General features: G+C 44.7%; 41 protein-coding genes and 1 pseudogene (1 of these 42 running past the window's edge). 24 read left to right on the top strand and 18 right to left on the bottom strand.

The window, feature by feature from the left end; genetic code table 11:
- Positions 1 to 171: 171 nt before the first annotated feature.
- From BQ7997_RS02745 to BQ7997_RS02735, 3 genes are read right to left on the bottom strand one after another with little or no spacing between them, the layout of a single operon-like run.
- Positions 172 to 1,506 carry a RagB/SusD family nutrient uptake outer membrane protein gene (locus tag BQ7997_RS02745; RefSeq protein ID WP_022137238.1) on the bottom strand — a complete coding sequence of 445 codons (1,335 nt, stop codon included), beginning with the start codon at positions 1,504 to 1,506 and terminating at the stop codon, positions 172 to 174.
- A 16-nt stretch (positions 1,507 to 1,522) separates the two neighbouring features.
- Complete coding sequence (locus BQ7997_RS02740) at positions 1,523 to 4,858, bottom strand: SusC/RagA family TonB-linked outer membrane protein (protein ID WP_073343298.1); 3,336 nt, start codon at positions 4,856 to 4,858, stop codon at positions 1,523 to 1,525.
- Between the two features lie 33 nt (positions 4,859 to 4,891).
- Positions 4,892 to 7,525: a zinc-dependent metalloprotease gene (locus BQ7997_RS02735; protein ID WP_083589150.1), complete on the bottom strand. Its 2,634-nt coding sequence runs from the start codon at positions 7,523 to 7,525 to the stop codon at positions 4,892 to 4,894.
- Positions 7,526 to 7,720: 195 nt separating this feature from the next.
- On the opposite strand from BQ7997_RS02735, the gene BQ7997_RS02730 reads away from it, so the two are divergent.
- From BQ7997_RS02730 to BQ7997_RS02720, 3 genes are all read left to right on the top strand, one after another.
- Positions 7,721 to 9,376, top strand: coding sequence for a M23 family metallopeptidase (locus tag BQ7997_RS02730; protein ID WP_083589149.1), 1,656 nt, complete (start codon positions 7,721 to 7,723; stop codon positions 9,374 to 9,376).
- Positions 9,377 to 9,400: 24 nt separating this feature from the next.
- The gene (locus BQ7997_RS02725; RefSeq protein WP_073343294.1) at positions 9,401 to 11,044 is read left to right on the top strand and encodes a C69 family dipeptidase; all 1,644 of its coding nucleotides are present in this window, start codon (positions 9,401 to 9,403) and stop codon (positions 11,042 to 11,044) included.
- 160 nt (positions 11,045 to 11,204) lie between these two features.
- On the top strand, positions 11,205 to 12,950 hold the full coding sequence (locus BQ7997_RS02720; protein ID WP_073343291.1) for a phospho-sugar mutase: 1,746 nt from the start codon (positions 11,205 to 11,207) through the stop codon (positions 12,948 to 12,950).
- Between the two features lie 364 nt (positions 12,951 to 13,314).
- On the opposite strand, the gene BQ7997_RS02715 is transcribed toward BQ7997_RS02720, so the two are convergent.
- The 9 genes and pseudogenes from BQ7997_RS02715 to BQ7997_RS02675 all read right to left on the bottom strand — a co-directional run bounded on the left by BQ7997_RS02715 (position 13,315) and on the right by BQ7997_RS02675 (position 22,272).
- Positions 13,315 to 14,490: a DUF418 domain-containing protein gene (locus tag BQ7997_RS02715; protein WP_073343288.1), complete on the bottom strand. Its 1,176-nt coding sequence runs from the start codon at positions 14,488 to 14,490 to the stop codon at positions 13,315 to 13,317.
- A gap of 9 nt (positions 14,491 to 14,499) precedes the next feature.
- Entirely contained in the window at positions 14,500 to 15,549 is a 1,050-nt protein-coding gene (locus BQ7997_RS02710; protein WP_073343578.1) for an acyltransferase family protein, read from the bottom strand.
- Positions 15,550 to 15,631: 82 nt separating this feature from the next.
- Positions 15,632 to 15,913 (bottom strand): annotated as a pseudogene (locus tag BQ7997_RS02705) (Crp/Fnr family transcriptional regulator); the annotation flags it as partial.
- Positions 15,914 to 15,920: 7 nt separating this feature from the next.
- A complete protein-coding gene (gene nudC, locus BQ7997_RS02700; protein ID WP_073343285.1) occupies positions 15,921 to 16,709 on the bottom strand; it encodes an NAD(+) diphosphatase in 789 nt (262 codons plus the stop codon).
- An 86-nt stretch (positions 16,710 to 16,795) separates the two neighbouring features.
- Positions 16,796 to 18,406, bottom strand: coding sequence for an ABC-F family ATP-binding cassette domain-containing protein (locus BQ7997_RS02695; protein WP_073343282.1), 1,611 nt, complete (start codon positions 18,404 to 18,406; stop codon positions 16,796 to 16,798).
- 397 nt (positions 18,407 to 18,803) lie between these two features.
- Positions 18,804 to 20,177: an FAD-dependent oxidoreductase gene (locus BQ7997_RS02690; RefSeq protein WP_073343279.1), complete on the bottom strand. Its 1,374-nt coding sequence runs from the start codon at positions 20,175 to 20,177 to the stop codon at positions 18,804 to 18,806.
- Positions 20,178 to 20,276: 99 nt separating this feature from the next.
- Positions 20,277 to 20,858, bottom strand: coding sequence for a DUF417 family protein (locus BQ7997_RS02685; RefSeq protein WP_044653234.1), 582 nt, complete (start codon positions 20,856 to 20,858; stop codon positions 20,277 to 20,279).
- An 88-nt stretch (positions 20,859 to 20,946) separates the two neighbouring features.
- Positions 20,947 to 21,786 carry an AraC family transcriptional regulator gene (locus tag BQ7997_RS02680; protein ID WP_073343275.1) on the bottom strand — a complete coding sequence of 280 codons (840 nt, stop codon included), beginning with the start codon at positions 21,784 to 21,786 and terminating at the stop codon, positions 20,947 to 20,949.
- Between the two features lie 3 nt (positions 21,787 to 21,789).
- Positions 21,790 to 22,272 carry a cytidine deaminase gene (locus BQ7997_RS02675; RefSeq protein WP_022137863.1) on the bottom strand — a complete coding sequence of 161 codons (483 nt, stop codon included), beginning with the start codon at positions 22,270 to 22,272 and terminating at the stop codon, positions 21,790 to 21,792.
- 110 nt (positions 22,273 to 22,382) lie between these two features.
- Between BQ7997_RS02675 and BQ7997_RS02670 the strand changes: the two genes are divergently transcribed.
- The 19 genes from BQ7997_RS02670 (at position 22,383) to BQ7997_RS02580 (ending at position 48,907) form a co-directional block, all read left to right on the top strand.
- Positions 22,383 to 23,288, top strand: a complete 906-nt coding sequence (locus tag BQ7997_RS02670) for a glucosaminidase domain-containing protein (RefSeq protein ID WP_073343272.1) — start codon at positions 22,383 to 22,385, stop codon at positions 23,286 to 23,288.
- Positions 23,289 to 23,420: 132 nt separating this feature from the next.
- Positions 23,421 to 24,791 (top strand): NAD(P)/FAD-dependent oxidoreductase, encoded by a 1,371-nt coding sequence (locus BQ7997_RS02665; RefSeq protein WP_073343269.1) that lies wholly within the window; start codon positions 23,421 to 23,423, stop codon positions 24,789 to 24,791.
- A 167-nt stretch (positions 24,792 to 24,958) separates the two neighbouring features.
- Positions 24,959 to 26,206, top strand: coding sequence for an efflux RND transporter periplasmic adaptor subunit (locus tag BQ7997_RS02660; protein ID WP_022137866.1), 1,248 nt, complete (start codon positions 24,959 to 24,961; stop codon positions 26,204 to 26,206).
- Positions 26,207 to 26,223: 17 nt separating this feature from the next.
- Positions 26,224 to 26,889: an ABC transporter ATP-binding protein gene (locus tag BQ7997_RS02655; protein WP_073343266.1), complete on the top strand. Its 666-nt coding sequence runs from the start codon at positions 26,224 to 26,226 to the stop codon at positions 26,887 to 26,889.
- 52 nt (positions 26,890 to 26,941) lie between these two features.
- Positions 26,942 to 28,231, top strand: coding sequence for an ABC transporter permease (locus BQ7997_RS02650; protein WP_073343263.1), 1,290 nt, complete (start codon positions 26,942 to 26,944; stop codon positions 28,229 to 28,231).
- A gap of 33 nt (positions 28,232 to 28,264) precedes the next feature.
- On the top strand, positions 28,265 to 29,518 hold the full coding sequence (locus BQ7997_RS02645; protein ID WP_073343259.1) for an ABC transporter permease: 1,254 nt from the start codon (positions 28,265 to 28,267) through the stop codon (positions 29,516 to 29,518).
- An 84-nt stretch (positions 29,519 to 29,602) separates the two neighbouring features.
- A complete protein-coding gene (locus BQ7997_RS02640; protein WP_073343256.1) occupies positions 29,603 to 32,215 on the top strand; it encodes a sensor histidine kinase in 2,613 nt (870 codons plus the stop codon).
- Positions 32,216 to 32,346: 131 nt separating this feature from the next.
- Positions 32,347 to 33,825: a TolC family protein gene (locus BQ7997_RS02635; protein ID WP_044653225.1), complete on the top strand. Its 1,479-nt coding sequence runs from the start codon at positions 32,347 to 32,349 to the stop codon at positions 33,823 to 33,825.
- Positions 33,826 to 33,920: 95 nt separating this feature from the next.
- The gene (locus BQ7997_RS02630; protein ID WP_073343253.1) at positions 33,921 to 35,270 is read left to right on the top strand and encodes a sigma-54-dependent transcriptional regulator; all 1,350 of its coding nucleotides are present in this window, start codon (positions 33,921 to 33,923) and stop codon (positions 35,268 to 35,270) included.
- 44 nt (positions 35,271 to 35,314) lie between these two features.
- On the top strand, positions 35,315 to 36,607 hold the full coding sequence (locus BQ7997_RS02625; RefSeq protein WP_073343248.1) for a sensor histidine kinase: 1,293 nt from the start codon (positions 35,315 to 35,317) through the stop codon (positions 36,605 to 36,607).
- A gap of 97 nt (positions 36,608 to 36,704) precedes the next feature.
- Positions 36,705 to 39,263 carry a DUF5686 and carboxypeptidase-like regulatory domain-containing protein gene (locus tag BQ7997_RS02620; protein WP_073343245.1) on the top strand — a complete coding sequence of 853 codons (2,559 nt, stop codon included), beginning with the start codon at positions 36,705 to 36,707 and terminating at the stop codon, positions 39,261 to 39,263.
- A gap of 108 nt (positions 39,264 to 39,371) precedes the next feature.
- A complete protein-coding gene (locus tag BQ7997_RS02615; RefSeq protein WP_022139069.1) occupies positions 39,372 to 40,661 on the top strand; it encodes an inositol-3-phosphate synthase in 1,290 nt (429 codons plus the stop codon).
- A 90-nt stretch (positions 40,662 to 40,751) separates the two neighbouring features.
- The gene (locus tag BQ7997_RS02610; protein WP_073343242.1) at positions 40,752 to 41,231 is read left to right on the top strand and encodes a phosphatidylglycerophosphatase A family protein; all 480 of its coding nucleotides are present in this window, start codon (positions 40,752 to 40,754) and stop codon (positions 41,229 to 41,231) included.
- A 14-nt stretch (positions 41,232 to 41,245) separates the two neighbouring features.
- A complete protein-coding gene (locus BQ7997_RS02605; RefSeq protein ID WP_083589148.1) occupies positions 41,246 to 41,713 on the top strand; it encodes a GtrA family protein in 468 nt (155 codons plus the stop codon).
- A 66-nt stretch (positions 41,714 to 41,779) separates the two neighbouring features.
- Positions 41,780 to 42,430 carry a CDP-alcohol phosphatidyltransferase family protein gene (locus BQ7997_RS02600; RefSeq protein WP_073343236.1) on the top strand — a complete coding sequence of 217 codons (651 nt, stop codon included), beginning with the start codon at positions 41,780 to 41,782 and terminating at the stop codon, positions 42,428 to 42,430.
- An 83-nt stretch (positions 42,431 to 42,513) separates the two neighbouring features.
- Complete coding sequence (locus BQ7997_RS02595) at positions 42,514 to 43,449, top strand: phosphoinositol dihydroceramide synthase (protein ID WP_022139065.1); 936 nt, start codon at positions 42,514 to 42,516, stop codon at positions 43,447 to 43,449.
- A gap of 19 nt (positions 43,450 to 43,468) precedes the next feature.
- The gene (locus BQ7997_RS02590; protein ID WP_073343233.1) at positions 43,469 to 44,461 is read left to right on the top strand and encodes a lysylphosphatidylglycerol synthase transmembrane domain-containing protein; all 993 of its coding nucleotides are present in this window, start codon (positions 43,469 to 43,471) and stop codon (positions 44,459 to 44,461) included.
- A gap of 131 nt (positions 44,462 to 44,592) precedes the next feature.
- A complete protein-coding gene (locus BQ7997_RS02585) occupies positions 44,593 to 47,133 on the top strand; it encodes a zinc-dependent metalloprotease (RefSeq protein WP_073343230.1) in 2,541 nt (846 codons plus the stop codon).
- Between the two features lie 136 nt (positions 47,134 to 47,269).
- The gene (locus tag BQ7997_RS02580) at positions 47,270 to 48,907 is read left to right on the top strand and encodes an IS1182-like element ISBf3 family transposase (protein ID WP_073343227.1); all 1,638 of its coding nucleotides are present in this window, start codon (positions 47,270 to 47,272) and stop codon (positions 48,905 to 48,907) included.
- Between the two features lie 108 nt (positions 48,908 to 49,015).
- Here the strand turns inward: BQ7997_RS02580 and BQ7997_RS02575 are convergent, their stop codons facing one another.
- The 6 genes from BQ7997_RS02575 to BQ7997_RS02550 form a co-directional block, all read right to left on the bottom strand.
- Positions 49,016 to 49,465, bottom strand: a complete 450-nt coding sequence (locus tag BQ7997_RS02575; protein WP_073343575.1) for an N-acetylmuramoyl-L-alanine amidase — start codon at positions 49,463 to 49,465, stop codon at positions 49,016 to 49,018.
- Positions 49,466 to 49,476: 11 nt separating this feature from the next.
- Positions 49,477 to 49,794, bottom strand: a complete 318-nt coding sequence (locus BQ7997_RS02570; protein ID WP_044655434.1) for a hypothetical protein — start codon at positions 49,792 to 49,794, stop codon at positions 49,477 to 49,479.
- A gap of 142 nt (positions 49,795 to 49,936) precedes the next feature.
- Complete coding sequence (locus tag BQ7997_RS02565; RefSeq protein WP_073343225.1) at positions 49,937 to 50,443, bottom strand: HU family DNA-binding protein; 507 nt, start codon at positions 50,441 to 50,443, stop codon at positions 49,937 to 49,939.
- Positions 50,444 to 50,632: 189 nt separating this feature from the next.
- Positions 50,633 to 52,012: a replicative DNA helicase gene (gene dnaB / locus BQ7997_RS02560; protein ID WP_073343222.1), complete on the bottom strand. Its 1,380-nt coding sequence runs from the start codon at positions 52,010 to 52,012 to the stop codon at positions 50,633 to 50,635.
- Complete coding sequence (locus BQ7997_RS02555; RefSeq protein ID WP_073343219.1) at positions 52,002 to 52,619, bottom strand: hypothetical protein; 618 nt, start codon at positions 52,617 to 52,619, stop codon at positions 52,002 to 52,004. Before BQ7997_RS02555 ends, dnaB begins: the two co-directional genes overlap by 11 nt.
- Positions 52,620 to 53,040: 421 nt before the next feature.
- Positions 53,041 to 53,346, bottom strand: a complete 306-nt coding sequence (locus BQ7997_RS02550; RefSeq protein ID WP_073343217.1) for a DUF4248 domain-containing protein — start codon at positions 53,344 to 53,346, stop codon at positions 53,041 to 53,043.
- Between the two features lie 206 nt (positions 53,347 to 53,552).
- Here BQ7997_RS02550 and BQ7997_RS02545 point away from each other — a divergent pair, with 206 nt between their 5' ends.
- Both BQ7997_RS02545 and BQ7997_RS02540 read left to right on the top strand, forming a co-directional pair.
- The gene (locus BQ7997_RS02545; protein ID WP_073343572.1) at positions 53,553 to 54,500 is read left to right on the top strand and encodes a tyrosine-type recombinase/integrase; all 948 of its coding nucleotides are present in this window, start codon (positions 53,553 to 53,555) and stop codon (positions 54,498 to 54,500) included.
- 367 nt (positions 54,501 to 54,867) lie between these two features.
- Positions 54,868 to 57,671, top strand: partial view of a hypothetical protein gene (locus BQ7997_RS02540; RefSeq protein ID WP_139260878.1) — the 5' portion only. It continues 448 nt past the right edge of the window; only the first 2,804 of its 3,252 coding nucleotides appear in the window; its start codon is at positions 54,868 to 54,870; its stop codon lies off the right edge, out of view.

The following is a 57,671-nucleotide window of genomic DNA, read 5'->3' as shown; positions in this document are numbered from 1 at the left end:
TATTATTTTCCCGGTAAATAACAATGCGTTTGGGGGATAAAGATTTTAAGAGTGGATGGGAAGTACGTAGAAAAATGCAGACTGATTGGTGGAGAGGATATAAAAACCCCCCTTGCAAATGAGGATGCAAGGGGAGTTTTATCAGATTATAATTGAAAAGGATGAGAATTTTTAGTTTAATAATCCAGGATTCGCATCAATTGCCGCCTGTGGAATCCGTAATGTGTAGCGTGAGTCATTTTCTTCTAATACATAGTTTTGACCATCTATGACTTTTTGGATGCTAGGGCGAGTTGTGCGACGTAAGTCAAACCAACGGTGTCCTTCAAAAGCTAGTTCGCGCGCCCGTTCTTCCAAAATCTCTGTGATTAGCGCATCTTTTTCCATCTTATTCACCGCATTTGCTTTTTCTTCATAGCCTTCGGGGGTATAACGGTTCTTCATAAGTTGTAGTAGGCGGGTACGAGCTTCTTTTATCTTATTCAGGTGAGCGGCTGCTTCTGCTGCATTAAGATACAGTTCTGCTGTACGGAAGGTGCAGTTTTTTTTGCTTTTTAAAGAAGGATAATTTCCATCTGCATTTGCTGTGCTATAATATTTGGCTGGACGTAGATCATGATTTGCTGCATATTTTTGCATGAATGAGGCGGACAGTAGAGCTTGGTCAGCAAAAACACTGTAGTATATAACTTCGTATGCTGTAATTGTTTCTACCGATTCATAGTTATTAGGAAGTTTGGAGTCTACGTTATTAAAATCTTCCAAATCCGATTTTTTTGCTAATGCCAGTTCCGCGGCTTCATAGGCTTTTTCCCATTCTCCCATATATAGTCTGACACGGGATTCCATAGCATCTACAGATAATGAGGAGAAACGGTATGAATACTTCTCTTTCCATGATTCTTGATTGATAAGTTTACGGGCTGACTCGATATCTGCCAGGATTGCCGTATAGATTTCTTTGACGGTATTACGTGATGGGGTTCCTTCCAGATCAAGATCCCATTTTAATGGAATAGATTTAGACTCAGGGCCTCCCTCTTTGGTATAGGGCTGACCGTAAAAATTTACAAGTATAAAATGTGTGTATCCTCTTAGTAGGTAGGCTTCTCCTACAAGTTGGTTTATTTCTTCTTGACTTCCTTCTGTTATTTGATTCTGTTTGTCAATGATTGCATTGGCATAGTATATGACAGAATAGAAAGATTCCCATTGAAATTCTCTAGTGGTGCTACTAGGTGTAATATCATTCCATTTTTCAATGTCAGAGTAGGCATTTTGTGCTGTACTACTTGTTGAGACTATTGCCATATCACTACGAAAGTCAATAACGCCTTTGTCGATTATTTTGGCACCTTTGTTATAAGCAGTAGTTAGCAATGCACGATATTCGGACAATGTATTGGGTATTACTTTGCCTACGGGTTGGATATCCAAATAGCTGTCACAGGAACTCAATAAGATGCTTCCTGTCAATATGGTGGCGATGTATATTTTTCTCATCATATGCATATTTTCTTCTTTAAAAGTTGAGACTAAGATTGAATGTCACGGATTTGGGAATCGGAGTAGAATAAAGATTACCCATAGATTCGGGATCCATATAGTTCTTATAGCTGCTACCGAATACAAACAAGTTGCGGGCTTCCAGTCCGACGGTAGCCCCTCCGATATTTACTTTGTGCAACCATTCGGATGGGATGTGGTACGCAAGGCGTATATTTTGCAGACGTACATAACTCAATTTCTTGACCCAGATATCAAGTGAATTATAAAGGTATCTTTTATCAGAGAATGCCCGATAGTCTGCCGGATTACGATTGGGAGTGGCTAATGCCGGAAATTTTCCATCTTTATTCTCTTCTGTCCATCTGTCTAAAATATCTCTGTTTAAATTGCGTGCAGGGTCGATATCCATGTGGTAACTTGGAGTCGTTTTAACGTGAGCTCCTAAGTTGTATGAGAAGTTCAGATTTAATTCCCAGTTCCGGTAATTGAAAGTGTTCATGAATCCTCCCGTGTAAGGCGCATCGGATGTACCGATATAGCTATACAATTCTCTTTCTTGATCGGCTGCTGATATACCATAATCATAGTATCCGTCTCCTGTTGAGGTCATTTGTAAGAGTTCTTCTATTGTGACTCCTTTCCCTTCTTTATTTTCAAGAAGTATTTGTCCGGTTTCAGGCTTGATACCTTTTGTTTTCAGAGCAAATATAGCTCCTACAGGATATCCTTCGAGGCTCGGAGTTGCTTGTGTTTTATTTGTCATCACTCTCAATACCTTATTTTGATTGTAGGCAAAGTTGAAAGAAGTGTACCATGAGAAATCTTTGGTTGTAATGTTGCGTGTTTGTAGGTTTACTTCAATTCCTTTGTTTTCCATACTTGCCCAGTTGACAGTCATATTTGTGAATCCGTTTTCTAATGGCAACATCTTGGAACCAATAAGGTCAGTACCCTTTCTGTAATAATAATCTACGCTCAGATTGATACTTTGATTGAATACTGAAAAATCGATTCCTGCATTATAAGAAGCTGTTTTCTCCCAACGTAGTTTGCTGTTCGGGGCGTTGTCGATAGTGATATTTTCTTCATCCCCCTCTGGTATAATATCAACGTATCCATAGCTTCCTACAAGGAATGGAGAAGTCGTTTTATCAATATTTCCTTGTAAACCATATGACAGGCGGAATGCCAGGTTGTCAATCCATTTTAATTGGCTGATAAAAGGTTCATTGGAAAGACGCCACATGCCACTGACTGAATAGATGGGCAGGAAACGATATTTTTTGTCTACGCCGAATAGGTCGGAACCATCCATACGGACGCTGCCTCCCAGTGTATAGCGGCTTTTTAAAGTATATGAACCATTGGCGAAGAAAGAGGCGAATGCGTTCTCCGTATAACTTTTACTTTTAAGCTTCCAGTCGTTAAGATCTTGCTTTCTAAGGTTCAAGTTTTTGAACGTTAGTGTTTTCGGATCGTATCCATATCCGGTAGAGGATGCGTTTTCATACCAGTTTTTGCGGATTTCCGATCCAGCCATTATCTGAATATCATGGATATCTTTGAATGTGTTTTTATATTCTCCTTGAATTTTCCATGTTATCTGGGAGGTAGTAGAATTTGTTGTTTTAAGCATTCCACCTTCCGGGATGATATACTTCGTAGTCCCTGACTCCTGATAAGTGTTTTTTTCACGTTGATTACGTATGTTGAAACTACTCATTCCTGCAAATTCTTCTTGAGAAAGCTGTTCCCATTGTACACCAATTTGTGAGGTAAGTTTCCATTGGTCATTGAAACGCAGCTCTGCATCGAAAATCGAATTTATGGCAGTATTGATGGACTCCTTACTGGTATTGGCACGTTCTTCATAAATATTGAAGCCTTGATTAAGGTCGGAAACGGAACCGGCCACGACTTCATAATCGTATATATAGTTATTGTTTTGATCGAACGGCTCGAAGTAAGGATTGGCAATGCGTGAGTAATATACGGGGTTGGTAAGACCTTGAGAGTCGGTCATAAATGTTTGGTTTTTACGTCTGTTGGCAAAGACCGATATTCCCACTTTAAGTAGTCTGTTTATTTGATATGAAGTCTTGGAAGTCAAATTGAACCGGCTGAAGCTTACTCCCGGCACATTACCGTTTTCTTTAGTATATCCAAGTGAGTTGTAGTAAGTAACTTTTTCGCTACCACCAGAAATACTTAAATTATACTCTTGTGTAAAAGCATCTCTGAATAATATGTCATTCCAGTCGGTATTTATGCTTTTTAACCGAGTGATAGCATTTTGTGCTTCAGGGGACAATCCGTCCCAGCCTTTCTCTCTAAATGTATTTAGCAGGTCATATTTTTTCAAAATAGTGGCTACACCTCCTTTTTCTTCATAAACAGAGGTGGGTATGAAGCCGAATAATAGATATGTCGGTTCACTCATTAGCTGGAGTTCCAAGTTTACTTTTTCTTCTGCATTCAATAGGTTGAGACGGGAAGTATCCAAGTTTGGGGTGTAAGTAAGCTTGGTGTTGAAGTTGACAACAGGCTTTCCTGTTCGCCCTCTTTTAGTGGTCACTACAATGACTCCATTTGCTGCACGCGCACCATAAATAGCGGTGGCTGCCGCATCTTTTAAAATCGTGATACTTTCAATGTCATTAGGACTTAATCCCGCAATAGACGATTGTCCGATGTTCACAATATCATTATCAGATTTAGTGTCGTCTAATTTGGGAATATCTGTTCCTTCCAAAGGAATGCCGTCCAATACCCACAACGGATCTTGTGTTCCATTCAAGGAAGCAGTACCACGAATACGAATTTTAGCCGGAGCTCCCGGAGCACCGGACGTATTTGTTACTGCCACACCCGCAATTTGTCCTGTCAATGCCTGGTCGATACTTTTGGTAGCACCTACCATCGCATCCGATAATTCAACTTTTGAGATGGCAGCAGTCAATTTTCTGCGTTCCAATGTCTGATAACCCGTTACTACCACATCTGCTAGTGCATGTGCTGAAGGTTGAAGTACAATTCGATAACTCTTTTTATCTCCTTGCAATACAATAGCCTGTTCTTCAAAACCGATATAGCTACAATGGATGCGAGTTACTTTTTCCGGAACGGAAATAGAGAATTTACCATCAATGTCAGTGATAGTACCCAAAGAAGTTTGTGATGCTCCGGCTTTTTTCAAATCGTCCGCATGGACATAAACGGAAGCACCGATCAGAGGTTCATTATCTTCACCGGAGATTACAACTCCGGTAATAGTACGGTTAGCAGCACTGGCGAAAGCCAGTGCGTTCACAAATAAGCATATAATAATGCACAAAAATTTGATTCTCATTAATTGTAAGATAGTTTAATTAATAGGTTTGTTTTACTTGATTCCCAAAGCGGTATTAATACGTAAAATCATATCTTCATAATGGTAGCGTGTAGCGGTGTCGGAAGTTCCGAGACGATTCTGCAATAACTTCTTGATGCGTAATAACTCACCGCGTTTCACAGAAATGGCGTCTGAAATACGGTTGAGCTGGCTGCCGTAGAAGTTGAGCACACGCGGAGCACCCATCCGGTCTTCCTGACGAAGCGTACGTTGTTCGGCTGCATAGCAGCTACAGAAAGGAGTGGCATGGTCAAGCAAGAAATGCTCGTTTGCAATTTTCTTGTTGATTTTCACGGCTTCCGGTTCTGCGGCAGCGGTGAGTAAAGCATCCAGGAAGTTCTTCTGCAAAGAGCGTTCCATCACGTTGGGGATGCCACCACGTTCGGTAATACCGAAGATGTTCTTGTGGAGTCCGTCCATCAGTTCCACTACTGTAAAGGCCTTCTTTCCGTTGACAGATTCATTCTCTATCATACGCATCAGGCGGGTGTTGCCAAGCAAATCCCAAAGGATGTAAGCCTGGGCATTCTTGAGTATTTGAGTAGGAGCGTTCTCCTGTTGACCGATTGGAGTGTTACGGAGCAGGTAAGTGTATTCTCCCACTTCTGTGTCGAACAGCCATTTGGGATAAGTCAATACTTCATCCAGCAAGAATTTCAGCGAAGCTTGTTGCTTCTCTTTTTCTACGAATGTGTAAGTCTTGACGCCATCTCCCACAGTCGTATTTTCGATGTAGATACCACCGATGTTGGCAAGTACATGATATAGATAGTTATTCCACTGGTTGATAACAGCGTAATAGAGACGGGATGCTTCTTCGTAAGTCTGTCCCTTTTCTCCGGTTGTAGTCCATTGGAGAATTTGCGGAACGATACGTTTTAGGTTTTCGATACCGAGTAAAGAAGAACGAACCGGATCGTCACCTAAATCCTCATTTTGAGCACGCGGGTCTACGGCGTCGCGTACATCCTGTGCTTCGCTATATTTATAAAGACGGTCTGTATGTTTACTCAAGAAATCGAATAAGAGTTCTTTTTCTTCTTCGGGAGTACTCTTTCCATACCAGCGATAACCATATTCAATAGCGAACATATCATAAGGGCCGATATGTGGAGAAAGCACTTTCACACCATCTCCCGGTTGGGCGATATAATTGAAACGCGCGTAATCCATAATAGACGAAGCAGTAGAATTCATTTTGCTTGTAAAGGCTTCAGAACGTAATGAATCTGTCGGGAAAGCCCATGACCCCATCATATTATGACGCAATCCTAAAGAGTGCCCCACTTCGTGGCAGGCTACGAAACGAATAGCATCACCCATCAGAGCATCCGGCAACTGCACGCTGCGGGCTTCCGGACAAACGGTTCCGGTCTGCACTGTAATCCATTCGCGCACCATGGACAGTACATTGTGCCACCACATAATATCCGCTTCCAGTATTTCGCCCGAACGAGGGTCTAATAAGGAAGGCCCCATAGCATTCTTCTTTTCTGAAGCAGCATAAGTTAGCACGGAGTAATTAACGTCATCCATGTCTACATGCATGCTGTCAGTGATTTCTTTAGCGATAATTGCATTCTTGAAACCGGCTTTTTCAAAAGCGATTTGCCAGTCCTCGATTCCTTTTTTGATGTACGAACGCCACTGATAAGGAGTCGAATTATCAATGTAGAAAACGATAGGTTTGGCAGGTTCCACAATCTGACCTTTCAGGTAAGCTTCCCGATCTTCCGGTTTAGGCTCCATGCGCCAACGTGTGATATACTGCGTTTTATCCGTTCTTTGCTGTGCATCGCTGAAAGTTAATAGCGGATTGGTGAAGTATCCGACTTTCTGATTGTCGAAACGTCCCGTCATGGGTGTTTCGGGCAGTAGAAGGATAGAAGAACTGACTTCCACCGTCACGTACACGGTTGTAGTTCCTTCTGTCACTCTGGTAGTCAGTTCGGAAGTTGCCACGACGTTGTTTGAGAAAGATTTGATAGACAAGATACGTGACAAGTTCTTGATAGCCGAAGTACCGAGGTTGATATTGGTAAATACGTTGTTGATACTGGTTTCCGTACCATCATAAATATCATTCACCTTGATTACCAATGCGGTAGAATCCGCGTTGATCGCTTCGATTTTGAATGCGGCAATCAGTGGAGAGATAAAGTTATCCTTTACCGAGCGGAAGATAGCATCATTCTGGGGAGCCAACGGCAATGGACGTTGTTGGCGGAACATCAGTTTGCCGCTTGCCTTGTCCCATTCCATGCAAACCATCTGATTTTCATAATTTACTCCACGGTTTACACCTGCATCATTCAGTTCGGCAGGAACTCTTTGCAGCTTATTGACAACTAATAAGTCACGTCCTAAAAGTGATGTGGGAACTTCAAAATAATAATCGTTCTTCTTTTGATGTACAGCGAACATTCCTTTCGTTGTTTTGCTGTCTTCCACTAATTTTTCGTAGTCGCTTTTACTCTTCTCCTCTTTTTCTTCTGGTTTCTTCTTTTTCTTTTTAAACCAACTCAGATTTTCTGTAGCGGGGGTAGTTGCAAATGCCGGGCACGCTTCACTACCCAGCAGTATACATGCAATGACCGCTGCCATTACTTTTACATACATTCTCATTGAGTTCTTTATATTTAATTATAATTAAAAACGGATGCAAAAGTACTAATATAAATAACATAATGGGTACAGGTTTGCAATGAATATAATAATAAAAAGAATTATTAACTAGTATCTCCGGCTATCATTCCGCCCGGATATTTCGTAATTTAGTTGGAATAGTGTACATTTGCGGGGAGTAAAAAAGTGAATGGAATGATAAAACAATATATCACTGCTTTGATGCTGGCTTGTTGTGTCGGAGTTTGTGGACAAGAAAAGAAGCAAGCGTCCTTTGTGCCCCCTTTTGACTTTCCTCTTACATTGAGCGGAAACTTCGGAGAAATCCGCTCTAACCACTTTCATGGCGGGCTGGATTTTAAAACCGGCGGAGTAACAGGCAAACCTGTACGCGCCCTTGCCGACGGGTATATTTCACGTATCCGTGTCACCAATGGTTCGGGATATGTACTCGATGTTTGCTATCACAATGGCTATTCTACCATCAACCGCCATTTGAGCGGTTTTACTTCTCCCATTGCCGAAAGGGTGGAGAAACTTCAATACGAGAATGAAAACTGGGAAGTGGAAATAATTCCCGAGCCGGATGAATATCCGGTGAAAAGCGGTCAGCAGATAGCATGGAGCGGGAATACGGGATATTCATTCGGCCCGCATCTTCATTTGGATGTGTTCGAAACAGAATCGGGAGATTATATCGACCCGATGCCTTTCTTCAAATCGAAGATAAAAGATACGCGTGCCCCGAAAGCCGATGGCATTCTATTTTTCCCGCAGCCGGGCAAAGGTGTGGTGGATGGAAAACAGCAGACTAAAACAATACTTCCGAACGCGGAACGTCCGGTGGAAGCGTGGGGAGTGATAGGCACGGGCATCAAGGCATATGATTACATGGATGGAGTCAGCAATCATTATGGAGTATATTCGGTTGTCCTCACGGTAGACGGAAATGAAGTGTTCCGCAGCACGGTAGACCGTTTTTCTCAGGAAGAAAACCGGATGATAAACTCATGGACGTACGGGCAATATATGAAATCTTTCATTGACCCCGGAAATAACTTACGTCTGTTGAAAGCATCGAATGATAATCGTGGTCTGGTGACGATTGATGAAGAACGGGATTATCAGTTCCTGTATATCTTAAAAGATGCTTTCGGAAATACTTCCAAATATAACTTTACCGTGCGTGGACGGAAGCAGCCGATTGAACCTTTGAATCATCGGGAGAAATATTTCTTTGCCTGGGATAAGACGAATTATCTGCAAGAGCCGGGATTGAGCCTGGTCATTCCGAAAGGAATGTTATATGACGATGTTCCTCTTAATTATCAGGTGAAAGCCGATAGTGGGGCAGTGGCATTTACTTATCAGATAAATGATAAGTCCATTCCGCTTCATGCAGGTTGCGAGCTTCGTATCGGTTTGCGCAGAAAGCCGGTAGCCGATACTACAAAATATTATATAGCCCGCGTGACTCCGAAAGGTGGAAAATATAGCGTAGGCGGAAAGTACGAAGACGGCTACATGAAAGCATCTGTCCGTGAATTGGGAACTTTCACAGTCGCTATTGATACAATACCGCCCGAAATTATCCCTGTCAATAAGAATCTGTGGGGAAAGAATGGAAAGATTGTCTATCGGTTGAAAGACGAGGGGGCGGGTATTGCTTCTTATCGGGGAACGATTGACGGAAAATATGCGCTCTTCGGGCGTCCTAATATTGTGAAATCCTATTGGGAATGTAAACTTGACCCGAAACATGTAAAGAAAGGTGGTAAACATACCGTTGAATTTACAGTAACCGATCATTGCGGGAATGAAACGGTAGCCCATGAGACTTTTGTCTGGTAATTATTAAAAGTGAATCATATATTTATGAAGAGAAGAATTTTTCTGTGTGCTGCCATACTGGTGGCGGCTGTGGCGAACACTTTCGCCTGTACGAATCTGATAGTCGGTAAGAACGCTTCCACCGATGGCTCGACCATCGTTTCCTATTCTGCCGATTCGTACGGCTTGTTTGGAGAACTGTATCATTATCCGGCAGCTACTTATCCGAAAGGAACCATGCTAAAAGTGTATGAATGGGATACTGGTAAGTACTTGGGGGAAATCGAACAGGCACGTCAGACTTACAATGTGACCGGGAATATGAATGAATATCAGGTAACAATTGGTGAAACAACTTTCGGTGGACGTCCCGAACTGGCGGATTCTACGGGAATTATTGATTACGGCAGTTTGATTTATATCGGTTTGCAACGTTCGCGTACTGCTCGTGAGGCCATTAAAATAATGACTGACCTGGTGCAGCAATACGGTTATTACAGCAGTGGGGAATCTTTCACCATCGCCGACCCGAACGAAATATGGATTATGGAAATGATTGGCAAAGGCCCCGGTATCCGTGGAGCTGTTTGGGTAGCTGTACGTGTGCCGGACGATTGTATCTCGGCTCATGCCAACCAGTCGCGCATCCATCAGTTTGACATGAACGATAAGGAGAACTGCATGTATTCTCCCGATGTTGTCTCTTTCGCACGTGAGAGAGGTTACTTCAACGGAGTAAACAAGGATTTTAGTTTTTCGCTTGCTTATGCTCCCCTTGATTTCGGTGCACGTCGCTTTTGTGAAGCCCGTGTATGGAGCTATTTCAATAAATTCACGGACAATGGAAAAGAGTATCTTCCTTATATCGAAGGAAAAACAGATACCCCGATGCCTCTTTTCGTAAAACCGAAACATAAGCTGTCTGTACAAGATGTAAAAGATATGATGCGCGACCATTATGAAGGGACTCCGCTTGACATCTCCAATGATTTCGGAGCAGGCCCTTATAAGATACCGTACCGTCTTTCTCCTTTGAACTTCAAGGTCGACGGACAGGAATATTTCAATGAACGTCCAATTTCCACTCAACAAAGCGGTTTTGTATTTGTTGCACAGATGCGGGCTAATATGCCCGACCCGATAGGGGGCGTACTTTGGTTTGGTGTGGACGATGCGAATATGGCGGTATTTACTCCTGTTTATTGTTGTGCCACTAAAGCGCCGATATGTTATACACGTGTGGACGGAGCCGATTATATTACATTCTCGTGGAATTCAGCTTTCTGGATTTTCAACTGGGTGTCTAATATGGTTTATCCGCGTTATGACTTGATGATTGGTGATGTGCGTGAAGCGCAGAAGGAGATGGAAACGACCTTTAACAATGCGCAGCAAGGTATTGAGGAGATGGCGGTCAAACTGTTGGAAAAAGATAAAAACGCCGCTATTGATTTTTTGACCAACTATACCAACATGACTGCCCAAAGTACTTTCGATACATGGAAGCAATTAGGGACTTTCCTGATTGTGAAATATAACGACGGAGTAGTGAAACGTGTGAAAGACGGACAGTTTGAACGTAATTCTATCGGACAACCTGCCGGAGTGCTTCGTCCCGGTTATCCGAAGGAGTTTTTGCAGGAATATGTAAAACAGACCGGAGACAGATATAAAGTACCGCAAGAATAGATATTAAGTATTAGATATCAGGTATTGAGTATACTGTTTTTTAATTCTTAATTCTCAAATTTCAATTAAAAGAATAGGAATTATAAACTTATTATTTTACATTTGTGTGCTCAAGACAATAGCAATAAATAATTCATTAACCATATAAATAACAATCGAAATGGAAAATCAGGAACTAATCAAACAGGTCACTGAAAAAGCCGAAAAATGGCTGACCCCGGCTTATGATGCCGAAACTCAGGCTGAAGTGAAACGCATGTTGGAAAACGATGATAAAACCGAATTAATTGAAGCTTTCTACAAAGACCTTGAATTTGGTACGGGTGGTCTGCGTGGTATCATGGGTGTAGGTAGCAATCGTATGAATATCTATACGGTAGGAGCTGCTACTCAAGGACTTTCCAACTATCTGAAAAAGAACTTCAAAGACCTGCCGCAGATTTCTGTAGTAGTGGGTCACGACTGCCGTAACAACAGCCGTCTGTTTGCGGAAACTTCCGCCAATATCTTCTCTGCCAACGGCATCAAAGTATATCTGTTCGATGATATGCGCCCGACTCCGGAAATGTCTTTTGCTATCCGTCACCTCGGTTGCCAAAGCGGTATTATCCTGACTGCTTCCCATAATCCGAAAGAATATAACGGTTATAAGGCATATTGGGATGATGGCGCACAGGTATTGGCTCCGCACGATAAAGGTATCATCGACGAAGTGAACGCAATTGCTTCTGCTGCCGACATCAAGTTCCAAGGTAACCCTGATTTGATTCAGATTATCGGTGAAGACATCGACAAGATTTATCTGGATATGGTGAAAACTGTTTCTATCGATCCGGAAGCTATTGCACGCCACAAGGATATGAAGATCGTTTATACTCCGATTCACGGTACAGGTATGATGTTGATTCCGCGTGCATTGAAGATGTGGGGATTTGAAAACGTATTCACTGTGCCCGAACAGATGATTAAGGATGGTAACTTCCCGACGGTCGTATCTCCGAATCCTGAAAATGCAGAAGCACTTTCTATGGCTGTGAACCTGGCCAAAGAAATTGATGCCGACCTGGTAATGGCTTCCGACCCGGATGCTGACCGTGTGGGTATCGCTTGCAAGGATGATAAGGGCGAATGGGTACTTATCAACGGTAACCAGACTTGTATGATGTACCTTTACTATATCCTGACTCAATATAAGCAACTGGGTAAGATTAAAGGCAATGAGTTCTGTGTGAAGACAATCGTTACTACTGAACTTATCAAGAAGATTGCTGACAAGAATAACATCGAAATGCTCGACTGCTATACCGGATTCAAATGGATTGCACGTGAAATCCGTTTGCGTGAAGGTCAGAAGAAGTATATCGGTGGTGGTGAAGAAAGCTACGGATTTCTTGCCGAAGACTTCGTTCGCGATAAAGATGCCGTATCAGCTTGCTGCTTGATTGCTGAAGTTGCTGCATGGGCAAAAGATAATGGTAAATCACTGTATCAATTACTGCTTGATATCTACGTAGAATACGGATTCTCTAAAGAATTTACAGTCAACGTAGTGAAGCCGGGTAAGAGCGGTGCTGAAGAAATCAAAGCGATGATGGAAAACTTCCGCGCTAACCCGCCGAAAGAATTGGGTGGCTCTAAAGTAATCCTGAGCAAAGACTATCAAACTCTGAAGCAGACTGACGACAAGGGCAATGTAACTGTAATTGATATGCCTGAACCATCTAATGTTCTTCAGTATTTCACAGAAGATGGCAGCAAAGTTTCAGTTCGTCCTTCAGGAACAGAACCTAAGATTAAGTTCTATATGGAAGTTCAAGGTGAAATGGGTTGCCGTAACTGTTTTGCTTCTGCCGAGTCTGCTGCAATGGAAAAGATTGAAGCAGTGAAGAAGTCACTGGGTATCTGATTCAGTTTCTTCTGATAGTTTCAGAATAGGACAATAATAAAATAGCGCCTCTATAGTCTTTTTGAAGAGTATAGGGGCGCTTCTTTTTATCTGTGTATCGTCTTGATTTCTCCTGTTTTTGGGCATTTAGCCCGGTTTAGCACAGTTCTTTCGATTCCTTTGCATTCTTTAAGCCGACTTTCTAATCATTCTTGGGGAACTCTTGTTGTATTGGCATCATCTCAATTTCAACAGGCAGGCTGCGGATACACATGTTTTGTTGATGCTTTAGAGTGATACGTTCAGTTTCATATTCATAAGTTGTTCGTTTGTAGTTTGAGTGTATTTCGTAGCCTGCTTTCTTGATTGTATATGTACCTCTCCGTTATTTCTTGCTTCCTATCCAAGTCCATTTGTGCCATATCGTTTCCAGCGGCCCTTGTTTATGTTTGGACAACCACCATTTGCAGAACTGTACTTGCAGTATAAGAAGAATAATACCGATTAGTAAGCTGATGCTATATCCGCAATAGGGAGCCAGGTAGAATCCGAATGGGAAATAGATGATAGCTCCCAAGATAGACTGGGAGATGTAGTTTGTCAAACTCATCTTTCCGTAAAAACGTAAATTGGAAACCGCTTTCTTGAACTTGTCTTTCTGGTATAGCAGGATGAAAGAAGCTACCAGTACAATAGTAAACGCGAATTTCTGCCACATATCAAAAGCGGTGCCTACTGTATTCTGAATCAGGCTACTGTCACTTTGCATAATCTGTTCTTTCAGCGAGTAGAGCGGAGCGAAACTGATCGCCGCAATGATAAGTGCTTTTATCCAGAATTTCAGATGAGATTCGGTAGTGACGAATAATTCTTTGCGTCCGATATACAAACCGACCAGGAATAATCCGGCCGTTTGTAAGAAGCGTCCGGCGCCAACAGCCCACAGCAAACTGGCTTTCTGTCCTAATGTGATATTACCTATAAAGAAATCCCAAAAGTTTCCGCCTTTCGTGTATTCGGCTACTTCGGCATACATGGCTCCGACTTTCAAGTCGGGTAACGTATAGCCAGGATTGAAAAGACTGGCAATGTAGTGATACCATTCAATAGGTTGCAACAAGAATATAATAGCAGTAATCAAAATGGCTTTGTCGCTCCATTTGCGTACGATGAACAATACGAGGCCGACTATTGCAAATAGAAGAAGTACGTCTCCCGCCGGGAAAAAGGCAGCATTCAATGTTGCGAATCCAACCAGTAAAACCATTCTCCATAAAAAACGATAACCGAAATCTTTTCCTTTCAGCTTCTGATTATGCGATTGAATATAGAAAGTAAATCCAAAGAGCAGAGCGAATATGGCATAAGATTTTCCCGCAAACAGAGAGAATACTGCATTGAATACTCCATTGTCTAAAATGGTTAGCCACTCGGGAGAATTCTCCGGATAAACCGGGAAAATAAAATGCTCCAGGTTATGTACCAGGAGGATAGCCATAACGGCAAAACCTCTAAGAGCGTCTACTACCTCAATTCGTGGTGTTTTCGTTGATAATTTCATGGTGTTGATTTATAATTGTTTTTTAGTGAATATTCGTTTTACCCATTTGTTGGCGGGCTTTTCAAAATAATAGTAGGATAACAGGCTAAGTGCAATAGTGGTACAGAGGATAATAGGAACACTTATCATCCATTGCGTAGGCCATTGATAAAAAGCTGCCATTTTAGAGTATGTAAGTATGATGAAAAGATGTATCAGGTAGAAACTGTAACTGATTTCTCCGCCTATAATTAAGAAACGGTTAGACAACAGCCGGGAAATACCTCCTTTTTGTAGAGCGAAAATGAGTATCAATAAGGAGATGGGCAACCAGTAATAACAGGAATAACGATATACTTTGGGAATAAATGCGGCACTGAGATAGAAAAGAAGAAAGAAAGCGATCACTCCTGTTTCCAACAATGTCCCGGTAGAATAAGAAATCTTTTTATTGCGTATCGACTTGTATAACTGGTAGAGTAAAACTCCCACAAGAAAATCCGGCAGACGGGTTATCGGATTTACATACCAGTATGCCTTGATTTGTTCATCAGGTGTCATATACATGCCTGCTAGCATAAGGAGAAGGCAGATAAAAAGGGTGATAAGCAAATTTCGTTTGTTATTCAAAAAGGGGATAACAAGCGGAAAACAAAAATAGAATAACTGTTCGCATCCCAAACTCCATGAAGGACTGTTGAAAGAAAAGAAATAGTCGGCGGACGGGAAAAAGGGCTGTAATAGGAAGGTGGAAGCTACAAAGTGCTTGAGCCAGTCCACCGTGTCGCTGTATTGTACGTATCCTCCTATACATGCGACTATTAAGAGAGTCAGCAGGTGCAGTGGGTAGATACGGGCAATGCGTGCTATCCAAAAAGTACGTTTGGTAGTACTTTTTACCAGTAGTTTTTCCTGATAGTTGTAGGCAATGATAAATCCGCTAAGAACGAAGAAGAAACTCACTCCGACAAACCCCTCTTTGAAGAAATGGGCATCAAAGCTAGAGTCCAGAACATAGCAATGAGCCCCGAATACCATCAAGGCAAAAAATATACGTAGAGAAGTCAGTGTGTGAATCACGGTATAAGTCGTTTTTATATTTGCCTGCAAAAGTACGGCTTTTCTCCGATAAAAAAATTCACATAGATTAAAAAAGTATTTAATCTACATATTCATATCCCGCTTCATTGTGATATAAATCTTTCATTGCAAAGGTGATATCACCTTCGCGCGAAAACCAAATTGTGATTTCTTCCCCGTCACGCAGACAATAAGAACGGCAAAATCCCTTTTCTATAAAATAAACATGGCGGTCTATCACTCCACCCTGTATCAGTAAATGCTTCTTGGGAAGTTCCAGTTTTCTCATATGGCTGAAAAGTTCTTCCAATGAATTGTCAGATACCGGATAATATTGGCGGATGCCTTTGATAATGTTTTCCATGTTTGGATTATTCATTGTTACTTTCTATCCACCAGTCAATCATCTTCCGTGCAAGACTTAGCTTCCGGGGAAGTTCTGGCAAATTATCTCTTGTGTAGAAGTCGCCCGAACTTAATTCTTCATCCTGGAGTTTTAGTTTCCCACCGGCATAATCAGCTATAAATCCAACCATTAATCCGCTGGGGTAAGGCCAGGGTTGGTTGCCGAAATAAGTAATATTGTTCACATCCAGTCCGGTTTCCTCTTTTACTTCGCGGGCAACACATTCTTCCAGTGTCTCACCCGTTTCGAGGAAGCCGGCAACGAGACTGTTGAATGTTCCTTTGAAGTTGCGGGCATGGACAAGAAGCAATGAGTCTTCTTTTCGTACTAATACGAGAACTGCGGTCGAAATGGCGGGATATACTTCCCGCCCACACTTCGGGCAGCGCTTCATGATAGGCTCTTTCTGCTCCATAGGTGTACCGCAGGCGGAACAGAAACGGCTGTTTCTGTCCCAGTGCAGAATCTCATGCGCTTTCCCTGCTGTCTGATAGTGAGACAGCGGAAGATACTCATAAGAAGCACGAAGTCCGATCATTACATATCGCTCTGATTCTTCGATAGGTGCGGGCAGAGAGAAAGATTTGCAATTCTTTCCCTCCAATGTTGTGATAGTATGTACCGTAGTTTTTTCTTTGATAACGATAGGCGGAATTTCTCCGCAAGGAAGGGCAAATGTGCCGTTCCCTTTCTTTTCAAGAAGTAGTTGGTCTTTATAAAAGATAAACCACCATGATTGCGTTGTTTGACTCATTTTATTTTTATTCTTTTTCTTCGCGCTGCGAAGTTATAAAAAACCGTATTGATATTTGAGACTTTATCGGATAAAATAACAATAGATTAACTTAATGCAATACGCTGGTCGACACCAATCTCACGGATGAAATAATTGTCGTGAGAAATAGCGATGACAGTACCTGTATAATTTTTGATTGTATTGGTGATGATTTCAATACTTTGTATATCCAGGTTATTGGTCGGTTCGTCCAGGATAAACATGTCCGGGGTATTGTTACTAATCATCAGGCAACAGAAAGCGAGACGCATTTTCTCTCCGCCGCTAAGTTTCCGGCAAGACTTGTCCCATTCGGAAGCCGGGAAAAGATAACGGTTCAGGATAATCTTGATTTCATGTTCCGGCAGGTTACGGGTATTGAATGCGTAAGCCTGTTCCAGTATCGTATTCCGGTCGTCGATAATCGAATATTCCTGATTGAGATACACAGAAGTGAAGTCTGCCCGAATCAGAGTTCCTACGGCGGGTTGGAGTTGTCCGGTAATTAATTTCAGGAGTGTTGTCTTTCCGCTGCCATTAGCTCCCTCGATACGGAGACGATCTCCGCTTTTTAATTGAAAGCTGAGAGGAGTCTGCCAAAGCGGGTTCTTCGGTGGATTCTGTTCGGAATGATAGCTGAAGTTGACATCCTTTGCCGTCACCAATATCTTCCCGCTATGAAGGGATGAACTGTTGAAGTCTGTTTTCAATACGGCGGTTGGTGACAGCGAACCTCGAAGCAGGTTACGTTCATCGGTCAGCTTCTCGGCTTTTTCCTGATGGACACTGTTCAGCTTACTGGTACTTTTTTCCGATTTTCCCTGCAATGCGTTTAGTACAATCCGTGGAACACCTTTTTTCATATTGGCTTTTTCACCGCGTACATTCTGTTTAGCTCTTCGTTCGGCAGTCTCCCGGGCTACTTTACGGGCTATCCGCAAGGCTTTCTCTTTTTCTTCGATGCGTTGCTGTAAGGCCTGTTGCAGAATGGCTTTTTGTTCTTTGTAAAATTCGTAATTTCCACCATAATAGTTGATTTGGTGTTTTTCCAGTTCGCATATCTCAGGCAGAATATTAAGCAACGTACGGTCATGGCTCACTACCAACAGAGTAGAACGATATTTCTCCACCCAGTCATACAAACGTTGCCTGCCCGAAATATCAAGATGATTCGTCGGCTCATCCATAAGAATGACAGATGGATTATGAATATCCATGCCTGCCAAAAAGACACGGGTTTTTTCTCCACCGCTAAGCAGATGCATCGGGTGGGATAGGGGAAACTGACCCAATCCCCACAAATCAAGGGCGGCGACGGAACGTTCTTCGATATTCCAGTCGTCATCCAGTAACGTGAAATTCTCTGTTGAGGCATCTCCTGCGAGAATAGCGTGCAGAGCTTGCTGTTTGCTGTCTATATGCAAGACTTGTGCGATAGTTAATGAATCATATTGTCCGAAATGTTGCGGAATGTAATAAAGGTCGTCCGGTCGGACAATGACACCTGAAGAAGGCGATAATTGTCCGGCGATAATTTGTAGCAGAGTGGACTTGCCACAGCCATTGTTACCGACTAATCCCAATTTCTGTCCTTTGCTGATGGCGAAATTGAGATCACTGAATAATACTTCTTTATCCGGATGGATATAGCTGATTTGTTGAATACTTATAGGCATAATTGGCCATTGGGTTTGAGGTTGAAAACTAGTGAAGATAATCACGGGATAGGGGAACGACAAACACAATACAGGCTAAACAACACGAAATTCGTGATGCTTAACATTATAGAAAAAGCATATAGGAAAAGTGATGTTTACTAGAAGTGTTGTCTTACTCAGTAATTCTCATTGCGGTAGGTATATAGTTTAACTTGGCGGCAAAGATAATACTTTCCGGCGGACTTCCTTCTGTTTTGAGTGAAAAACTGTTTTTCTTTGCTCCAAATCGCTGATAAAGACTATTCTGGATGGGTATTATTCTCACCCTTATGAGAAAAAATACTCATTATAATGGGAATTTTTTCTCATAGCGATGAGTATTTTTTCTCATAGGTGTGAGAATGATTGAGAATGTTTATATATCAAATAATTGGTTTAATCCTTCGCTCATACTAGGATGCGTAAAGATGAAATCGCGCAGGAAAGTGGCATCCTGCCCTGTCTTCATTGCCATGGCTACGATATTTATAATCTCCGAAGCATCAGCGCAGAACAGCGTGCATCCCATAATCTTCCCGTTATGATTGTTAATGATAGCCTTCAGCATACCATCCGTCTGTTGCAATGTACGTGAACGGACAACGGAAGTTGCCGGCAGTCGGGAGACTTTAAACGAATATCCTCTTTTCAGTGCTTCTTCTTCAGTAATGCCGATGTGTGCCAATGGAGGATCAATAAATACCGCATACTGAACAGGGTCACGGTCACCGATATCACGCTTCTTGTCTCCGAAGAGCTGGTCACGGATAATCCGGAAGTCGTCCAGTGAAAGATAAGTAAATTGCGACCCGCCTTTCACATCCCCCATTGCCCATACATGGGGAACGGTAGTGCGTAACTGGTCGTTTACTACGATAGCTCCGTGAGCATCCACTTCTATCCCGGCCGCTTGCAGATTTAATCCTTCGATCATCGGTTTCCGTCCGGTTGCAATAAGAATAGCATCTCCGTCTACAAAGTACGGAGTACCGTCGGATACATCCGAGTAAGCCAGTGTCACTCCATCATTCGTATCATGGATAGACTGCGCACGTGCATTCAGATGGATTTCGATACCTTTCTTCTCCATTACCTCTTTGACACTCTTGGCAATATCCTGATCGTTGCGGGGCATAAACCGGTTGCCGCCTTCGAGAATAGTCACTTTACTGCCGAATCCGGCATACATCGAAGCAAATTCCAGTCCGATATACCCGCCGCCGACAATAATCAAATGTTTGGGCAGGACATTCATATCCAGGAGCGTGGCACTGGTGTACACATGCTGGCTTTGCTGAATGCCGTCGATTGCCGGAACAATAGGAGTAGAACCGGTATTGATAAAGATTTCTTTTCCTTGCAGTTCGATGTCCCCGTCAGGGAGCGTTACCTTGACAGCACCGGGAGATATGAAAGAAGCCGAACCTGTATAAATGGTCACATTCGGACACTTGCTCAGTCTCTCATAATTGTTCCCTCTAAGAAAAGAAGTCAGACGGTTTTTACGGGCAACAGCCTGTTTATACATATTTGCCTGTTTCGGAAAATCCTCGTAGTAGAGTAGGGAAGAAATCCCGGCTTCGTGTATCAGCGTCTTTGTCGGGATACAGGCAATGTTCGGACAAGAACCTCCATACATCATATTGGAGCGTTCAACGATGGCAACTTGCCATCCACGGTTTGAAAGTTCGGCAGCCAGTGTCTTTCCTGCCTTGCCGAACCCTATTATAATTGCATCATATTGTTTCATAACTTCTTTGTTTAACGATTTGTATGAGACTATATAACAGTCTGAAAATACGATTTGTTCCGTAACGCAAAGAAGTCAGCACCCTCTACAGTAGTTTGATTATTCTTTTTTAAGTGTTTTCAGTACGCGTTGTGACGAGTCGGACAGAAGTACTACGGCACCGGCTAAAATAACAATATCCTTAATCACCAACCGTCCCGCACCTGACAATAGCGGAAAGCCGAATTCTCCACTTCCCAGGTTTGGAACCCAGACTTCGGGAGTCGTGACGAGGAAGGAGAGTGTGCCTAGCGTCATGATGATAGCCAGTGTATCACCTATCAATCCCGCTTTCGAGGAGAAGATTCCCAAAAACACCAGAATGCCGATGCTCATGATAAGAGCTCCCAGTGCATAAGAGAAAACATACGTATTGTTTGCTTCATGCCATGCACGATTTTCCGGGACGAAAGCACCTTCCGCGTTTTTGTGTTCCTTGTATTCGGGAGCTCCTTTTGCATAGAAGAAACTCATGAAAGGGCTGTTGGCAACAAACGGAACAATCCCGTCGGCTTCATAATGGAAATACTTCAATCCGCCTATCCACACAAATACCACCAGGATAGCTACACGAATAAACTTGATACCAAAACTTTTCAGGCTTGAAGTGAAGGTCAGTAAAGCGATAAATTTCTCTTTCATTTTGTTGGGGTTTTAATTGGTTTAACTTACACCGCAAAGGTCGTGCATTCCCAATACTCCCCAAATGGCAATACTTCCGTATCGCTTATCAATTTTTCCCTTCCTGCGTATTTCTGAACTGTACGGCACTCTGCCCGGTCATGTTTTTAAAGAAACGGCTGAAAGAAGCCTGGTCTTCAAAGCCCAGGATATCGGCAATCTCCTTGGCGCTTTTGTTACTGTAAAGCAAGAGCCGTTTGGCTTCCGCTTCCACCCGTTCGTGAATCACACGGAGTGGGGAAGGCAACTTGCAGGTCGAAAAGATGTTCGACAGAGTCTTGGGAGACTTATGCAACATATCAGCATAGTCCTGTACCTGCTTTTTCGTCCGGTAATGCTCGTCAACCAAATTATAATACTGGCGTACAATCTCGAAACCGGATTCTTTTTCGCGGGTAATGTTCATTCGATGACGCGCGATGCGGGTGCACTGGATGATAAAACGTTTCAGCAATATGCGCAACATCTCTTCCTGCAAACTGTCGGAAACGGTGAACTCGTTTTCCAGTGCTGCGGTGATGGTGTCCAGTTCCCTGCGCTCCTTCTCATTCAGCGTAAAACGGATAAGATGGGACGAACCGTTGAACAGGAAGCCGCTGCATGATACTTCATGGTCGTTACCATAAATACAGTAGAAATTACTGTTGAACAGTAAAGTCAGGTAATCTCCGTCGATGGATTTGAATTCGAGATGTTGCAGGTGAGTCAGTGAAATCACCTCATCTTTGGTAAGTACCATTTCCTGATGGTCTATCTCTACTGTGATACTTCCGTTGCGTACCCATATAAACTTGTAAAGTCCTTTTTCCTTTTGTAATGCTTTCTCTGCCAGATAAGAATCCGTAAGCGCGAGTGTTCCTTTTAGTTTTGTGTGATATTGCTGTAACATAGTTTAATCCTCCATTGCTGATGCGTCAAATGATAGTGGCAATAAATCGCCTATACTTTTAATTTCGTAAATACACTCTTTACCGTAAAGCAAGATACGGATAGGTTGACCGTATCGTTTTTCCGTCTCCAGGATTACTTGGCGGCAAGCGCCGCAAGGAGGAATCGGATTGTCTATAAAGTCCTTTTCCGTTCTTGCCGCAATGGCAAGAGTGACGACCGGTTGGTCGGGATACTGGGAATTGGCGTAGAACAGAGTCGTACGTTCCGCGCAAAGCCCCGACGGATAGGCGGCATTTTCCTGGTTCGTTCCTGTCACGACGGTTCCGTTGCCCAACAATGCGGCTGCACCTACCGAGAAGCGGGAATAAGGAGCATAGCTGCGTGCTGTTGCATCCATGGCAGTTTTCATAAGTGCCCGGTCGGCCTCATTCAACTCATTATATTGATATACTTTAATAACTGCGGTAATTATGAGGTCTTTCATACGCGTTGAGGTATTGGTTTCTACAATTAATGTTACAAAGTTAGGAAAGAGATTGATAATCCCAATTATTTTTCGGATTTTTGTGTCCTATAACTCACATCTGAATTAAAATGGCGAACAAATTGTATAGACTTGTCTTTCTAACTATCGTATTCTTTTTTGCCGTAGGAGCGCAGGCGCAGAAACGGAATGCCCGATATACCGAATATATAAATAAGTATAGTGATTTGGCTGTTGAACAAATGAAGCTTCATAAGATTCCCGCCAGTATCACGTTGGCACAAGGACTGTTGGAAAGCGGTGCCGGATATAGTCAGTTGGCACGAAAGAGCAACAACCATTTTGGTATCAAATGCGGTAGTAGTTGGCGGGGACGTACAGTACGCCATGACGATGACGCGCGCAACGAATGCTTCCGCGCCTATAAGCATCCGCGTGACTCTTACGAAGACCATTCCGATTTTCTGAGAAGAGGTGCCCGCTATGCGTTTCTTTTCAAGCTCGATATTACCGACTATAAAGGATGGGCGCGCGGATTGAAAAAAGCGGGATATGCTACCGATCCTTCCTATGCCAACCGTCTGATAACGATTATCGAAGATTACGACCTGTATAAATATGACCGTAAAGGTGTTTATTCCGAGCGTAAGCTAAGGAAGAACCCGTGGCTGATGAACCCTCATCAGATTTATATTGCCAATGACATCGCTTATGTAGTTGCCCGTAGCGGGGATACTTTCCAGGACTTGGGCAAGGAACTGGATATCAGTTGGAAGAAGCTTGTGAAGTATAACGACTTGCATCGTGAATACACATTAATGCCGGGAGACATCATCTACTTGAAGAGCAAGAAGAAAAAGGCATCCAAGCCTCATACCGTGTATATCGTAAAAGACGGAGATTCCATGCATGGCATTTCCCAGAAATATGGTATCCGCCTTAAAAATCTTTATAAGATGAATCGTAAAGACGGAGAATATGTCCCTGAAATAGGAGATAGATTGCGCCTGCGGTAGAGGTTCGGGGAACGGGTGTCCCGCCACCGGGGAACAAATCCGGCTTCTTTTCTTTCTTCATGAAAGTTTCGCATTGAGCAAACTTAATGACTCATTTATGTGTTATTATTCTTGATAAAACATGGTTGGAATATGAGTCTTAACATTGCAAAAACTGATAAGAAACGTGTCGTCATAGTAGGCGGTGGTTTCGGTGGTCTGAAGTTGGCTAACAAGTTGAAAAAGTCAGGCTTTCAAGTCGTATTGGTAGATAAGAATAACTATCATCAGTTTCCCCCTTTAATATATCAGGTGGCTTCGGCAGGTATGGAACCGACTTCCATCTCCTTCCCCTTCCGCAAGATTTTCCAGCACCGGAAAGATTTCTACTTCCGTATGGCGGAAGTGCGTGCCATTTTCCCGGAAAAGAACATGATACAGACTTCCATCGGAAAAGCTGAATACGACTATCTGGTTTTGGCGGCAGGTACTACCACCAATTTCTTTGGTAACAAGCATATCGAAGAAGAAGCCATGCCGATGAAGAACGTTTCTGAAGCAATGGGACTGCGAAATGCCCTTCTGGCTAATTTGGAACGTGCACTCACTTGCTCTACAAAGCAGGAACAACAGGAATTGCTGAATATTGTTATTGTCGGCGGCGGTGCTACCGGAATAGAAGTGGCAGGAATACTCTCTGAAATGAAACGGTTCGTACTGCCGAATGATTATCCTGATATGCCCGGTAACCTGATGCACATCTATCTGATTGAAGCAGGGTCGAGATTGCTTGCCGGAATGTCGGAAGATTCATCGGCACATGCCGAAAAGTTTCTTCGCGAAATGGGCGTGAATATACTCCTGAATAAACGCGTCGTAGATTACCGCGACCATAAAGTCATACTCGAAGACGGAACAGAGATTGCTACGCGTACCTTTATTTGGGTGAGCGGTGTCACCGGAGTAACTATCGGAAATCTGGATGCTTCGTTGATAGGGCGCGGCGGACGTATCAAGGTTGACCGGTTCAATCGTGTAGAAGGAATGGATAATGTGTTTGCTATTGGTGACCAATGCATTCTGTCGGGCGACGAAAGTTATCCGAACGGACACCCCCAATTGGCGCAGGTTGCTATCCAACAAGGCGAACTGCTGGCAAAGAACCTGATACGACTTCAGAAAGGGCAGGAGATGAAACCTTTCCATTACCGTAATTTGGGCTCGATGGCGACAGTGGGACGTAACCGTGCCGTTGCGGAATTTAGTAAGGTAAAGATGCAAGGCTGGTTTGCCTGGGTGATGTGGTTGGTAGTCCATCTGCGTTCTATCCTTGGAGTGCGCAATAAGGTAGTCGTTCTTCTCAACTGGATATGGAATTATTTCACCTACGACCAGTCCATGCGTATGATAGTCTATGCCCGTAAAGCAAAAGAAATCCGTGACCGTGAAAGCGTAGAAGCGACCACCCATTTGGGCAAAGACCTGATTCAAGAGAAACAAACTTCTCCGCAGGAGACGAAATAATAATGATGATATGACCATTTTCTGAACGGTAAATTCGTACAGGGTGTCCGATTTCGGACACCCTTTCTTTTTGTCTATTCTCTATTAATCAATGATTTACGGTTTTGGCACGGATTTGGTATATCAAATGTCGGATTACTATATGATAAAATCGAAAACGATAAGATATGGACAGAGAAATTCCCAAAGAGGTGCGTAAGAAAGAACGCAATAAAAAGATAATTCGTTATTCATCCATAGGGGTGGCAGGCGTTATTGTTATTAGTGTACTTATATCCGTATTGAGGGCAGGGGTAGAGAAGAAAGACCTCGTCCTTTCCACGGTCGATAAAGGAATCATCGAAGTGAGCGTCAGCGCTTCGGGAAAAGTAGTTCCGGCATTTGAAGAGATTATCAATTCTCCTATCAACTCCCGTATCCTCGAAATCTATAAAAAGGGGGGCGATAGCGTGGATGTAGGCACTCCGATTCTGAAACTTGACCTTCAAAGTACGGAAACACAATATCAGAAACTTCTGGACGAAGAGAAAATGCGTCAGTATAAACTCGACCAGCTTCGTGTCAACAATCAAACCAAACTCTCTGATATGGCAATGCAGATTAAAGTTTCCGCCATGAAACTGAGCCGGATGAAAGTGGAACTAAGAAATGAGCACTACCTGGACAGCCTCGGAGCCGGAACTACGGACAAGGTACGTCAGGCGGAATTGAGCTATAATGTCGCCCAACTGGAATACGAGCAACTTCAACAGCAATACAAAAACGAGAAGGAAGTAGCCGCAGCCGAACTGAAAGTGCAGGAACTTGATTTCAATATCTTCCGCAAAAGCCTGGCGGAAATGAAGCGTACCTTTGAAGACGCGCAAATCCGTTCTCCCCGTAAGGCCATCCTTACCTATATCAATAATCAGATTGGTGCACAGATTTCGCAAGGAGAGCAGGTAGCTGTTATCTCCGATTTGAGCCACTTTAAGGTGGAAGGAGAAATTGCCGATACGTACGGTGACCGTGTATCGGCAGGCGGAAAGGCAGTTGTGAAGATAGGCAGTGACAAACTGGAAGGAACTGTGAGCAGTGTGACGCCGCTTTCAAAAAATGGGGTAATCTCTTTCACAGTCCAGTTGAAAGAGGACAATCACCGCCGTCTGCGTTCAGGTCTGAAAACAGATGTCTATGTGATGAACGCTGTGAAAGAAGATGTGATGCGTGTGGCTAACGGTTCTTATTATGTGGGACGTGGCGAATATGAACTTTTCGTCTGTACGTCGGAGAATGAGATGGTTAAACGTAAAGTACAATTAGGAGATTCCAACTTTGAATATGTAGAAGTAGTGAGCGGTCTGCAACCGGGGGATAAAGTGGTTGTCAATGACATGAGCGCATATAAGAATAAGAATAAACTGAAGATTAAATAAATTAAATACTAGAAGTTATGATAACATTGACCTCTCTTTCCAAGATTTATCGTACGGATGAGATTGAAACGGTAGCATTGGAGAATGTGAATCTGACGGTGGAACGTGGGGAATTCCTGAGTATCATGGGGCCTTCAGGATGTGGGAAATCCACTCTGCTGAATATTATGGGATTACTTGACGCGCCTACCATGGGGACGGTGGAAATTAACGGAACCCGTATCGAAGGGATGAAGGACAGGGAACTGGCGGCTTTCCGTAACAAAACGCTTGGTTTCGTATTCCAGTCTTTCCATCTGATTAATTCACTGAGCGTGATGGATAATGTGGAACTACCGCTACTCTACCGCCGTGTCAGTAACAGTGAACGCAGGCGCTTGGCACAGGAAGTCCTGGAAAAAGTGGGATTGAGCCATCGTATGAATCATTTCCCGACACAGCTTTCCGGCGGTCAGTGTCAGCGTGTGGCAATCGCCCGTGCCATTATAGGCAATCCGGAAATCATCCTTGCCGATGAGCCGACCGGTAATTTGGATTCGCGGATGGGAGCTGAAGTGATGGAACTCCTTCACCGGTTGAACAAGGAAGACGGGCGGACGATTGTTATGGTTACCCATAATGAAGAGCAGGCGAAGCAGACTTCCAGGACAGTCCGTTTCTTTGATGGTCGTCAGGTAAAATAAACAGGTGTCAGTTTTCAATAGGTATCAATAATAAAGCATAGATAAATCAGCTATGATAAAACTCTACTTCAAACAAGCATTCCATTTGCTGAAAGAAAACAAACTGCTTTCTTCCATCTCCATCATAGGCACGGCATTGGCCATTGCTATGATAATGGTGATTGTTATCACTTTGCGAGCGACGATTGCTCCTTTTGCGCCGGAAACCCATCGTGACCGAATGCTTGTTTTCCGTTATGCCGGACTCCAGAATAAGTCGAATGCGAACTGGCAGAGTAACGGCCCTGTCGGATATAACACGGCAAAGGCTTGTTTCAAAGAAATGACTGTCCCTGAAGCAGTCAGCATCACCAGTGCTTTTCAAGAAACGATGTTGGCAGCCAAGCCGGCAGGCGAAATGGAAAGTTGTAGCGTACTGCAAACGGACGATGCCTTCTGGAAAGTATTCGAATTTGATTTTGTATCCGGCAAACCGTATGATAATGCCGATTTTGATGCCGGAGCAGCGAAAGCTGTCATATCCGAAGATATGGCGCGGCGGTTGTTTGGAACGTCGGAAGTCGTAGGAAAAACATTCTTGCTGAATCATACCGCCTATCTTATCAGCGGAGTAGTGCGCCCTGTATCTAAATTGGCACGATACGCTTATGCGCAAGTCTGGATTCCTTTAAGTTCGACGAATGCGTTTACAACGACTTGGGGAGATGAAAATATCATGGGACTGGTTGCCGTACTAATTCTAGCCAAGTCAACAGAAGATTTCCCTGCCATCCATAATGAAGCAGACCGCTTGAGAGCCGTATTCATGGCAGGACACCCTAATTTTGATTTGCTCTATCGCGGGCAACCCGATACCTATTTTGTAGCCGCGCAACGACATTCAGCCAATAATCCTCCGGCCGTGAAAGAAGCAATACGGCAATACATATTGACATTGCTCGTCCTTCTGATTGTCCCTGCGGTCAACTTGTCCGGGCTAACCTTGTCACGCATGCGCAAGCGTCTCTCTGAAATAGGAGTACGGAAAGCCTTTGGTGCTCCGAGAAGAGAACTGATGATGCAGGTACTTTCCGAAAATATGCTTTACTCGCTTTTGGGTGGAATCCTTGGTTTGGTATTGAGTTATATTGCCGCCTTCCTTCTTGGCGGAATGTTATTCTCCGTAGACTTCGTATCCGATGGAGTGAACGATTTACGGACGATGTGTATCGACCTCTTGTTCGATCCTGCCGTATTCCTGTTGGCATTCCTTGCCTGTTTTCTGCTCAACTTGCTGAGTGCGGCTATTCCGGCATGGAGAATCACCCGTACCAATATTGTAGATGCCATCAATGAAAGATAACCCGAACAGTCAACTAATTTAATTCAAAAGAAGATGCAACTATTAAAACAAATATGGAATGAACGCCGGTCGAACGGATGGTTGTGGGCGGAGTTATTAATTGTTTTTGTTGTCCTGTGGTATGTAGTCGACTGGACTTATGTAACGGCACGTACCTATTACGAACCCGTAGGATTTGATATTACTGATACCTACTACCTCGAACTGAGCTTGAAAAACAACAAAAGCGACTCCTATATCCCGAAAGATAAAAAGAGTACGACGCTGGGACAGGATATTACCGAACTGACAAACCGTCTCCGGCGATTGCCGGAAGTGGAAGCCGTTTCCGTATCCAATAATGCACGTCCTTATATCGGAAGTAATTCGGGTATGATGTTGCGCATTGATACGATAGTCCGTAATCCGTTGCGGCGTACGATGACTCCTGAATTCTTTCAGGTATTCCGTTATCAAAGTACGGATGGTCGTGGCTATGAACCATTGGTACAAGCTTTGAAAAATGGGAATGTGGTAGTTAGTGAGAATTTCTGGCCGGATGATTATACAGGCGACCGCACCTTATTAGGCAGGGAAGTGGTGAATGTGGACGACTCTACCCAAGTGCACAAGATAGGCGGTGTGTCGGTCAAAGTCCGCTATAACGATTTTTGGCCTAATTATAGCGATATTTATATAGCTAATGCTTTCACAGAAAAGGTCTTGACTGAATTTGACGATGACTTTTATCCTTCCAGTCTGGAAGTCTGCCTGCGGGTGAAACCGGGGACTTCCAAAGATTTCCCGGAACATTTGATGAATTTGTCTGCCGGTCAGTTGAGTGTCGGCAATCTGTTTATTCTGAAAGTACATGACTATGAGAATATACGGAACGATTTCCAACGGGGAAATTACAATCAGGTACAAATACGATTCTGGATGATGGGCTTCCTGTTGCTGAATATTCTGCTGGGTATTGTCGGTACCTTTTGGTTCCGTACGCAGCACCGGCGTTCCGAACTGGCACTCCGTGTTGCGGTCGGTTCCAGTCGGGCGCAACTTTGGGGTCGTCTGAATAATGAAGGAATAGTGTTGCTCTCGCTGGCTGCTTTGCCTGCTGCTGTCATTTGCTATAATATAGGCTACCTTGATTTGACGGACGGGTATATGGAGTGGGGGATTGTCCGTTTCCTTATAACGTTTGCCATCAGTTATTTCCTTATGGCTTTGATGATTCTGGCAGGTATTTGGTTCCCTGCCCGCCAGGCAATCCGCATTCAGCCGGCAGAAGCATTGCGTGAGGAATAAAAATCTAAGGCTATTTGCATTGTTTTCAATATAATAACTTATCTTTGTGCGCATAATCTTGAAAACAATGCAGGTCTTTTGCTTATGAATCGACGATATTACTGTTTGTTTGTGCTCTTCTTTTGGGCTGTCCTAGTTCGGGCGGCAGCTTCGGAAGGTACGTTCAATATACTCTTCATCCAGTCTTATACTTCACAGACTCCTTGGCATAATGACCTTAATCAAGGTCTGGTGAAAGGTTTCAGGGAAAGTGGGGTGAAGGTGAATATTACGACAGAATATCTGGACGCTGATTTTTGGGCATTTAAGTCGGAGAAAGTGATAATGCACCGTTTCTGCGAACGCGCCCGTGAGCGGAAGACCGATTTGATTGTCACATCGGGCGATGAGGCTTTCTATACCCTTTTTGCCTGTGGAGATTCGTTGCCGTTGCAAGTTCCGGTCGTGTTTTTCGGTATCAAGTATCCTGATGAGAAGCTCCTTACCGCTCACCCCAATGTCTGTGGCTTCACGGCTAATCCCGATTTTGATATTATCATGCGTCATGCGCAAAAAATATTTCCTCAACGCAAAGAGGTTATTTGCGTGATAGACAATAGCTTTTTGAGTAATAAAGGTCTTGATGATTTTAAGGCGGAGTGGGAAATCTTCCGGCAAGATAATCCCGACTATGATATGAAAGTCTATAACACCCAGAATCAGACTACGAGCCATATCATTTCAGCTATCTGTTATCCCCGTAATAGTTACGGACGCTTTGTCATTGCTCCCAAGTGGTCGCCTTTCCTTTCATTTGTGGGTAAAAACTCCAAAGCCCCTGTGTTTTCCACTCAGAATGTAGGACTGACAAATGGGGTATTCTGCGCCTATGATAGTGATGCCTATACTTCAGCATTGGCAGCAGGGCAAAGAGCTTCCAAAGTCTTGAAAGGGACTTCCCCGTTGAAACTGGGAGTGACAGAAGCCAAACAAGGATTTATATACGACTACAAGCAATTGGAGTTTTTCCATATCGAGCCTGACAAGGCAAGTGCTGTCGGTGGAATCATTGTCAATGAGCCTTATTGGGAAAAATATAAATTCCTTTTTATCCTTCTCTATCCGTCCATCCTTGCGCTGTTGATAGCATCTATCGTATGGTTGATGCGCGCCAACCGCCGCGAATCCAAACGGCGGATGCAGGCTCAAACCCGCCTGTTGGTGCAAAACAAACTGGTAGAGCAGCGTAATGAATTTGATAATGTCTTCCACTCCATCCGTGATGGTGTGATAACCTATGACACGGATTTGCATATCCATTTCACGAACCGTTCTCTGTTGAAAATGCTTCATCTGCCGTATGAGGCGGGCGGTCGTTTTTATGAGGGAATGATGGCAGGCAGTATTTTCAATATCTACAATGAGGGGCAGGACATCCTTCATAAGATGCTGAAACGGGTAGCCCGTACGGGAGAAAGCGTACAGATACCTCAAGGTTCTTTTATGAAAGAAGTGCACAGTGACAATTACTTCCCTGTATCCGGAGAAATCGTTCCGATTCATTCGAAAGGGGGAATTACGGGCATGGCTCTTTCCGCACGCAACATTTCAGATGAAGAAATACAGAAGCGCTTCTTTGATATGGCACTGGATGAAAGTTCCATATATCCGTGGCAGTTTGACATGAAAACCAACTGCTTTATTTTCCCGCAAGGTTTCCTTGTACGGATGGGATATGACGAATCGGTCACTATTATCTCTCGTGAGGAAATGAACCGTACCATCCATCCGGATGATTTGAAAGAAATAATTCCGCAATTTGATAAAGCACTGACGGGAGAGAACAAGACTCTCCGTATGAATTTCCGCCAGCGGAAAGCGGATGGGGAATATGAGTGGTGGGAATACCGCTTTTCCACTATTGATGGTTTGACACAGGATTCATTATACAGTATATTAGGCGTATGTCAAAGTATCCAACGATATAAGACAGTCGAGCAGGAAATGAGAGAAGCACGTGACAAAGCCCTTCAGGCAGACAAACTGAAATCTGCCTTCCTTGCCAATATGAGCCACGAAATCCGTACTCCGTTGAACGCTATCGTAGGATTCTCCGATTTATTGAGTGATACGAGCGGATTCACGGAAGAAGAAATCTCCCAGTTTATCGCGACTATTAATAAGAATTGCAGTTTGCTGCTGGCGTTGATTAACGACATTCTTGACCTGTCCCGTATCGAATCGGGCACTATGGAATTCGCGTTTGCAGAACATAGCTTACCTTTACTGCTGAAGACCGTTCACGATTCGCAACAACTGAATATGCCTTCGGGAGTAGAACTGGTGGTGCGTATGCCCGAAGGTGATAAGAAATATCTGAGGACAGACAATGTCCGTCTGCAACAGGTGGTAAACAACCTGATTAATAATGCCGCTAAGTTTACTAGCAGCGGATTCATTACCTTCGGCTACGAAGAAGATGAAGAACCCGGATACACCCGTATCTTTGTAGAAGATACCGGAGTCGGCATCTCGGAAGAGGGCATCCGCCATATCTTCGAACGATTCTATAAAGTCGATAACTTTACGCAAGGGGCAGGACTGGGATTGAGTATCTGTCAGACTATTATCGAACGCTTGAGAGGAAGCATCTCCGTGACTTCCGAAGTGGGCAAGGGTACTCGTTTCACTGTACGCCTTCCCAATTATTGCGAATAGAAGCGAACGTCCGCTTTTGCGCATAGTGTCCGAAAACGGACACTAGCCTTATATTATAACCGATTGAAAATAAATACTTTATTCTTTTGGCACATCGTTTGATTCTCCTTTGGCGGAAAATACTGTGCATAATGAAAAAGAAAAGTATATTAGTAACTCTTGCCGCTGCCTGTCTTCCATGGACATTGTCGGCACAGAAAGAAAGGGAGATAACCTTAAATGAAGCCATCGCAATGGCACGTTCGCAATCCGTCGATGCGGCTGTTGCCTTGAATGAACTGAAAACCGCCTATTGGGAATACCGCACCTTTCGCGCCGACCTTCTGCCGGAAGTCAACCTTACCGGTACTTTACCCAATTACAATAAATCATACAGTTCTTATCAGAATTCAGACGGCTCCTATGGTTTTGTCCGCAACAACACATTGGGACTTACCGGAGACATCTCCATCGACCAAAACATTTGGCTGACAGGCGGTAAACTCTCACTCACTTCTTCCCTCGACTATATCACCCAGTTGGGCGGAGACAACGACCGCCATTTCATGTCTATCCCCATAGCCCTGAAACTTACGCAACCCATCTTCGGCGTGAACAACATCAAGTGGAACAGGCGCATCGAGCCGGTACGTTACGCGGAAGCGAAAGCTGCCTTTATCACAGCCACCGAAGAAGTGACGATGCGCGCCATTACCTATTACTTTAATCTCCTGCTGGCAAGAGAAAACTTAGGCACTGCCAAGCAAAATCAGAAGAATGCCGACCACCTCTACGAAGTAGCCCTTGCCAAACGTAAAATGGGACAGATTTCCGAAAACGAACTCCTGCAACTCAAACTTTCCGCCCTGAACGCAAAGGCAGCACTGACAGAAGCGGAAAGCGACCTCAACGCCAAAATGTTCCAACTTCGTGCCTTTCTGGGAGTCGGAGAAGATGAGATACTCAGCCCTGTCATTCCCGATGCCGTAGACGGCTCAAAGATGGAGTACAATATGGTACTGAATAAAGCACTGGAACGCAACTCATTTGCACAGAATATCCGTCGCCGCCAGTTGGAAGCCGACTATGAAGTAGCTACGGCACGTGGCAACCTGCGTAGCATCGACCTCTTTGCCAGTGTAGGATATACCGGAGAAAACCGCAATTTCTCCGCCGTTTACAGAAACCTGCAAGATAACCAGATAGTGCAGGTAGGCGTTAAAATACCCATTTTGGATTGGGGGAAACGACGCGGCAAGGTGCGTGTAGCCAAGAGCAACCGGGATGTAGTGCTTTCGAAGATTCGTCAGGAAGAGATAAATTTCAATCAGGACATCTTCTTGCTCGTGGAGCATTTTAATAATCAGGCACAACAGTTATCCATTGCCAAGGAAGCCGACGCCATTGCCCAACAACGCTATAAGACCAGTATTGAAACCTTCCTGATAGGCAAAATCAATACCCTCGACCTGAACGACGCGCAAAACTCAAAGGATGCAGCCAGGCAAAAACACATTTCCGAACTCTATTATTATTGGTATTATTTTTATCAGATCCGTAGCCTGACGCTTTGGGATTTCCGTACCAATACCGAACTGGAAGCCGATTTTGATGAAATCATACGGCAATAAAAGCGATGAGAGCGATGCCGGCTGGTATTTTTTTGTAGCTTTGCATGGTTGTAAGCAGTAAGACGATACCTTTGATAAATAAAGAAACATGAACCATGATTCTGATAATTGATGACGACAGCGCAGTGCGCTCTTCACTCAGCTTCATGCTGAAGCGTGCAGGATATGAGGCACAGGCAGTTCCCGGCCCTCGGGAAGCTATGGACGTGGTACGCTCCGTAGCTCCTGACTTAATCCTGATGGATATGAACTTCACCCTTTCCACAACAGGTGAAGAAGGGTTGACTCTGCTCAAACAAGTGAAGATATTCCGCCCCGAAACTCCGGTAATATTGATGACCGCCTGGGGAAGTATCCAACTCGCCGTACAGGGAATGCAGGCGGGAGCTTTTGACTTCATCACAAAACCATGGAACAATGCCGCCCTGTTGCAGCGCATCGAAACAGCTTTGGAACTCTCGGTCACTCCCGGGGAAGCCACCCGGGAACAAAGCGATTCTTTCGACCGCAGCCACATCATCGGACGCAGCCAGGGATTGACGGACGTATTGAATACCATTGCCCGCATCGCAAAAACCAACGCTTCCGTATTGATTACAGGCGAGAGCGGCACAGGCAAGGAACTCATAGCCGAAGCAATCCATATCAACAGCCAGCGTGCAAAGCACCCGTTTGTCAAAGTGAATTTGGGTGGAATCTCCCAAAGCCTGTTTGAAAGTGAAATGTTCGGGCATAAGAAAGGAGCTTTTACCGACGCTTCCTCCGACCGTATCGGACGTTTCGAGATGGCGGACAAAGGAACTATCTTCCTGGATGAAATCGGCGACCTCGACCCGTCCTGCCAAGTAAAATTGCTGCGAGTCTTACAAGACCAGACCTTTGAAGTGCTCGGCGACAGCCGCCCCCGCAAGACTGACATTCGCATAGTCTCTGCCACCAACGCCGACCTGCGTAAAATGGTGGGAGAACGTTCTTTCCGCGAAGACCTGTTCTACCGTATCAACCTGATAACAGTAAAACTGCCCGCCTTGCGCGAGCGCCGTGAGGATATCCCGCTACTGGCACGTCACTTTGCCGACCGCCAGGCCGCAGCCAACGGATTACCTCACACCGACTTCTCCGCCGACGCCATGCAATTCTTGAGCCGTCTGCCTTTCCCCGGAAATATCCGTGAATTGAAGAACCTGGTAGAGCGTACCATACTGGTAAGCGGCAAACTCATCCTCGACGCTTCCGATTTCGATGCCCAATACATCCGCCACGATGATGCAAGGGCAGCCGAAGGCACGTCTTTGGCCGGCATGACCCTGGATGAAATAGAACGTCAGACCATTCTTCAGGCTTTGGAACGTTATAAAGGTAATTTGAGCCAGGTAGCCACGGCGCTCGGTATCAGCCGCGCCGCTCTCTACCGCCGTCTTGAGAAATATAATATAGCTGTGTAATCCGTGCCTAATAATATAAAACAAACCATTAACCACAGATAAACGTGCGTATAAAAGGATTCTTTTACATACTAGTCTTTCTGTTGCTGGCATTGGGTGGAGTGTTGCTCTACCTTTCCAGTCAACTGAACACCCTCTTCTTCTACATAGGAGAGGGGCTGATACTTTTCATCCTCATTTATCTGACGTTTTTCTATCGTAAGCTCGTTAAGCCGTTGAATACCATCGGCAGCGGTATGGAACTGCTGCGTGAACAAGACTTCAGCAGCCGTCTCAGCCCGGTGGGACAGTACGAAGCCGACCGTGTCGTGAATATTTTCAACCGTATGATGGAGCAACTCAAGAACGAACGTCTCCGCCTGCGTGAACAGAATCACTTCCTTGACTTGCTGATTAAAGCCTCTCCGATGGGAGTCATTATCACCACCCTCGACGATGACCTCTCCGAACTGAACCCGATGGCGTTGAAAATGCTTGGCGTCCGTCCGGAAAACGTACTAGGCAAGAAGATGAAAGAAATCGACTCACCACTGGCAAGAGAACTGGTGAACATTCCGAAAGGCGAGACAGTAACCGTCCGCCTGAACGACTCGAATATCTACCGCTGCACCCATTCTTCCTTTATCGACCGTGGATTCCAGCATCCTTTCTTCCTGGTAGAAAGCCTGACGGACGAAGTGATGAAAGCCGAAAAGAAAGCCTATGAGAAAGTAATCCGCATGATAGCCCACGAAGTGAACAACACGACCGCCGGCATCACTTCTACACTGGACACCGTAGAACAAGCCCTTTCCAGTGAAGAAGGCATGGACGACATCTGCGACGTGATGCGCGTATGCACCGACCGCTGTTTCTCCATGAGCCGTTTCATCACCCGCTTCGCCGATGTGGTGAAGATACCCGAACCCACCGTCTCACGTGCCAATCTGAACGATCTCGTCTTCACCTGCAAACGCTTTATGGAAGGAATGTGCAACGACCGTCGTATCAATCTCCGAATGGAAATAGACGAAACCCTGAAAGACGTAATGCTGGACTCCTCCCTGTTTGAACAGGTACTTGTGAACATCATCAAGAACGCTGCCGAAAGCATAGAAACCGATGGTGAAATCATTATCCGCACCCTGTCTCCCGCCACTATCGAAGTGACGGACAACGGCAAAGGAATCAGCAAGGAAACGGAAGCGAAACTATTCAGCCCCTTCTTCTCAACCAAACCGAACGGGCAGGGCATCGGGCTTATCTTTATCCGCGAAGTCCTGATGCGCCACGGATGCACCTTCTCCTTGCGGACTTATGCCGACGGATTGACCAAATTTCGGATTATTTTTCCTTAATTGTGTCAAATAAGAACAGTTCTTCCGTCAAATAGACCTTTTTTTATCCTCAAATCCCCGTACCTTTGCCCCGCTCAATTCAATAGGATATAAAGGTATGAGATTAATGATGAAAGGTATATCGACGTTCTTTCTTTTATTGACTATCAGTATTATTCCGCTTAGTGCACAGCAATATGTGATACAAGGCGTGGTAACTGATTCTCTGACAAAAGAACCCCTGCCTTATGCATCTGTACGCCTGAAAGACACGACCGAAGGAACTACTACCGGAAGCGATGGACGCTTTTATTTCAAGACCAACCGTTCCGAAGCAGTACTTGTGATTTCTGTAATCGGCTATAATGACGACAGCCGGAAAATCCATCCTGCCCGTAACGCATCCTACAAAGTGGCGCTTTCTCCTACTTCGTATGACCTCTCCGAAGTGGTGGTAAAGCCCAAGCGCGAACACTACCGGAAGAAAGACAATCCCGCCGTGGAGTTTGTCCGCCGGATGATTGAAAGCCGCGACAACCATTCCCCTTACGAGAAAGACTTCTGGCAGCGCGAACGTTACGAAAAGACCACCTTCGCATTGAACAACTTCGACGAAGAGAAACAGAAGAAATGGCTGTACCGCAAATTTGACTTCCTCACCGAATACGTAGACACCTCTGCCGTCACCGGCAAACCAATCCTGACCGTATCAGCCCGCGAACTGCTCGCGACGGACTATTACCGGAAATCCCCCCGTTCGGAAAAACAATGGGTGAAAGGACGCAAACAGGCAGGTGTGGACGAATTTCTCTCCAAGCAGGGAATGCAGGCTGCCATCAACGAAGTCTTCAAGGACGTGGATATTTACGAAAACAACATCTCCCTGTTTACTAATAAGTTTGTCAGCCCCCTGTCCCGTATCGGTACGGGATTCTATAAATACTACCTGATGGATACGTTGCAGATTGCCGGTGAGCCTTGTGTAGACCTTGCCTTCACTCCCTTTAATTCCGAATCATTCGGCTTTAACGGGCATCTCTATGTCACGCTCGACTCTACCTACTTTGTCAAACGCGCCGTATTCAACTTCCCGAAAAAGATAAACCTGAACTTTGTAGATTATATGTTGCTCGAACAGGAATTTAAACGTGCCGAAGACGGTACGCGCCTGCTCGACCACGAAAGCATCACAGTTGAATTTAAACTGACCGAAGGACAAGACGGTATCTTTGCCCGTCGCGTGGCGGATTACAGCAACTATACTTTCACGCCTACCGCCGAAGCGGACAAAGCCTTCACCAAACCCGAACGTATCATCGAAGAGACGGAAGCCCTGGCACGTCCTGAATCCTTTTGGGCGGAGAACCGTCCGCAATCTGCCATCTCCCGACAGGAGAATTCCGTAGACCGGCTGATGGCACAGCTACGCGGCTATCCGGTGTACTACTGGACAGAGAAAGTACTTTCCATCCTCTTTACCGGATATATCCCCACGTCCAAGGAAGCCCCTCTGTTCTATATCGGGCCGATGAATGCCACCGTCAGCGGCAACACACTGGAAGGCGTCCGTATCCGTGCCGGAGGTATGACTACCGCCTGGCTCAATCCGCACCTGTTTGCCAAAGGCTATATCGCCTACGGTTTCAAGGACGAAAGGGTGAAAGGGCTCGCGGAACTGGAATACTCTTTCAAGAAAAAGAAAGAATACGCCAATGAGTTCCCCATCCATTCACTGAAATTGCGTTACGAATCCGATGTCAACCAGTACGGGCAAAACTACCTGTACACAAGTAAAGACAACGTGTTCCTCGCCCTCAAACGTGAGAAAGACGACCGTATCGGCTATACGCAACAAGCAGCGCTCACCTATACCAATGAGTTCTACTCCGGTTTTTCTTTCCAGGTGACGGCACGCAGACAAACGGATGAATCCACCTATCTCATCCCGTTTCTGCTGAAACAGGGGGATACCTATACTCCGGTAAAAGATTTTTCTACCAGTGCCGCAGAATTGAAACTGCGCTACGCCCCGAACGAGAAATTCTTCCAGACCCAATGGAACCGTTTCCCCGTATCCCTGGATGCTCCCGTGTTTACACTGTCGCACACCATCGCCGGGAAAGGAATACTTGGTAGTGACTATACATACAATCATACCGAAGCCGGTATTCAAAAACGATTTTGGTTCTCCGCCTTCGGCTATACGGATGTGATATTGAAAGCAGGCAAAGTGTGGGATAAAGTACCGTTTCCGTTACTTATCATGCCCAATGCCAACCTTTCCTATACCATCCAGCCCGAATCTTACTCATTAATGAACGCAATGGAGTTTATGAATGATGAGTACTTCTCATGGGATGTTACCTACTTTCTCAACGGATGGCTGTTCAATCGCGTCCCGTTGTTGAAAAAACTGAAATGGAGGGAAATAGTTTCCTGTCGTGGGCTGTACGGACATTTGAGCGACAAGAACAATCCTGCATTCAGTGATGATTTGTTCGCTTTTCCGATAGCAGACACCCGGACAATGGGAAAAACGCCTTACGTAGAAGCCGGAGTAGGTATTGAAAACATTTTCAAGGTGTTACGCTTGGACTACGTGTGGCGGCTTACTTATCGCGATTCACCCGGAATAGACAAATCCGGTTTGAGGATAAGTCTCCACATGACCTTTTAAAAGTTAAATCCTGCTAATTGCAATGCTTATATAGCAAACAAAGCTCGTTTTAGTAATTAATTAATCTTATTTTTGCATCAATTTTAGTTTAATTTTAATAGAATAGAAATGAAACAAGAAATTAAGCCCGCTACCGGACGTCTTGGCGTGTTGGTAGTCGGAGTGGGTGGCGCGGTTGCCACTACAATGATTGTAGGTACACTAGCCTCTCGCAAGGGACTGGCAAAACCGATAGGATCTATTACCCAGTTAGCTACAATGCGCATGGAAAACAACGAAGAAAAACTCATCAAGGACGTTGTGCCCTTGACGAATTTGGAAGACATTGTTTTCGGCGGATGGGATATTTTCCCGGACAACGCATATGAAGCTGCCATGTACGCTGAGGTCTTGAAAGAAAAAGACCTGAACGGAGTAAAAGACGAATTGGAAGCTATCAAGCCGATGCCGGCCGCTTTCGACCACAACTGGGCAAAACGTCTGAACGGAACACACGTCAAGAAAGCTGCTACCCGTTGGGAAATGGTGGAACAACTTCGCCAGGACATCCGCGATTTCAAGGCTGCCAACAACTGCGAACGCGTTGTCGTGCTTTGGGCTGCAAGTACTGAAATCTACATTCCATTGTCTGACGAACATATGTCACTCGCTGCTTTGGAAAAAGCAATGAAGGACAACAACACTGACGTTATTTCTCCGAGTATGTGTTACGCATATGCTGCTATCGCAGAAGACGCTCCGTTCGTAATGGGTGCTCCCAACTTGTGCGTAGATACTCCTGCCATGTGGGAATTCTCCAAGCAGAAGAATGTGCCTATCTCAGGTAAAGACTTCAAGAGCGGCCAGACACTGATGAAAACCGTATTGGCTCCGATGTTCAAAACCCGTATGCTGGGCGTGAACGGTTGGTTCTCTACCAATATCCTCGGCAACCGTGACGGTGAAGTGCTCGACGATCCGGACAACTTCAAGACAAAAGAAGTCAGCAAACTGTCTGTAATCGACACTATCTTCGAACCTGAAAAATATCCAGATCTCTACGGAGATGTTTATCATAAAGTACGTATCAACTACTATCCGCCCCGCAAGGACAACAAAGAAGCGTGGGACAACATCGACATCTTCGGATGGATGGGTTACCCGATGGAAATCAAGGTAAACTTCCTTTGCCGCGACTCTATCCTTGCCGCTCCTATCGCGCTCGACCTTGTATTGTTCAGTGACCTGGCAATGCGCGCAGGCATGTGTGGCATCCAGACTTGGCTGTCATTCTTCTGCAAGAGCCCGATGCATGATTTCGAGCATCAGCCTGAACACGACTTGTTCACTCAATGGAGAATGGTAAAACAGACATTGCGTAACATGATCGGTGAAAAAGAACCTGATTATTTGGCTTAATTCGGGAATTTGTTCCTGAAAAATATATAAACTTTCCCCTTCTTCAGTAAGGGGAAAGTTTTGTTATTCTTATACACTCTATTGTAAGAAATGAAAAGACCACCCTTTTTTCCTGTTTTTATAGGCACGGGCTTTGGCTCCGGTTTTTCTCCTTTTGCTCCCGGCACGGCTGGGGCGCTGTTGGCTTCTATCATTTGGATTGCGCTTTATTTCCTGTTTCCCTTTTCTGCCGTTTTATGGATTACCGCCGCTTTGGTGATTGTATTCACGTTCGCCGGCATTTGGGCTGCCGATAAGCTGGAGGCTTATTGGGGTGAAGACCCTTCGCGTGTGGTAGTGGACGAGATGGTAGGAGTGTGGATACCGTTGTTGGCTGTACCGAATGATGAGAATTGGTTTTGGTACGTTATCGCAGCTTTTGTCCTGTTTCGTGCATTTGATATTGCCAAACCGCTGGGCATACGCAAGATGGAGAGCCTGAAAGGTGGAGTAGGCGTAATGATGGACGATGTCCTGGCAGGAGTGTATGGTTTCATTTTGTTAGCGGGAGCGAGATGGGTGATTGGCTGAAAAAGGTTGCGCGGATGATTTCGCAGAAAGGTGGCATCTTCATGTTCTTGAGGGCGCAGCTTTCGGCTCAGATGGCAACTATCGCAGACTTTCTCGTAACGATTCTCCTGGTAAGGCTGTTTGATGTCTACTATGTATACGCTACCTTGGCGGGTGCTATCTACGGGGGAATTGTCAATTGCATCATTAATTATAAATGGACTTTTAAATCTAAAGGCAAAAAAACGAATGTAGCTGTCAAGTTCATCATAGTGTGGGTTTGCAGCGTTTGGCTGAACACATGGGGAACATATGCGCTGACGGAGTCTTTGGCGAAGATTCCCTGGGTGCGGGATACGCTCAGCCTGTATTTCGGCGATTTTTTCATTATACCGAAGGTGGTAGTGGCAGTAATCGTCGCGCTGTTCTGGAATTATAATATGCAGCGTCTCTTTGTTTACCGGAATATAGATGTAAGGAGTTTGTTCGGAAGAAGGCATTGAAGAAATTGAAATAAATAGAAGAAATTGAAATAAACAGAAGATTTAGATATAAACAGATTTAGACACATGAATTACAGAGATTATTTACAACAACTGATTTATAAGATTATCAATCCTTTGATACACGGGATGATTAAAATCGGAATCACTCCCAACTTTATCACCACTACCGGATTTATCCTGAATGTAATAGCTGCGGGTATGTTCGTGTACGCCGGAATCTACGGTGACGGAAACGACCTTGCCATCATCGGATGGGCAGGCGGTGTGATTCTGTTTGCCGGACTGTTCGATATGATGGACGGACGTGTAGCCCGTCTGGGAAATATGAGTTCCAAGTTCGGCGCGCTTTACGACTCGGTGCTCGACCGTTACAGCGAACTGATCACTTTCTTCGGTATCTGTTACTACCTGTCGATGAAAGATTATTTCCTGTATGCCCTTATCGCTTTCGCGGCGCTTATCGGCTCGCTGATGGTAAGCTACGTCCGTGCACGTGCCGAAGGGTTGGGGATAGAATGCAAAGTCGGATTCATGCAGCGTCCCGAACGCGTGGTGCTGACAAGTCTCGGTGCTTTGTTCTGCGGCATATTCAAGGACATCACGGCTTTCGAACCGATCCTGATATTAATCGTTCCATTGGCTTTCGTCGCCCTTTTTGCCAATATCACGGCATTCGCACGTGTGAGACATTGCTACAAAGTGATGAAAGAATAATTATTCAATATGTCAATCAAGGAATATGCCGGTCGTTTTCTAATTGGCATATTCCTTGATCGGCACATAAACGCAATCTTATAATGATAAAGAACATTCAAAAGCCATCGAAGAGAGAAGCCCTGACCGTCATAGTCATCATGGCTTTTTTTCTTCTGCTGACAGCTATTTTCATCGGGCTCCGTTCCGAACATCTGATGATAGCAGTGCTCTATCTGGTCTTATTCTTTGCCGGACTGCCTACCCGCAAACTGGCGGTAGCCCTGCTGCCTTTCGCCCTTTTCGGAATCTCGTATGACTGGATGCGTATCTGCCCCAACTACGAAGTGAACCCGATTGACGTAGCCGGACTCTACAATCTGGAGAAATCCCTCTTTGGCGTGATGGACAACGGCATTCTGGTTACTCCCTGCGAGTATTTTGCCGCGCACAACTGGCCTATAGCCGACGTCTTTGCCGGAATCTTCTACCTCTGTTGGGTTCCCGTACCTATCTTGTTCGGTCTTTGCCTGTACTTCAAGAAAGAAAGGAAAACGTACCTTCGCTTTGCCCTCGTATTCCTTTTTGTCAACCTGATCGGCTTTGCGGGCTATTACATTCACCCGGCTGCTCCCCCCTGGTACGCCATCAACTACGGTTTCGAACCGATACTGAACACTCCGGGCAATGTAGCGGGCTTGGGACGCTTCGATGCTTTCTTCGGAGTATCAATCTTCGATTCTATCTACGGGCGCAACGCGAATGTCTTTGCGGCAGTGCCTTCACTGCATGCAGCTTATATGGTCGTAGCCCTGATATATGCTATCGTCGGCAAATGCAAATGGTACGTGATTGCCCTCTTCTCCATCATTATGGTGGGTATCTGGGGAACAGCCGTTTATTCTTGCCATCATTATATTATCGACGTATTGCTCGGCATCTCATGCGCATTGACGGGCTGGCTGGTATTCGAATATGTATTGATGAAAATCCCGGCATTCCGCAGATTCTTCGACAGATACTATACATATATAAAGTAGATATATAGGTAGCGAAATAGTGAAGAACAAATACCGTAATATATTCCTCACCTTCGGCATCATTGCCGTCCTGGTCATGATATTCACTTTCGATATGGATTATCACGAACTTTGGGCGAATCTGAAGCGTGCAGGGATATATTTACCTTTAGTACTATTGTTGTGGCTGTTTGTCTACCTTATTAATACTACATCGTGGTATATCATAATCCGCAGTAGCGGCAAGACAGGCTTCTCATTCGCCCGTCTCTATAAATTCACCGTTACAGGCTTCGCACTTAATTATGTGACCCCCGTCGGACTGATGGGCGGCGAGCCGTATCGCATCATGGAGTTGAAGCCTTACGTCGGCATAGAAAGAGCTACATCTTCCGTGATTCTCTATGTGATGATGCATATCTTTTCCCACTTCTGCTTTTGGCTAAGTTCCGTGCTGCTCTACGTCTGCCTGTATCCGGTAGGGTGGGTGATGGGCATTATTTTAGCAGCTATCACCCTGTTCTGTCTGCTGATTACCATCCTTTTTATAAAAGGTTACCGGCATGGAATGGCGGTAGCCTGTGTCCGCATGGGCAGCCATATTCCTTTCCTGAAAAAGAAAGTACTCCGCTTTGCCGAAACCCATAAAGAGAAACTGGAGAATATAGACCGGCAAATCGCTCTTCTCCATCAACAGAAGAAACGTACCTTTTATGCGGCTCTCTCATTAGAATATACAGCCCGCGTCATCAGTTGCCTGGAGATCTGGTTGATTCTGAATGTGCTCACTACCAACGTCAGCTTTGCAGACTGCTGCCTGATTGCCGCCTTCTCCTCTCTGCTCGCCAACCTTTTGTTCTTTCTGCCGATGCAACTGGGCGGACGCGAAGGCGGCTTCGCCCTTGCCGTGGGCGGTCTTTCCCTTTCCGGTGCTTACGGAGTCTATGCTGCGCTGATAACCCGTGTACGCGAGATGATTTGGATTGTTATCGGGCTTGCTCTGATGAAGGTTGGCAATAAGAAGAAAAACTGAACAATGTATTGTGACAATATTGAACGGGAAAAGAAATAATTCATGTCGTTTTGTAAAAATAAGACAGTATGGTTTGGATAGCTCGTACGAATAATTAACTTTGCAGTTGCTAACATCTTAAAAATAAAAGCATGAGAAAACTAACTACCCTTTTGTTGCTTCTGGCAATGTTGATTCCAACCGCCGGAGCACAGTCGACCGACATTTTTAAAAAGAAGAAGAAAAAGAAAAGCAAGACCGAAGCTGTAGACAAGGCCAAAGCCGACTCCATAGCCAAAGCCAAGAAATCTCCTTTTCAGCCTTACGCAAGTGTAATCACTCCAAAAGCCAAGACGATGAACGGCTTCTTCAAGGTGCACTGCGTAGAAGGAAAATACTACTTCGAAATTCCCGATTCCTTGTTCGGACGCGACATACTGATTGTGAACCGCATTGTGAAAGCTCCGGTAGACAAGCAGAAACGCAAAGCCGGTTATCCGGGCGACCATATCAGCGATGAAGTGATCCGTTTCGAACTGGGACGTGACAAGAAAATATTCGTACGTCAAATCTCCTATCTGGAACATTCCGCTGATACAATGGGGCTATATCAGGCAGTGCTGAACTCCAACGTGCAACCCATCGTCGCCACCTTCCCCCTGAAAACGATGCGTAAAGACAGCCTGACGAAAAACTATGTGATCGAAATGACCGACTTTATCCGCAAGGACGGCGATATGTTCTCTTTCTCCAGCTATGCGAAAGACAATATCGGCGCAACCTCAATGATACCCGACGCCAGTTACATCGACACATTGAAAGCCTTCCCGCAAAACATCGAGATTCGCACCGTGCGTACCTTCCAGCGTAAGCCGCCTATGGGAAGCGCCTTCGAGAAAATGATGGCTCGATATAACAGCTCTTCCGGCCCGATGACCTACGAACTGAACAGTTCCATGCTGCTGCTCCCCAAAGAGCCGATGAAACCGAGACTGTTCGACGGTCGTGTAGGTTACTTTGCGGTCGGCTACAAAGACTTTGACGGCAATCCGCACGGAATGAAATACAAAGCGAACATCACCCGTTGGCGTCTCGAACCGAAAGACGAGGATAAGGAAAGATATCTGCGCGGCGAACTCGTAGAACCCAAGAAACCAATCGTTATCTACATTGACCCCGCCACTCCTAAAAAATGGGTTCCCTACCTGATTCAAGGAGTCAACGACTGGCAGAAAGCCTTTGAGAAAGCCGGCTTCAAGAACGCCATCATCGGCAAGGAAGCCCCCACGGACGACCCGACATGGAGCTTGGAAGATGCCCGCCACTCGGCTATCGTCTATAAACCGTCCGACATTCCGAACGCAAGCGGCCCTCATGTGCACGATCCCCGCAGCGGTGAAATCCTCGAAACACATATCAACTGGTATCACAACGTAATGCTCCTGCTCTACAACTGGTATATCGTACAAGCCGGAGCCATCGACCCGGGAGCACGCAAACCCCAGTTTGACGATGAACTGATGGGCGAACTGATTCGTTTTGTATCTTCCCACGAGGTAGGTCACACACTGGGCTTGCGTCACAACTTCGGCTCTTCCGCCACCGTTCCAGTAGAAAAACTAAGAGACAAAGCATGGGTGGAAGCCAACGGGCACACCCCGTCCATCATGGACTACGCACGTTTCAACTACATCGCTCAGCCGGAAGACAACATCTCACGTGCTGGAATCTTCCCCCGTATCGGTATCTACGATGACTGGTCTATCGAATGGGGCTACCGTTGGATGCCCGAATTTGAAACGGCGGAAGCTGAAATCCCCTACATGAACAAATGGATTATCAGCAAACTAAAGGAGGACAAACGCTACACTTTCGGCACGGAAACCGACCGCGACGACCCTCGTAACCAGAACGAAGATTTGGGCGACGACGCAGTACTGGCAGGCACATACGGCATCAAGAACCTGAAACGTATCATGCCCGAAATCATCAACTGGACGTACGAACCGAACGAAGATTACGAAAAGGCGAGCACCCTATATAGCAACGTAGTCGGACAGTTCTCCCTGTATATGGGACATGTGGCAACCAATGTCGCCGGTATTTACAGTACCCCGATTTCGGTAGAACAAACCGATGTGAAAGCTGTGGAATTTGTGCCGAAGGATATACAGAAGAAAGCTGTGACATTCTTGAACAAAGAATTATTCACTACGCCTACCTGGTTGATGGACGACAAACTGACAGAAAAGGCCGGAGTCAATACCTTCAATTATATCTTCCGCGTACAGAGTAATATCTTGAAACGTTTGCTTAGCAGCCGCACGCTGGACAAGATGACGACCAACGAATTGATGAACGGCAACAAAGCCTACACTTCTAATGAAATGTTCCAAGACCTGAAGAAAGGCATTTGGAGCGACCTCAGAGGTGGCAAGAAGCCCGACCTCAATCAGCGTGCTTTGCAGAAAGTCTATGTGAACGCACTGATTGCCATGCTCGACAAACCGAAGAGCAATGCGATGGGACAGTATTCTTCGGATTCTCCTTCGGAAGCTCCTGCCATTGCCCGCGGACAATTAGCAAGTCTTAGAAGTGAGCTGAACAGTGCGGCAAGTGCTTCAAGTGGCATATATAAGAGCCACTATCAGAACTTGAAAGCATTGATTGATACTGCCTTTGATGCTAAGTAAAAGGATTATAAATACAAAAGAGGTTGTGTCAAAACGCTGACACAGCCTTTTTTTATGCGCAAAGCCCAGACTTTCTCAAGCCCGGGCTTTGTTATTACCCAAAGTTTTCGTATCTTTAGGTATAAAGTTTTTCGTTATGGCAAAGTTACATTTTCATCCTTACATTCCCAATCAAACCGTTCTTTTTCCACAAAGAATTGATGAAAACATAGCTGCGACCGACCCAGTCCGCATCGTGAATGCTGTTATTGACAATCTCAATCTTGAGAGTTTCAAGAAGCTTTATAAGGAAACGGGCCGTTGTCCTTATCATCCTAAAATGATGCTTAAGGTGATAATCTACGCCTACATGAATAATATCTATTCTTGCCGTAAAATAGAGAAGCACCTCCTTCGTGACATTCATTATATTTGGCTTGCCGGTAATGAGCATCCGGATTTTATCACGATCAACCGTTTTCGTAACCGTGTAAAGGAGGAAATAAATAATGTATTTACCCAGTTGGTTCTTGTCCTTGCCGATAAAGGTTTCATCAGCCTTGATGTAGAGTATATCGACGGCACCAAGATTGAATCCAAAGCCAACAAATATACTTTTGTCTGGCGCAAGACAGTCGAACGGAACCGTACGATACTAATGGATAAAATCCGTATTCTCTTGGAGCAGGTGGATCAAGCCATTGCACAGGAGAACTCTATAAAAGACACATCCGTGGAGTTTACTCCCTGCAGGCTCTCTGACATAGTGGATGAACTTAAAGAAGCCCTGGAACGCCAGCCTGCAACAAAGGATAAGGAAGAAAAGAAAGCCCTGCGCAAAAAGAAGAAGCAGGTCATGGAACTTGAAGGGTATCGTGACAAGCTGATAGAATACGACAATCACCTTGATACCCTTGGAGAACGTAACTCCTATTCCAAGACCGATCCTGGTGCCACATTCATGCGCATGAAAGAAGATGCCATGAAGAACGGGCAGACCAAACCCGGATATAATCTGCAAATAGGTACTGAAAACCAATTCATCACAGACTTCCGTCTGTTTCCCAACCCTACCGATACACTGACCCTCATACCTTTTTTCCACTCTTTCCAGTACCGCTATAACCGTTTACCGAATATCTGTGTGGCAGACTCCGGTTACGGTTCGGAAGAAAATTACCGGTTCATGCAGGAGAATGGGATAGAAGCCTTCATCAAGTACAATTACTTCCATAAAGAACAGCGTCCTCGTTATACTCCCAACCCGTTCCATGCCGAAAGTCTCCATTACAATGCCCAAGAGGATTATTACGTTTGTCCTATGGGACAGCACATGAACCGTATAGGAACCAAACGTGACAAGACAGCGAGCGGATACATCATCGAAAGTGCCCGGTATAAAGCAAAAAGATGCGAAGGTTGCCCTTTGCGTGGCAGTTGTTTTAAAGCTCGGGGGAACCGTATTATAGAAGTCAACCACCGATTAAATCAATACAAACGGCAGGCACGGGAAAGGTTGCTCTCAGAAGAAGGTATCAAGCATAGAGGCAGGAGGTGTATAGAACCAGAGGCTGTGTTTGGACAAATGAAATACAACATGGCATACAGAAGATTCCGGCATGTGGGAGAAGACAAGGTTACAATGGACTTTGCTTTCTTTGCTATAGCCTTTAATATCAAAAAAATGTGTGCTAAACTGATAAAAGAAGGAAAGGGGCTCATTACAGTTGCCAAATATATGTTTATGGGACTATTTATAACCCGATATAATTGGAATATAGCAACTTGTTGCTAAATGCATGAGGAAAAAGCAGCATAGCCAAAAGAAAATATAGCAGAACTGTAAAATATAAAAGAGGTTGTGCCAACGTTTTGACACAACCTCTTCTTTTTTTGGGGGAGATTACACTTTTCCCCAGTCAGTCTCAGCATCAAAGCAAGGGCAAGCCTTAATCCATTCTTCCGGCTCAATCTCCCCATTCCCGTCCAAGTCCGGGCTCAAATCCCGATGCCCGCATACCCGGCAACCCGGATAATCCCTCAATAATGTCAGAATCAGCACCCGCAGAGAATGTTTCTGCCACTCGGTACGCGTATCCTTCGGCCGTCCTTTACTGTCAAGTCCGCCCTCGTAACAAATGCCGATACTTTCACAATTGAAACCTTTCGCATGCGCTCCGATTTTCTCTATCGCCCGGGTAGACTTTATATCCCCATTCTTGCGGATATAGAAATGATACCCCGCCCCGTTGAATCCCCGTCTGCGATGGCAGACATCCAAGTCATATTCCGTAAAGTCCCTGTCCTCGCGTGTAGCGGAACAGTGGACTACTATCAGGTTTATAGGTCGCATAACTTCCGACATCAGGCTTCCTTCAAACTCATGCCTGCGCTGCCTGTATTGCTGCGCTGTGCACATTCCTTATTGACACACTGCAAAGCTGCAGCCTGCGCCAACTGTCCTCGCAACGAGAAAATCTCCGTATGCATCTCCTTCACCCTCGAACTAAGGTCGAAATAATCCTTCAACACCTTCTCCAACTGTTGCATCAGAAAAGAATACTGGCCTTTCACCAATTCGCTGAACTCTTTGACCTCTTGCGCCATAACCTTGCGCTTCTTGCGGTTACTGCCCAAAAAGGGTAGAATCGTCATAATAATCTCTATGATTTTATCTAACATCTTAGTAAATTGAAAATTGAAACATGAAATTAGAAAATGGGAGAGAAAGCATGAACCACATGCCGGGGATAAAATAACTACTCCCCGGCATCCGTGTGGAACTGTTCATTAATGAGGTTTAACTCAAGGAAAGGGACAGCCTTTATGCTGCCGGATCCGGAGTTTCCCCGTTGTCCCCTTCACCGGAACCGCCGCCGTTTCCCCCTTCAGAACCACCTTTAGCATCACCCTTTCCCGCCAGGACGAAATCCACGTTATTCTCACTTCGGGTAGTGGTGTGACTCGTATTCACCAGATGCAGCGCCTTATCAGCCACAAACCGGACATTCACCTTGCGGATGCAACGCACCGTGCAATCCTTCTCCTTCTCCGTGCCCTCGCTGCTCAGCGTGATATGGAAAGTCCCCAACCCGTCAATCTTCACCTTATCACCTTGCGTAAGCGACAGGCGCAACTGCTCCACAAAAGCTTCGATAGCGTGCTTCACATCTCCCGCCGTGAGCGAGGAATTCGCTTCGATGGCATCCGCCAGCTTATTGACGTCCATCACCCTCACAGTACCCGATTTCTGGCGTACATAATACAACACCTGTGAGTCTTCCTGGCTCACATTCTTTCTGCGCTGATAGCGCTCCACCAATACGTTCATAATTTGAAAAAGTTAAGGTTTAAGTAATAATATTTTTCTGTCCTTACGACCTTACAAAGATACGAAATCAGAAAGGCAAAGTCAAGTATTCTGCTAATTATTTCCTAGCGAAAAACAACCGTTTCCAACCAAAATGAACAAACGCTTATTGTTGTGAAATATTTATTGTAAATCGGGCGTAAAACGGTTTCATTTGGCATGTTTTTGCAGATACTCCAATGGTGGGACATAATCCGTAATCTTCGTCATTTCCGGATTGTGGCTGAAGTAAGCGTTTCCCGTCTCCCCGTTACGTTGTTTGGCAATGATGGCTATTCCAAGGTCTTTTGTCGGGTAACCACTTTCCCTGTCTGTGGTCAGCCGTGCCAACACCGGCCGATAAAGCAGTATCACCATATCCGCATCCTGTTCGATAGCCCCGCTTTCGCGTAGCTGGCTCAGTTCGGGACGCCTGTCTATCTGTCCTTCCGACAGACGGTTCAACTGGCTCAGCAGTACCACCGGTACGTTCAGTTCCTTAGCCAGCAACTTCGCCTTCCGTGCCGTCTGTGCCACTTCTTGTTCGCGGTTGCGGTTGCTCTGTCCGCTGCTCATGTCGCAGAGTTGCAGATAATCAATGATAATCATGCCGCACTCGTTACGGCTTTGCAGCAACCGTGCGCTGGAGCGCACATGCTCCATACTGACCACCGTACTGTCATCCACATGAATCGGCAACCGTGCCAGTCCGGCAGCCACGGCACGTGCTTCCGCCATCTCCTGAGGGCTGACTGTTCCCCCGCGCCAATGACCGGCACTGACATTGCTTGCCCCCGTCAGCCACCGGTCTGCCAACCTTTCTCCCTGCATCTCAAGACTGTAGACCGCTACGGCATACCCCGCCATTGCCGCGTTTCGTGCCAAATGCAATGCAAATCCCGTCTTCCCAACGCCGGGACGCGCAGCGATAACCACCAGTTCACCGTTCTGCAGACCGGACGTCATGCGATCCAAATCCGTCAGTCCCGTAGGAACGCCCGTCACGCCGTTCACGCTCCGGGCGATACGCCCCTCGGCTTCCGTCATGGCGTCCGCCATCAGCGTATTCATGTCGCGCATATTACTGTGGCGTCCGGATTCCCCTTCGAGACGGTCGAGCAGGTTGTGCGCGTCCACCAGTGTGTCACCTATATCTATGGTTTCGTCCAACGAGCAGGAGAGCAGCTTGTTCAGTCCCAGAATCATCTCCCGTCTCAGGAACTTCTCATGCACTATCTGCGCGTGATACTCGATATGTGCGGAGCTTGCCACTTTGCTGCTCAACTGCGTGATGCCGAAGGCACCGCCCGCATCCTCAAGCTTTCCCCGGCGGGCAAGCTCCTCTTTCACGGTGAGGATATCTATCTTCATACCCGCCTGGTGCATGGCGAGCAAAGCGCTGAAAATCAACTGGTGACGCATCACATAAAACATCTCCGGGCGTAACTTCCCCGCTATCAGCGGCAAGGCGTCCTGCTCGATAAGGCAGGCGCCTATGATAGCCTCTTCCACTTCGGGCGCTTGTGGTGAAACCCGGTTCTCAGTATTCATTAAGAAACGCTTTATTGGATAAGTAACTGCCTGCATGCAGGACATATTTGGAATTCGTCTGATGGAAATAATATTCCTCGATTTTGTCGATGGCGAGTTGCTGTTCTTTGCAACTGAGTTTTTTCCATTCGCGCTGCGCTTTGGCTATGTTCTCTTTGGGAAGTTGCGTAATGGCGTGATACTCGTCCCAGAAGTGGAAGAACTTCTCGTTGACGGCTTTCTTTTTCTTCATCGCTTCGGGATTCCCCACCCATTTGTCATATTCCACTATGCGGATATGCAGGGATTTGTCCTCATGCGGGATGATTTCTATCACTCCTGCGGTGGCCAGGTCATGAATCAGGCGGAAAGTCCGGGGGATGCTCCAGTTGAAAATCCGGCTCCAGTCGCGGTAGCTGTGCATGCTTTCGCCCCGCGGGCACAGGAGCTCCTTGTTCTGGTATCCGGTATATTGCGTCTCCGAATAGTTGACCTTCATAAGCATAATCAGGAGCGCCTCTGTATTCCCTTCGCAACCATGCCCGATGTCAATCTGCTGTTGCAGCAAAGATTTGGGGATGATGAGGAACCCGTGTGCCGTCATGGACTGGAAATTAAATTTTTTCATAAGTTGAGCGTTTTTTTTATTTCCGGCAAAGATATGTCGGTTTTCATGCGTATGCAATAGGGCATGTTCGGCACGGTTCGCAGGTGTTGTCGGGTGGAGAATATAGCTTAAAATATTTTTTTTTATCCTGAGATATAGCTTATTGGGGCAGGAAATAAAACAGACGTTCCGTTTGGGGGAAACAGAGCGTCTGTTTGGGGTGAACAGAGCCTTCGTTCGGACGAATCAGAGACTCCGTTTAGGGACGAAAAAACGGATATTTGTGCGTAACGCTTTGCGTAACACCTTTTTCTTCTTGTAAGTGGTTGTGCCATTGATTGTTACATATGTCAAGAAAAAATACGCGTAACGCTTAGCGTAACACATTATAAACAATAAATAATAAAATATATATTTAAAAATATATAGTTCGATTTTCCGTTTATTCCTTGCCGGCGTTTACATTATCAACTTCACGGTCGGCAGTTGTCGGCAGTTTGATGACGGGCGCTCCCAAACACTGGTAGAGGATGAGTTGCATCTTCGGGCTGACATCTAAAGTTGTCTTTGTGTAACCCGCAGCGCTCATTTGGGCGTATAGCTCGTCGTTGTCTTTGATACAGCTGCGCAGTTTTCTGCTGGCGGAACTGGGAGTTGATAACTCCGGGAAATAGTTTACCGCTAAGTCCGAGAAGTGCATGAAGCCATTAATACAGTAGCCATTGTTGGCTGATTCATGAGTTGTCATGATTCTATTTGTTTTAAATTAAAATAACAATAGGACTCTTTGTCCTAAAAACTGTGCAAATGTAAGCAAATATTTCTGATAGATGTACTTCAAACCGTAAGTTTTTATTTTATGTTTTTTGTGTATGTAAAATTTAATATGTGTATTTTTGGAATTACTAAAAGTAATTTTTTTATTTGTAAGTATTGATTATTGAAAATAATTTTATGAAAAATGAAAATTTAATTTCGTTTATGAGACAAGTATCCCAAGGCTTGGAAGTCAGTGGCAAACTGGGGACTGCCCATGTGTATAAGAGTACACTGAATGTGATTGTAGCTTTCCGGGGGAAGGATTATTTGCCGTTTCGGGCAGTGACTTCCGAATGGTTGAAGTGTTTTGAAAATAGTCTTCGCGCGCGCGGATGCAGTTGGAACACGGTGTCTACTTATATGCGTACGTTGCGTGCCGTCATCAACCGTGCGGTAGACCAGCGGAAAGCGGCATATGTGCCGCGCCTGTTCAGTGCGGTATATACGGGTACGCGTGCCGACCGTCACCGTGCGTTGGACGACGAGGATATGAAGAAAATGTTCGCTTACCTGGCTCCTGAGAACATTACTTCCGGTATGAGATGCGCGCGGGAGTGTTTTATTCTGATGTTTCTGCTACGCGGATTGCCTTTTGTCGATCTGGCATATTTGCGTAAGCACGACTTGCAAGGAAATGTCATAACTTATCGTCGGCGTAAGACCGGTCGTCCCCTGTCCGTGACGCTGACACCGGAAGCTATGCTACTGTTGGAGAAATATAGGAATCCCGATGCAGCGTCTCCTTATCTGTTTCCGATTCTCTTGAGTGGGGAAGGGACAAAGGAAGCGTATCGGGAATATCAATTGGCGTTGCGCAACTTCAATCATCAACTGGAACTGCTCGGACAATTGCTGGGACTTAAAAATAAGCTGAGTTCATATACCGCCCGCCACACCTGGGCTACAACGGCTTATTATTGCGAGATACATCCGGGAATCATTTCCGAAGCAATGGGACATTCGTCCATCACCGTGACGGAGACATATCTGAAGCCGTTCAAAAATAAGAAAATTGATGAAGCGAACAAACAGGTTATTGACTTTGTGAAACGCTCGGTGGTGGGGATAAATACTTGGAATTAAGTCTGTTACTTCCTAGGTAACGGGTTTTGAATATCGGTGCAAATATGAGCATATTTCTTAAAACAACCAAACGAAATCATACATTTTTTCTAATAAATTACTCAAAACAGGAATAAGACAAACGAAACAAGTGGATTCTCTGTATTAGGACTTTGTTAACTTCTAAATATTACACAAGATTTCCCGCCCCTCTGCCGCTTTCCAGAAGCAGGGGTAAAGAAAATATCCCATAATGTCTTATTTTTCCGTATTGACTACTCCTGAAGAGCAGGTACAAAGGTTTTCCCGTTACCTAGGAAGTAACGGGAAGTCTATTATTGAAACTTAGTGTTTAATAATATATTATTAATGTAATTTTTAAGTAGTTATGAAAAGAAAATTTGTAAAAGTGATGTTCTTCGGGGCGCTGGCACTTTCTACTGTCACCTACGTAGGTTGTAAGGACTATGATGATGATGTGAAAGGGCTGCAAGAGCAGATTGACACCATCAACAAAAAAGGGGCTGATGTAACAACGGAAGCTATGAAAACTGCTATTAGTAGCGCAGTGGCTGATTTACAGTCTCAACTGGATGCAATAGCAGGCAAAGCAGACAAAACTGCATTGGAAGAACTGAAAGCTGCAGTCCAGAAATTGCAAACAGCGTTAGATGGTAAAGCTTCAAGTGAAGATGTTACTGCATTGAACACAAAACTGGAAGAAGCCATTGGTAAAGTGGACAAATCCATCGCTGATGCAGTAAAAGTGGCAAAAGAACAACTGCAAGCTGACATCGACAAAGTGAAAAAAGATTTGGATAAAGCTGACGAAAAAGCGGAAGAGAATGCCTTGAAATTGGCAGATCTTGAGCAGAAAATGTTGGAACTTGATAAGGCAAGCGGAGAAAGAATTGCTAAACTGGAACTTCAAATTGCTGAATTGGATGGCATAAAGACTAAAATTCAGAATCTAGAAGATGCTAGTGCCAATTTCGCTACAATTGATCAGTTGAATGAATACCTGAAAACTGCAAAGGACTATGTAGATGCTAAAATGCTTGATTATTTGACGTCAGATCAAGTGACTGATAAAGTCAATGCTGTTAAAGAGTACGTAGACGGATCATTCAAAACATCTATTTTAGCTGATATAGAAACAACTTATCTGAGTCTTGATTTATATAATGAAGATATGCAAAAACTTCAAAACCAGATAAGTACATTTGTTGATAGCCAAAGCCAAGAATATAAGAACATATTTGTAGATATTAAGACGTTGATGGACTACAAGACAGATGTTCTTGAAGTTCTTGTCAGCGATTTATCAGATCCGAATAATAATACTATTCAGAAAGCAAATGATTGTTATAATGCCTTGAATGGTATAACAGATGTGAGCGCTGAATTAGCTAAGTGTGCAAAAACGTCAGACTTGTCTGTATATTTGAAATCAGCAGACTTAAACAAGCAGATTGATGAACATCTGAAAACAACCTTCGCTTCTTATAATTCTGAAATTGAATCTATTAAGAACAGTGTATCTACACTTACCGGTGCAGTAAAAGATATGCTGAAGAGCCTTGTTTTCCTTCCACAGGAATATGACGCAAACGGCTTGGTAAGAAAGGTTGAATTTATATCTTACTATACAACTGCTGATGCTGCTACCGCTGTTGATCCTGAATCAGGCTCGTCGGAAACAATTGGCAGCAAACTGATTTCCAATGAAGTGGAAACTAAAGTAAGATTCCGTGTTTCTCCGGCTTCTGCAGTGGATGCATTGGTGGCAGAGGATAGTAAATACACTATCACAACAGATAAGCATATCGTGAAAAGCCGCAGTGTTGGTGAACCGTTTGAAGTTATTGGAGTATCAAAGGTTAAGAAATCGGATACAGAATATGAAGAAGGTGTAATTGAAGTGACTTTGAATATTGGTTCTGCTTCAGAAAGTTATGCTATTGCTTTATATGTAACTGGTAATGATGAAACAACAAAATTGACTGAAATCACTTCTGATTATTTTGCTGCCATCATAGGCAAAAGTTATGTGAAAAAGGTAACTTATTCTAATTCAGCTACAGGTCGTGGTAATGTGATGTATCCGGATAATAAGAACGGATTGTCATTCTTTACTCCCACGGATGAAGACAAAGGCATTGATGGAGCTGACTACTATTTCGTGACATTGAGTGATTTGGATGGATCTAATGAGCAGACCGCACAGCCTTTAAGTAAGATGAATATTCCGACTGAACTTTTTGATGTTACATTTGCATTAGATGGTACTAATAAGGATAACTTTACTTTAACAAACGGTCTTTTGAAATTGAAGGGTGCTGCTGTTTTGCAAGATGAATGTACGGTAACTCCAACTGTAACAATGAAAGCCGGAAATAAGACAGCATCATATACAGGCGATGCTGAAACTGTTACTGTGGAATCTGAAGGTGTTACAGTGAAAAATATTATCCTGAATAATGGACAGAAATGGAATACCGGAGATAAACCATATAATCTTCAAAAGGCTGCAATTGACGAAATTCTGAAAGAAATCAATACGGCTACCGGACAAAATTATGCTAAACTTTCTGAAGTAAGTTTAGCGATAATAAGTGCAGGTGGTTCTATTGAGCATACGGCTGCTGCTGATGGCAAGGTTGATGCTCAAGTGAAGAACGACAATGTAGAAGTAACTGTTAAGGGTGAATTCTCTGGTACTGCTACTCCAAACATCATATTTGATTTTGGAAATACTTTGAAAATAACTGTACCAGTTAGTGTGACAGTGGATAAACCGGTATTCAAAGCTTTAAATCCGGAATCAGCAGTTTGGGATGGTAAGTCTGTAGTGTCAATGACTTCTGCGCTTAGTGGTAATCCTCTTAAAGTTACTTTAACTAAGAATCTAGGAGTATTGTTTGTACAATCAGAATGGACTAATCTTATAAAAGAAGTTGCAGCAGGCAATGTTGAGCTTAAGACTGTACTTACAGCAGGTGATAAAACAGGTAATGACGTTGGTACTATTGCAACTTCAGGAGATAAAAATGAAATATATACATTCACTAACGATCCTGCTAACACTAATGAGGTAACTGTGAAATTTGTATTGTATTGTGGAGATGAAACTAAACCGGCAGATGAAATTGCTACTGTTGGAACAGTTAAACTTACTGCTCCTGATATGAC

The sequence above is a fragment of the Bacteroides congonensis genome, from assembly GCF_900130125.1.
GTDB lineage: Bacteria > Bacteroidota > Bacteroidia > Bacteroidales > Bacteroidaceae > Bacteroides > Bacteroides congonensis.
The sequence above is the reverse complement of the archived record's forward strand: the minus strand, read 5'-3'. Positions and strand labels throughout refer to the sequence as shown.

Bases quoted from the DNA above. Each gene is read 5' to 3' on its own strand.
- BQ7997_RS02745 (WP_022137238.1), bottom strand. From the start codon at position 1,506: ATGATGAGAAAAATATACATCGCCACCATATTGACAGGAAGCATCTTA.
- BQ7997_RS02740 (WP_073343298.1), bottom strand. From the start codon at position 4,858: ATGAGAATCAAATTTTTGTGCATTATTATATGCTTATTTGTGAACGCA.
- BQ7997_RS02735 (WP_083589150.1), bottom strand. From the start codon at position 7,525: ATGAGAATGTATGTAAAAGTAATGGCAGCGGTCATTGCATGTATACTG.
- BQ7997_RS02730 (WP_083589149.1), top strand. From the start codon at position 7,721: ATGATAAAACAATATATCACTGCTTTGATGCTGGCTTGTTGTGTCGGA.
- BQ7997_RS02725 (WP_073343294.1), top strand. From the start codon at position 9,401: ATGAAGAGAAGAATTTTTCTGTGTGCTGCCATACTGGTGGCGGCTGTG.
- BQ7997_RS02720 (WP_073343291.1), top strand. From the start codon at position 11,205: ATGGAAAATCAGGAACTAATCAAACAGGTCACTGAAAAAGCCGAAAAA.
- BQ7997_RS02715 (WP_073343288.1), bottom strand. From the start codon at position 14,490: ATGAAATTATCAACGAAAACACCACGAATTGAGGTAGTAGACGCTCTT.
- nudC (WP_073343285.1), bottom strand. From the start codon at position 16,709: ATGAGTCAAACAACGCAATCATGGTGGTTTATCTTTTATAAAGACCAA.
- BQ7997_RS02695 (WP_073343282.1), bottom strand. From the start codon at position 18,406: ATGCCTATAAGTATTCAACAAATCAGCTATATCCATCCGGATAAAGAA.
- BQ7997_RS02690 (WP_073343279.1), bottom strand. From the start codon at position 20,177: ATGAAACAATATGATGCAATTATAATAGGGTTCGGCAAGGCAGGAAAG.
- BQ7997_RS02685 (WP_044653234.1), bottom strand. From the start codon at position 20,858: ATGAAAGAGAAATTTATCGCTTTACTGACCTTCACTTCAAGCCTGAAA.
- BQ7997_RS02680 (WP_073343275.1), bottom strand. From the start codon at position 21,786: ATGTTACAGCAATATCACACAAAACTAAAAGGAACACTCGCGCTTACG.
- BQ7997_RS02675 (WP_022137863.1), bottom strand. From the start codon at position 22,272: ATGAAAGACCTCATAATTACCGCAGTTATTAAAGTATATCAATATAAT.
- BQ7997_RS02670 (WP_073343272.1), top strand. From the start codon at position 22,383: ATGGCGAACAAATTGTATAGACTTGTCTTTCTAACTATCGTATTCTTT.
- BQ7997_RS02665 (WP_073343269.1), top strand. From the start codon at position 23,421: ATGAGTCTTAACATTGCAAAAACTGATAAGAAACGTGTCGTCATAGTA.
- BQ7997_RS02660 (WP_022137866.1), top strand. From the start codon at position 24,959: ATGGACAGAGAAATTCCCAAAGAGGTGCGTAAGAAAGAACGCAATAAA.
- BQ7997_RS02655 (WP_073343266.1), top strand. From the start codon at position 26,224: ATGATAACATTGACCTCTCTTTCCAAGATTTATCGTACGGATGAGATT.
- BQ7997_RS02650 (WP_073343263.1), top strand. From the start codon at position 26,942: ATGATAAAACTCTACTTCAAACAAGCATTCCATTTGCTGAAAGAAAAC.
- BQ7997_RS02645 (WP_073343259.1), top strand. From the start codon at position 28,265: ATGCAACTATTAAAACAAATATGGAATGAACGCCGGTCGAACGGATGG.
- BQ7997_RS02640 (WP_073343256.1), top strand. From the start codon at position 29,603: ATGAATCGACGATATTACTGTTTGTTTGTGCTCTTCTTTTGGGCTGTC.
- BQ7997_RS02635 (WP_044653225.1), top strand. From the start codon at position 32,347: ATGAAAAAGAAAAGTATATTAGTAACTCTTGCCGCTGCCTGTCTTCCA.
- BQ7997_RS02630 (WP_073343253.1), top strand. From the start codon at position 33,921: ATGATTCTGATAATTGATGACGACAGCGCAGTGCGCTCTTCACTCAGC.
- BQ7997_RS02620 (WP_073343245.1), top strand. From the start codon at position 36,705: ATGAGATTAATGATGAAAGGTATATCGACGTTCTTTCTTTTATTGACT.
- BQ7997_RS02615 (WP_022139069.1), top strand. From the start codon at position 39,372: ATGAAACAAGAAATTAAGCCCGCTACCGGACGTCTTGGCGTGTTGGTA.
- BQ7997_RS02610 (WP_073343242.1), top strand. From the start codon at position 40,752: ATGAAAAGACCACCCTTTTTTCCTGTTTTTATAGGCACGGGCTTTGGC.
- BQ7997_RS02605 (WP_083589148.1), top strand. From the start codon at position 41,246: ATGATTTCGCAGAAAGGTGGCATCTTCATGTTCTTGAGGGCGCAGCTT.
- BQ7997_RS02600 (WP_073343236.1), top strand. From the start codon at position 41,780: ATGAATTACAGAGATTATTTACAACAACTGATTTATAAGATTATCAAT.
- BQ7997_RS02595 (WP_022139065.1), top strand. From the start codon at position 42,514: ATGATAAAGAACATTCAAAAGCCATCGAAGAGAGAAGCCCTGACCGTC.
- BQ7997_RS02585 (WP_073343230.1), top strand. From the start codon at position 44,593: ATGAGAAAACTAACTACCCTTTTGTTGCTTCTGGCAATGTTGATTCCA.
- BQ7997_RS02580 (WP_073343227.1), top strand. From the start codon at position 47,270: ATGGCAAAGTTACATTTTCATCCTTACATTCCCAATCAAACCGTTCTT.
- BQ7997_RS02575 (WP_073343575.1), bottom strand. From the start codon at position 49,465: ATGCGACCTATAAACCTGATAGTAGTCCACTGTTCCGCTACACGCGAG.
- BQ7997_RS02570 (WP_044655434.1), bottom strand. From the start codon at position 49,794: ATGTTAGATAAAATCATAGAGATTATTATGACGATTCTACCCTTTTTG.
- BQ7997_RS02565 (WP_073343225.1), bottom strand. From the start codon at position 50,443: ATGAACGTATTGGTGGAGCGCTATCAGCGCAGAAAGAATGTGAGCCAG.
- dnaB (WP_073343222.1), bottom strand. From the start codon at position 52,012: ATGAATACTGAGAACCGGGTTTCACCACAAGCGCCCGAAGTGGAAGAG.
- BQ7997_RS02555 (WP_073343219.1), bottom strand. From the start codon at position 52,619: ATGAAAAAATTTAATTTCCAGTCCATGACGGCACACGGGTTCCTCATC.
- BQ7997_RS02550 (WP_073343217.1), bottom strand. From the start codon at position 53,346: ATGACAACTCATGAATCAGCCAACAATGGCTACTGTATTAATGGCTTC.
- BQ7997_RS02545 (WP_073343572.1), top strand. From the start codon at position 53,553: ATGAAAAATGAAAATTTAATTTCGTTTATGAGACAAGTATCCCAAGGC.